General features: G+C 63.0%; 47 protein-coding genes (1 of these 47 running past the window's edge). 28 read left to right on the top strand and 19 right to left on the bottom strand.

What is annotated here, in order from left to right:
- The 3 genes from BN1124_RS07560 to BN1124_RS07570 all read left to right on the top strand — a co-directional run.
- Window positions 1-525, top strand: partial view of a TonB-dependent siderophore receptor gene (locus BN1124_RS07560; RefSeq protein WP_042640545.1) — the final stretch only. Its footprint begins 1,632 nt before the window's first position; the window shows 525 of its 2,157 coding nt (coding positions 1,633-2,157); its start codon lies beyond the left edge, outside the window; its stop codon occupies window positions 523-525.
- 100 nt (window positions 526-625) lie between these two features.
- Window positions 626-1,666, top strand: a complete 1,041-nt coding sequence (locus BN1124_RS07565; protein ID WP_042640547.1) for an alpha/beta hydrolase — start codon at window positions 626-628, stop codon at window positions 1,664-1,666.
- A gap of 202 nt (window positions 1,667-1,868) precedes the next feature.
- The gene (locus BN1124_RS07570; protein ID WP_156128137.1) at window positions 1,869-2,123 is read left to right on the top strand and encodes a DUF6719 family protein; all 255 of its coding nucleotides are present in this window, start codon (window positions 1,869-1,871) and stop codon (window positions 2,121-2,123) included.
- A gap of 90 nt (window positions 2,124-2,213) precedes the next feature.
- Here the strand turns inward: BN1124_RS07570 and prpF are convergent, their stop codons facing one another.
- From prpF to prpB, 4 genes are all read right to left on the bottom strand, one after another.
- On the bottom strand, window positions 2,214-3,413 hold the full coding sequence (gene prpF, locus BN1124_RS07575; protein WP_042640550.1) for a 2-methylaconitate cis-trans isomerase PrpF: 1,200 nt from the start codon (window positions 3,411-3,413) through the stop codon (window positions 2,214-2,216).
- Window positions 3,414-3,571: 158 nt separating this feature from the next.
- The gene (acnD, locus tag BN1124_RS07580) at window positions 3,572-6,187 is read right to left on the bottom strand and encodes a Fe/S-dependent 2-methylisocitrate dehydratase AcnD (RefSeq protein ID WP_042640552.1); all 2,616 of its coding nucleotides are present in this window, start codon (window positions 6,185-6,187) and stop codon (window positions 3,572-3,574) included.
- Entirely contained in the window at window positions 6,187-7,347 is a 1,161-nt protein-coding gene (prpC, locus tag BN1124_RS07585; RefSeq protein WP_042640554.1) for a bifunctional 2-methylcitrate synthase/citrate synthase, read from the bottom strand. The genes acnD and prpC overlap by 1 nt, the downstream gene beginning before the upstream one ends.
- A gap of 64 nt (window positions 7,348-7,411) precedes the next feature.
- Complete coding sequence (prpB, locus tag BN1124_RS07590) at window positions 7,412-8,296, bottom strand: methylisocitrate lyase (protein ID WP_042640556.1); 885 nt, start codon at window positions 8,294-8,296, stop codon at window positions 7,412-7,414.
- A gap of 366 nt (window positions 8,297-8,662) precedes the next feature.
- Here prpB and BN1124_RS07595 point away from each other — a divergent pair, with 366 nt between their 5' ends.
- From BN1124_RS07595 to BN1124_RS07655, 12 genes are all read left to right on the top strand, one after another.
- The gene (locus BN1124_RS07595; protein ID WP_042640558.1) at window positions 8,663-9,643 is read left to right on the top strand and encodes a quinone oxidoreductase family protein; all 981 of its coding nucleotides are present in this window, start codon (window positions 8,663-8,665) and stop codon (window positions 9,641-9,643) included.
- 79 nt (window positions 9,644-9,722) lie between these two features.
- A complete protein-coding gene (locus tag BN1124_RS07600; RefSeq protein ID WP_042640560.1) occupies window positions 9,723-10,571 on the top strand; it encodes a TauD/TfdA dioxygenase family protein in 849 nt (282 codons plus the stop codon).
- Window positions 10,572-10,623: 52 nt separating this feature from the next.
- Window positions 10,624-11,673, top strand: coding sequence for a beta-keto acid cleavage family enzyme (locus BN1124_RS07605; RefSeq protein WP_039038787.1), 1,050 nt, complete (start codon window positions 10,624-10,626; stop codon window positions 11,671-11,673).
- 204 nt (window positions 11,674-11,877) lie between these two features.
- On the top strand, window positions 11,878-13,209 hold the full coding sequence (locus BN1124_RS07610; protein ID WP_042640564.1) for an MFS transporter: 1,332 nt from the start codon (window positions 11,878-11,880) through the stop codon (window positions 13,207-13,209).
- Between the two features lie 81 nt (window positions 13,210-13,290).
- Complete coding sequence (locus tag BN1124_RS20805; protein ID WP_082041483.1) at window positions 13,291-14,298, top strand: DsbA family protein; 1,008 nt, start codon at window positions 13,291-13,293, stop codon at window positions 14,296-14,298.
- Window positions 14,280-15,299: a YeiH family protein gene (locus BN1124_RS07620; protein WP_042640566.1), complete on the top strand. Its 1,020-nt coding sequence runs from the start codon at window positions 14,280-14,282 to the stop codon at window positions 15,297-15,299. Before BN1124_RS20805 ends, BN1124_RS07620 begins: the two co-directional genes overlap by 19 nt.
- A 175-nt stretch (window positions 15,300-15,474) precedes the next feature.
- The gene (locus tag BN1124_RS07625; protein ID WP_042640567.1) at window positions 15,475-16,176 is read left to right on the top strand and encodes a CoA transferase subunit A; all 702 of its coding nucleotides are present in this window, start codon (window positions 15,475-15,477) and stop codon (window positions 16,174-16,176) included.
- Between the two features lie 94 nt (window positions 16,177-16,270).
- Window positions 16,271-16,900: a CoA transferase subunit B gene (locus BN1124_RS07630; protein WP_042640569.1), complete on the top strand. Its 630-nt coding sequence runs from the start codon at window positions 16,271-16,273 to the stop codon at window positions 16,898-16,900.
- 488 nt (window positions 16,901-17,388) lie between these two features.
- Entirely contained in the window at window positions 17,389-19,311 is a 1,923-nt protein-coding gene (locus BN1124_RS07640) for a DUF1302 domain-containing protein (protein ID WP_042640921.1), read from the top strand.
- A 26-nt stretch (window positions 19,312-19,337) separates the two neighbouring features.
- On the top strand, window positions 19,338-20,699 hold the full coding sequence (locus BN1124_RS07645) for a DUF1329 domain-containing protein (RefSeq protein WP_231553613.1): 1,362 nt from the start codon (window positions 19,338-19,340) through the stop codon (window positions 20,697-20,699).
- Between the two features lie 101 nt (window positions 20,700-20,800).
- Complete coding sequence (locus BN1124_RS07650) at window positions 20,801-21,877, top strand: WD40/YVTN/BNR-like repeat-containing protein (protein ID WP_042640573.1); 1,077 nt, start codon at window positions 20,801-20,803, stop codon at window positions 21,875-21,877.
- Between the two features lie 53 nt (window positions 21,878-21,930).
- Entirely contained in the window at window positions 21,931-24,459 is a 2,529-nt protein-coding gene (locus BN1124_RS07655) for an efflux RND transporter permease subunit (RefSeq protein WP_082041485.1), read from the top strand.
- A 218-nt stretch (window positions 24,460-24,677) separates the two neighbouring features.
- Here the strand turns inward: BN1124_RS07655 and BN1124_RS07660 are convergent, their stop codons facing one another.
- The gene (locus BN1124_RS07660) at window positions 24,678-25,730 is read right to left on the bottom strand and encodes an AraC family transcriptional regulator (RefSeq protein ID WP_042640575.1); all 1,053 of its coding nucleotides are present in this window, start codon (window positions 25,728-25,730) and stop codon (window positions 24,678-24,680) included.
- Window positions 25,731-26,082: 352 nt separating this feature from the next.
- Between BN1124_RS07660 and BN1124_RS07665 the strand changes: the two genes are divergently transcribed.
- From BN1124_RS07665 to BN1124_RS07675, 3 genes are all read left to right on the top strand, one after another.
- Window positions 26,083-26,649: an RBBP9/YdeN family alpha/beta hydrolase gene (locus BN1124_RS07665; RefSeq protein ID WP_042640577.1), complete on the top strand. Its 567-nt coding sequence runs from the start codon at window positions 26,083-26,085 to the stop codon at window positions 26,647-26,649.
- A 75-nt stretch (window positions 26,650-26,724) separates the two neighbouring features.
- Window positions 26,725-28,383: a fatty acid--CoA ligase gene (locus BN1124_RS07670; protein WP_042640578.1), complete on the top strand. Its 1,659-nt coding sequence runs from the start codon at window positions 26,725-26,727 to the stop codon at window positions 28,381-28,383.
- A 120-nt stretch (window positions 28,384-28,503) separates the two neighbouring features.
- On the top strand, window positions 28,504-30,057 hold the full coding sequence (locus tag BN1124_RS07675; RefSeq protein WP_042640581.1) for a methyl-accepting chemotaxis protein: 1,554 nt from the start codon (window positions 28,504-28,506) through the stop codon (window positions 30,055-30,057).
- Window positions 30,058-30,165: 108 nt separating this feature from the next.
- On the opposite strand, the gene BN1124_RS07680 is transcribed toward BN1124_RS07675, so the two are convergent.
- Entirely contained in the window at window positions 30,166-31,755 is a 1,590-nt protein-coding gene (locus tag BN1124_RS07680; protein ID WP_042640583.1) for a GGDEF domain-containing protein, read from the bottom strand.
- 89 nt (window positions 31,756-31,844) lie between these two features.
- Here BN1124_RS07680 and BN1124_RS07685 point away from each other — a divergent pair, with 89 nt between their 5' ends.
- The 7 genes from BN1124_RS07685 to BN1124_RS07715 all read left to right on the top strand — a co-directional run bounded on the left by BN1124_RS07685 (window position 31,845) and on the right by BN1124_RS07715 (window position 39,654).
- Window positions 31,845-32,489 (top strand): TIGR01621 family pseudouridine synthase, encoded by a 645-nt coding sequence (locus tag BN1124_RS07685; protein WP_042640585.1) that lies wholly within the window; start codon window positions 31,845-31,847, stop codon window positions 32,487-32,489.
- Window positions 32,486-33,154, top strand: a complete 669-nt coding sequence (locus BN1124_RS07690; RefSeq protein ID WP_042640587.1) for an HAD family hydrolase — start codon at window positions 32,486-32,488, stop codon at window positions 33,152-33,154. Before BN1124_RS07685 ends, BN1124_RS07690 begins: the two co-directional genes overlap by 4 nt.
- 243 nt (window positions 33,155-33,397) lie before the next feature.
- On the top strand, window positions 33,398-34,531 hold the full coding sequence (gene hppD / locus BN1124_RS07695; protein WP_156128139.1) for a 4-hydroxyphenylpyruvate dioxygenase: 1,134 nt from the start codon (window positions 33,398-33,400) through the stop codon (window positions 34,529-34,531).
- A complete protein-coding gene (locus BN1124_RS07700; protein ID WP_042640591.1) occupies window positions 34,524-35,684 on the top strand; it encodes a homogentisate 1,2-dioxygenase in 1,161 nt (386 codons plus the stop codon). Before hppD ends, BN1124_RS07700 begins: the two co-directional genes overlap by 8 nt.
- Before the next feature lie 9 nt (window positions 35,685-35,693).
- Complete coding sequence (locus tag BN1124_RS07705) at window positions 35,694-36,692, top strand: fumarylacetoacetate hydrolase family protein (RefSeq protein ID WP_042640593.1); 999 nt, start codon at window positions 35,694-35,696, stop codon at window positions 36,690-36,692.
- A gap of 215 nt (window positions 36,693-36,907) precedes the next feature.
- The gene (gene maiA / locus BN1124_RS07710) at window positions 36,908-37,546 is read left to right on the top strand and encodes a maleylacetoacetate isomerase (protein ID WP_042640595.1); all 639 of its coding nucleotides are present in this window, start codon (window positions 36,908-36,910) and stop codon (window positions 37,544-37,546) included.
- A gap of 611 nt (window positions 37,547-38,157) precedes the next feature.
- Window positions 38,158-39,654: a C69 family dipeptidase gene (locus tag BN1124_RS07715; RefSeq protein WP_042640597.1), complete on the top strand. Its 1,497-nt coding sequence runs from the start codon at window positions 38,158-38,160 to the stop codon at window positions 39,652-39,654.
- A gap of 130 nt (window positions 39,655-39,784) precedes the next feature.
- Here BN1124_RS07715 and asnB read toward each other — a convergent pair whose 3' ends face one another.
- The 3 genes from asnB to BN1124_RS07730 all read right to left on the bottom strand — a co-directional run bounded on the left by asnB (window position 39,785) and on the right by BN1124_RS07730 (window position 42,901).
- Complete coding sequence (gene asnB, locus BN1124_RS07720; RefSeq protein ID WP_042640598.1) at window positions 39,785-41,449, bottom strand: asparagine synthase B; 1,665 nt, start codon at window positions 41,447-41,449, stop codon at window positions 39,785-39,787.
- Window positions 41,450-41,641: 192 nt separating this feature from the next.
- Window positions 41,642-42,010, bottom strand: a complete 369-nt coding sequence (locus tag BN1124_RS07725) for a cupin domain-containing protein (protein ID WP_042640600.1) — start codon at window positions 42,008-42,010, stop codon at window positions 41,642-41,644.
- Between the two features lie 141 nt (window positions 42,011-42,151).
- A complete protein-coding gene (locus tag BN1124_RS07730; protein WP_042640603.1) occupies window positions 42,152-42,901 on the bottom strand; it encodes an HAD-IIA family hydrolase in 750 nt (249 codons plus the stop codon).
- 198 nt (window positions 42,902-43,099) lie between these two features.
- On the opposite strand from BN1124_RS07730, the gene BN1124_RS07735 reads away from it, so the two are divergent.
- Window positions 43,100-44,116 (top strand): adenosine deaminase, encoded by a 1,017-nt coding sequence (locus tag BN1124_RS07735; RefSeq protein WP_042640927.1) that lies wholly within the window; start codon window positions 43,100-43,102, stop codon window positions 44,114-44,116.
- A 108-nt stretch (window positions 44,117-44,224) separates the two neighbouring features.
- Here the strand turns inward: BN1124_RS07735 and BN1124_RS07740 are convergent, their stop codons facing one another.
- The 10 genes from BN1124_RS07740 to BN1124_RS07790 form a co-directional block, all read right to left on the bottom strand.
- Window positions 44,225-46,312 (bottom strand): heavy metal translocating P-type ATPase, encoded by a 2,088-nt coding sequence (locus tag BN1124_RS07740; protein WP_042640605.1) that lies wholly within the window; start codon window positions 46,310-46,312, stop codon window positions 44,225-44,227.
- Entirely contained in the window at window positions 46,305-46,625 is a 321-nt protein-coding gene (locus BN1124_RS07745; protein ID WP_042640607.1) for a hypothetical protein, read from the bottom strand. Before BN1124_RS07745 ends, BN1124_RS07740 begins: the two co-directional genes overlap by 8 nt.
- A gap of 4 nt (window positions 46,626-46,629) precedes the next feature.
- A complete protein-coding gene (locus BN1124_RS07750) occupies window positions 46,630-46,905 on the bottom strand; it encodes a hypothetical protein (RefSeq protein ID WP_042640609.1) in 276 nt (91 codons plus the stop codon).
- A complete protein-coding gene (locus BN1124_RS07755) occupies window positions 46,902-47,174 on the bottom strand; it encodes a hypothetical protein (protein ID WP_042640611.1) in 273 nt (90 codons plus the stop codon). The genes BN1124_RS07750 and BN1124_RS07755 overlap by 4 nt, the downstream gene beginning before the upstream one ends.
- Window positions 47,175-47,215: 41 nt before the next feature.
- Window positions 47,216-47,554 carry a hypothetical protein gene (locus BN1124_RS07760; protein ID WP_042640612.1) on the bottom strand — a complete coding sequence of 113 codons (339 nt, stop codon included), beginning with the start codon at window positions 47,552-47,554 and terminating at the stop codon, window positions 47,216-47,218.
- 19 nt (window positions 47,555-47,573) lie between these two features.
- The gene (locus BN1124_RS20475; protein ID WP_048822937.1) at window positions 47,574-48,059 is read right to left on the bottom strand and encodes a hypothetical protein; all 486 of its coding nucleotides are present in this window, start codon (window positions 48,057-48,059) and stop codon (window positions 47,574-47,576) included.
- Window positions 48,060-48,266: 207 nt separating this feature from the next.
- The gene (locus BN1124_RS07770) at window positions 48,267-49,388 is read right to left on the bottom strand and encodes an alkene reductase (protein ID WP_042640613.1); all 1,122 of its coding nucleotides are present in this window, start codon (window positions 49,386-49,388) and stop codon (window positions 48,267-48,269) included.
- A 234-nt stretch (window positions 49,389-49,622) separates the two neighbouring features.
- On the bottom strand, window positions 49,623-51,164 hold the full coding sequence (locus BN1124_RS07775; protein ID WP_042640614.1) for a TerC family protein: 1,542 nt from the start codon (window positions 51,162-51,164) through the stop codon (window positions 49,623-49,625).
- 737 nt (window positions 51,165-51,901) lie between these two features.
- Complete coding sequence (locus tag BN1124_RS07780) at window positions 51,902-52,417, bottom strand: hypothetical protein (protein ID WP_042640615.1); 516 nt, start codon at window positions 52,415-52,417, stop codon at window positions 51,902-51,904.
- Between the two features lie 468 nt (window positions 52,418-52,885).
- On the bottom strand, window positions 52,886-53,812 hold the full coding sequence (locus tag BN1124_RS07790) for a cation diffusion facilitator family transporter (protein ID WP_042640617.1): 927 nt from the start codon (window positions 53,810-53,812) through the stop codon (window positions 52,886-52,888).
- A 168-nt stretch (window positions 53,813-53,980) separates the two neighbouring features.
- Here BN1124_RS07790 and ydiJ point away from each other — a divergent pair, with 168 nt between their 5' ends.
- Window positions 53,981-57,052, top strand: a complete 3,072-nt coding sequence (gene ydiJ / locus BN1124_RS07795) for a D-2-hydroxyglutarate dehydrogenase YdiJ (protein WP_042640618.1) — start codon at window positions 53,981-53,983, stop codon at window positions 57,050-57,052.
- Window positions 57,052-57,540: a hypothetical protein gene (locus BN1124_RS07800; protein WP_042640619.1), complete on the top strand. Its 489-nt coding sequence runs from the start codon at window positions 57,052-57,054 to the stop codon at window positions 57,538-57,540. The genes ydiJ and BN1124_RS07800 overlap by 1 nt, the downstream gene beginning before the upstream one ends.
- Window positions 57,541-57,671 lie beyond the last annotated feature (131 nt).

Raw genomic sequence — 57,671 nt, forward strand, 5'->3', positions numbered from 1 at the left:
TACCTGATGAAAGACAGCAATATCGCCGCCCAGGCCTATGACGATCAGGGCATCGCCATCACCAACACCTACTGGGCGACCGGCAAGGTGGATACGCAGGGGGTGGAGCTGGAGGCGACCGGTTACCTGAGCCAGAACTGGATGGTGATGACGGGCTATACCTTCACCGACATCGAGGAGAAGTCCGGGGATCACAACCCGAAATTCGATGCCATCCCGCGCCACTCCCTCTCGCTGTGGACCGACTACCACCTGGCGAACTGGGTACCGGGGCTGCACCTTGGTGGCGGCATGACGGCGGTCAGCGACTACTCGTTCAACCAGAAGGGGATCTCGACCCATCAGGGGGGCTATGCCCTGTTTGATGCGGCGGTGCGCTACGACATCAACGACAAGATGCAGGCGACCCTGAACGTCTACAACATCTTCGATCGGGAGTACTTCTATCGGGTCGGCTCGACCAGCACCTTCAACATGTACGGCGAACCGGCGAACATGATGGCAGGCTTCACCTACAAGCTGTAACCCACACGACAACAGGGCCCGCTGGCCCTGTTGCTGTTTCCCGTGCCATCCATACAAGGCGCCAGCGGCGCATCCCCGCCGCCAGGCTGTGACTCACCTTATGAACAGACTCGTCGCGGTACTATTCACCATGCTCCATTTCTCTTCTGCCCAGGCCGGCCTGCTCCACTACGCCGAGGGCTTCAGCCATCATTCGGCCCTGCTCGACGAAACCCGGCAATACAGCGTCTATCTGCCGGATGACTATGCCCAAAAGCCGAGCCAGCGCTTCCCCGTGATCTATCTTCTGGACGGGGAGAAGTTCCTGCTGGAGGTCGCCGGCATCACCCAGGCGCTGCGGGCCGGGCTCAATCCGGCGATCCCGTCCCTCATCATAGTGGCGGTGCACAACACGGACCGGATGCGGGACTATACCCCGAGCCACACCATGGCGCTGCCCAACGGGGCGCCGGCGGGAGCCGGTTACGCCAAGACCGGGGGCGGCCCTGCCTTCATGCAGTACCTGACGAAAGAGCTGCGCCCCCTCATCGAGGGCCGCTATCGCACCGCCTCGCCAGCCCTGCTGGTGGGCCACTCCCTCGGCGGCCTGCTGACCCTGGACACGGTGGCAAGAGACTCCGGCGAGTTTCAGGGCTATCTCTCGGTGGATGCCAGCCTCTGGTTTGACTATCCGGCCAACTACCAGCGTATCGAACGTGCCCTGACCGGTCCTCTCAAGCACGCCTCCTCCCTGTTTATCGCGGTGGCCAATAACCCCTACACGCCGGGCTTCGGGCGCTCCGAGTTTCACCGGGATCACCTGCGCCAGTTTGCCCGGAGCGTGACGGCCAGGCCCGGCCAGCACTTGCAAGTCACCAGCCGTTACTATGAGGAGGAAGATCACCACAGCGTCTACCACCTGGCGGTCTATCAGGGGCTGCAGTGGTTGTTTCGGGGTTACCGGCTGGACTTGACCCCCGGTGTCTTCAACCGGCAAGGGGTTATCGACCGCTACGATGCCCTGAACCGCCAGCTCGGCAGCCAGCTTCGCCCGGAGCAGGAGAATCTGAAAGACATCAGGGACAAAGCCACACGCTGGCCCCAGATGCAGATCGCCCCGGCCGAGGCCGATGCTCTGATCGAGCACTATTACGGAAAATAAGCTCGGAAACTGAGCCGAGCCCTGGCGGCGAGGCGAAATATAGTGGGTGGTTAGCGCCGGCCATATGGCTATTTTCTGTGTCTGAATCCGTCACAGGGCGGCAGGGGGCGGGTATCGGCTCGGGGGCAGGGGTGACTACACTGCCTGGGTCGATGCGGCCCGTGGGAACCCGGCGCATGCGATCACACAGAGGGAGTGGCCTATGGCTGTTGCATGGAAGAGAGCGATGTTGCTGGCGCTGTTGCCAGTGGTGAGCCTGGTGTCCGGTTGTGCCATCGTCACCCCGGCCCCCGTCGAGTATCTGCCGCAGGATCCCCCGCCCGGGGGCCTCGCGTACGGGAAGAAGGTCTATGTGGACGATGGTCAGTGCCCGGCCAGTCAGGTGAAGCAGCTGATCGGCGGCGATGCCAAGCGGAATATCCCGCGCCAGGTGGAGTGTGTGCCCAGACCACAATGATAAGTGGGTTGGGGTAGTGGAATATGTTGTAAAAAAGAGCCAAGGCAGTTGCCTTGGCTCTTTTTCATGGTGCAAAGGGGGATGGTCGGGCTAGAAGGCATCTCCCGGCACCCGTACCCAGCCTTCCATCAGGATGCGGGCGGAGCGGGACATCACCGCCTTGGTCACCGTCCAGTCCCCATCCACTTGCCGCGCCTGGGCGCCGACTCGCAGAGTGCCTGACGGGTGGCCGAAACGTACCGCCTCCCGCTCGCCGCCACCGGCGGCAATGTTGACGAGCGTGCCTGGGATGGCCGCGGCGGTGCCGATGGCCACCGCGCAGGTGCCCATCATGGCGTGGTGCAGCTTGCCCATGGAGAGCGCTCGCACCAGCAGATCGACGTCCCCAGCCTTGACCTGTTTGCCGCTGGCACTGAGGTAATCCTTCGGCTTGGCCACGAAGGCCACCTTGGGGGTGTGCTGGCGGGTCGCCGCCTCTGCTGCCGTCTTGATGAGCCCCATGCGCAGGGCGCCGGCGACGCGGATCGCCTCGAGGCGGGCCAGTGCTTCTGGGTCGCCGTTGATGGCGTCGCGCAGCTCGGTGCCCTCATAACCGATGTCCTCGGCGTTGACGAACACAGTGGGGATGCCGGCGGCAATCATGGTGGCCTTCAAGGTGCCGCTCTTTACAACAAAATCCGGCACTTCCAGCTCGTCTATCAGATTGCCGGTGGGGAAGAGGGCACCGCCGTCTTCACCGTCATCGGAGGGATCGAGAAACTCCAGCACGATCTCGGCGGCGGGGAAGGTGACCCCGTCCAGCTCGAAGTCGCCGGTCTCCTGCACCTGACCATTGCTCACCGGCACCTGGGCGATGATGGTCTTGCCGATGTTGGCCTGCCAGATCCGCACCACGCAGGTGCCGTTGTCCGGGATGCGGGCCGGGTCCACCAGACCGGCGTGGATGGCGAAGGCGCCGGCGCCGGTGGAGAGGTTGCCGCAGTTGCCGCTCCAGTCCACGAACGCCTTGTCGATGGAGATCTGGCCGTAGAGGTAATCCACGTCGTGATCGGGCTGCTGGCTCTTGGAGAGGATCACGCACTTGGAGGTGGAGGAGGTGGCGCCGCCCATGCCGTCGGTATGGGCGCTGTAGGGATCCGGGCTGCCGATGACCCGCATAAACAGCTTGTCGCGGGCCGGGCCCGGTACCTGGCAGCGCGCTGGCAGGTCCTGCAGACGGAAGAAGACGCCCTTGCTGGTGCCGCCGCGCAGATAGGTGGCCGGGATTCTGATTTGAGGTGTGTGGACCATAGGATTGTCCTGAAATGGGTGATAGATCCTTCTCCCTCGGGGAGAAGGTGCCCGAAGGGCGGATGAGGGGAATGTCCCCTCACCCCAACCCTCTCCCAAAGGGAGAGGGAGCACACCACAGCTCCCCTGCGAAGGAGAGTCTGGGAGGCGTTATTATCTCAGCTGGCGGCCTTGTGGGTCGTCGACTCCAGGAAGTCCTGGGCGAAGCGTTGCAGCACGCCACCCGCCTCGTAGACCGAGACCTCCTCGGCGGTGTCGAGGCGGCAAGTCATGGGCACCTCGATCACCTCGCCGCTGCGACGGCGAACCACCAGGGTGAGGTCGGCGCGAGGCTGGCGCTTGCCCACCACATCGTACGTCTCGGTGCCGTCCAGGCCAAGGGTCAGGCGAGTGGTGCCCGGCTTGAACTCCAGCGGCAGCACCCCCATGCCGATCAGGTTGGTGCGGTGAATGCGCTCGAAGCCTTCCGCCGCTATCACCTCCACCCCGGCCAACCGCACTCCCTTGGCCGCCCAGTCACGGGAAGACCCTTGCCCGTAGTCGGCACCGGCGACGATGATCAGCGGCTGTTTGCGTGCCATGTAGGTCTCGATGGCTTCCCACATCCGCATCACCTTGCCTTCCGGCTCGACGCGGGCCAGGGACCCCTTCTTCACCACGCCGTTCACCACCGCCATCTCGTTGACCAGCTGGGGATTGGCGAAGGTGGCGCGCTGGGCTGTCAGGTGATCGCCACGGTGGGTGGCGTAGGAGTTGAAGTCCTCCTCCGGCAGGCCCATCTTCGCCAGATAATCGCCGGCCGCGCTGCTGCGCATGATGGCGTTGGAGGGCGACAGGTGATCGGTGGTGATGTTGTCCGGCAACACCGCCAGCGGCCGCATGCCACTCAGGGTACGCTCACCGGCCAGGGCTCCCTCCCAGTAGGGGGGGCGGCGGATATAGGTGCTCTGCGGGCGCCAGTCATACAGGGGCGCCACTTTGGGGCCATGGTCTTCCTCGATAGTGAACATGGGGATATAGACCTGACGGAACTGCGCCGGTTTGACCGAGGCCTTGACCACGGCGTCGATCTCCTCATCCGTTGGCCAGATGTCCTTGAGGCGAACTTCCTTGCCGTCCACCACTCCCAGCACATCCTTCTCGATGTCGAAGCGGATGGTGCCGGCGATGGCGTAGGCCACCACCAGCGGTGGCGAGGCGAGGAACGCCTGCTTGGCATAGGGGTGGATGCGGCCGTCGAAGTTGCGGTTGCCGGACAGCACGGCGGTGGCGTACAGATCGCGGGCGATGATCTCCTGCGAGATGGCCGGATCCAGGGCGCCGGACATGCCGTTGCAGGTGGTGCAGGCGAAGCCCACTATGCCAAAGCCGAGTTGGGCAAGCTCCTCGTCCAGACCCGCCTCTTTCAGGTAGAGGGCGACCGTCTTGGAGCCGGGGGCCAGGGAGGATTTCACCCAGGGCTTGCGCATCAGGCCGAGCTTGTTGGCATTGCGTGCCAGCAGCCCTGCCGCAATCACGTTGCGCGGGTTGCTGGTGTTGGTGCAGCTGGTGATGGCGGCGATGATCACGGCCCCATCCGGCAGCAGGCCCTCGGCCTCCTGGGCGCGGGCCTTGTCCAGATCCACGGCGATACCGCGATCGTGCAGATCGGCGACCGGCAGGCGGCGATGGGGGTTGGACGGGCCGGCCAGGGTGCGCACCACGGTGGAGAGGTCGAAGCTTAAGCTGCGCTCGTACTGGGCGCTCGCCAGGGCGTCGGCCCAGAGGCCCGCCTCCTTGGCATAGGTCTCCACCAGCTTGACCTGCTCGCCGTCGCGGCCGGTCAGGCGCAGGTAGTCGAGGGTCTGGTTGTCGATGAAGAACATGGCCGCGGTGGCGCCATATTCCGGCGCCATGTTGGAGATGGTGGCGCGATCGCCCAACGTCAGGGCGGCTGCGCCCTCACCACGGAACTCCAGATAGGCGCCGACCACCTTCTGCAGGCGCAGGAATTCGGTCAGGGAGAGCACCACGTCGGTGGCGGTGATGCCGGGTTGCGGCTTGCCGGTCAGCTCCACGCCGACGATCTCCGGCAGGCGCATCCAGGAGGCGCGTCCCAGCATCACGTTCTCGGCTTCGAGGCCGCCGACGCCGATGGCGATGACGCCGAGGGCATCCACGTGGGGGGTATGGCTGTCGGTGCCGACGCAGGTGTCCGGGTAGGCGATGCCGCGATCGTTATGGATGACCGGCGACATCTTCTCCAGGTTGATCTGGTGCATGATGCCGTTGCCAGGCTGGATCACCTCGATGTTCTTGAACGCCTGCTTGGTCCAGTTGATGAAGTGGAAGCGATCCTCGTTGCGGCGATCCTCGATGGCGCGGTTCTTCTCGAACGCCTGGGGATCGAAGCCGCCGCACTCGACGGCCAGGGAGTGATCGACGATCAGCTGCACCGGCACTACGGGGTTGACCTGGGCGGGGTCACCGCCTTGATCGGCGATGGCATCGCGCAGGCCCGCCAAGTCCACCAGGGCGGTCTGGCCGAGGATGTCGTGGCAGACCACGCGCGCCGGATACCAGGGGAAATCGCGCTCGCGTTTGCCCTGGGCAATCTGGGTCAGGCACTCGGTGAGGATGGCCGGATCGCACTTGCGCACCAGGTTCTCGGCGTGCACCCGGGAGGTGTAGGGCAGCCTGTCCCAGGCGCCGGGCTGGATGGCTTCGACCGCCGCACGGGCATCGAAGTAGTCGAGCTCCGTGCCGGGCAGGGGCTTGCGGTATTGGCTGTTCATCAGGTGCGCTCCTTGAGCGGCACGAACTTGAGATCTTCCGGGCCGACGTAGTTGGCGCTCGGGCGGATGATCTTGCCGTCGATGCGCTGCTCGATGACATGGGCGGACCAGCCGGAGGTACGGGCGATGACGAACAGCGGGGTGAACATGGCGGTGGGCACCCCCATCATGTGGTAGCTGACGGCGCTGAACCAGTCGAGGTTCGGGAACATCTTCTTGGCGTCCCACATCACCTCTTCGAGGCGCTCGGCGATGTCGAACATCTTGGTGTTGTGCTGCTCTTCGCTGAGCTCGCGCGCCACCTCCTTGATCACCTTGTTGCGGGGATCGGAGACGGTGTAGACCGGGTGGCCGAAGCCGATGACCACTTCCTTCTTCTCGACCCGGGCGCGGATGTCGGCCTCGGCCTCGGCTGGATTGTCATAGCGCTTCTGGATCTCGAAGGCCACCTCGTTGGCGCCGCCGTGCTTGGGCCCGCGCAGGGCACCGATGGCGCCGGTGATGCAGGAGAACATGTCGGAGCCGGTACCGGCGATGACGCGGCCGGTGAAGGTGGAGGCGTTGAACTCATGTTCGGCGTAGAGGATGAGGGAGGTGTGCATGGCACGCACCCAGGAGTCCCGCGGCTTCTCGCCGTGCAGCAGGTGCAGGAAGTGGCCACCGATGGAGTCGTCGTCGGTTTCGACGTGGATGCGCTTGCCGTTGTGGCTGAAGTGATACCAGTAGAGCAGCACCGAGCCGAGGCAAGCCATCAGCTTGTCGGCGATGTCGCGGGCGCCCGGGTGATTGTGATCGTCCTTCTCGGGGGAGAGGCAACCCAGCACGGAGACGGCGGTGCGCATCACATCCATGGGATGGGCGGACGGGGGCAGTTGCTCCAGGGCGGTCTTGACCCCGGCCGGCAGGCCGCGCAGGGCCTTCAGCTTGGCCTTGTAGCCGGCCAGCTCGGCGGCGTTGGGCAGCTTGCCGTGCACCAGCAGGTGGGCGATCTCTTCGAATTCACAGCTGGTGGCGACATCCAGGATGTCGTAGCCACGGTAGTGCAGATCGTTGCCGGAGAGGCCGACGGTGCACAGGGCGGTGTTGCCGGCGGCGGTGCCGGAGAGGGCGACGGATTTCTTCGGCTTGAAGCCGGTAGTGGTTTCTGAAATGGCGCTCATCACATGTTTCCTCATTCAGTCCGTTGAAGCGCCAGCCGCCAGCATGAGGCGGCTGGTCGCCGGCTTATTCCTTGGTGAACAGACGATCCAGGGTCTGCTCGTAATGGTGGTAACCGAGGAAGTCGTAGAGAGACTCCCGGGTCTGCATGGTGTCGACCACGGCGCGCTGATGGCCATCGTGGCGCAGCTGCTGATAGACGTTGAGAGCCGCCTGATTGGCCGCGCGGGTGGCGCTCAGGGGGTAGAGCACCATGTCGACGCCGTGCGCCGCCAGGGCTTCCTTGTCAAACAGCTCCGTCTTGCCGAACTCGGTCATGTTGGCGAGGATGGGCACCCCGGCCACCTGCTTGAAGCGATCGTACTGCTCCAGCTCGGTGACGGCCTCGGCGAAGATCATGTCGGCGCCCGCTTCCTTGTAGGCGGCGGCGCGCTCGAGGGCCGAGCCCAACCCTTCCACCGCCAGGGCGTCGGTGCGGGCCATGATGACGAAGTCCTCGTCCTGGCGGGCATCCACCGCCGCCTTGATGCGATCCACCATCTCGGTGATGCTGACCACGGCCTTGTTCGGTCTGTGACCGCAGCGTTTCTGGGCGACCTGGTCTTCCATGTGGACGGCGGCGACACCACCGCGTTCGAAGGCGCGGATGGTGCGGGCGATGTTGAAGGCGCCGCCCCAGCCGGTATCGATGTCCACCAGCAGGGGAACCTGGGTCGCGGCCGTGATGCGCTCGGCGTCGATCAGCACGTCGTTCATGGAGGTCATGCCGAGATCCGGCAGACCATAGGAGGCGTTGGCCACCCCGGCGCCGGACAGATAGAGGGCCTTGAAGCCGCTACGCTCGGCCATCAGCGCCATGTAGGCGTTGATGGTGCCGACGATCTGCAGGGGTTTTTCGTTGGCAAGGGCGATGCGAAAACGCTTCCCGGCCGAGGGGGATAGGTTGGACATTGTGACTCCTTTCATGCTGCTCATGTCTTGCTGCGGATAGAACCATCTCACACCACGTTTACGTTAACGTCAATGCTGCTTAGGTAGAAGGCCCGGTGCTGACCGGCCCCTCGCCGAGCGGGGCAATGCGTCACTCGATTCACCTCGATGGCCCCTTCATTCCAGCGTATTGCCGCTGTTTAGGGGGCTGTCGCCATGGTAGGTCAGGGGGATTCTGGCCTCTTCACCCCGGTCGGGCAACGAATTAGACGGGGGGTGTCATGAGATGAAAAGTGGCTGTCGCCCGATGCAAAGCGGACGTTTACGTAACCCCCTAGATTCACTCTGGACGATGTTTTCACCCATGAATGAATCTGGAGAACAGCCATGGCCCACGCCATACGCTTTTATGAAACCGGGGGCCCCGAGGTCCTGCGCTACGAAGAAGTGACCGTCGGTGAACCCGGCCCGGGCCAGGTCCGTCTGCGCCATGCCGCAGTCGGCCTGAACTATGCCGACACCTATTTCCGTAACGGCACCTACCCGATCCCGCTGCCAAACGGTCTGGGGGTCGAGGCGGCCGGTATCGTCGAGGCGCTGGGGGAGGGCGTCACCAACGTCGCGGTCGGCGATCGCGTCACCTACACCGGCTTCATCAACACACTCGGCGCCTATGCCACCGAACGCCTGATCCCGGCCGCGCCGCTCATCAAGCTGCCGGACAACATCTCCTGCGAGACCGCCGCCGCCATGACCATGCGTGGCCTGACGTCCGCCTACCTGATGCGCCGCATCCACGGCTTCAAGCCCGGTGACAGCATCTTGCTGCATGCCGCGGCGGGGGGCGTTGGCCTCATCGTCGCCCAGTGGGCCAAGCTGCTGGGACTGACCGTGATCGGCACCGTCTCCAGCGACGCCAAGGCCGAGGTGGCCCGGGCCCACGGTTGTGACTACACCATCGACTACAGCCACGAGGACGTGGCCCAGCGGGTGCGCGCCCTGACCGAGGGTGCCGGTGTCGACGTAGTGTTCGACAGCGTCGGCAAGAGCACCTTCCTCGCGTCGCTCGATTCCCTCAAACGCCGTGGCCTCATGGTCTGCGTCGGCACCGCCTCCGGTCCCATCGACGGCTTCAATCCCCAGCTGCTGGCCATGAAGGGGTCCCTCTACCTGACCCGTCCGGCGCTGGCCGACTACATCGCCGATCCGGCCGAGAAGACGGCCCTGGCGGGGGAGCTGTTCGACCACGTCGCCAGCGGGCGGATCAAGATCGAAGTCAACCAGAAGTACGAGCTGCAGGATGCCGCCCAGGCGCACCGCGATCTCGAGGCGCGCAAGACCACGGGTTCCTCCGTTTTCGTCATCTAGGCCAGGGGCCCGGGCCTGCCCATCGGGGCAGTGCCCGGGTCTGCCGGGCAGCACCGACTTGTCATCTAGGGAGAGAGACATGCGTGTAGAACAACTGACCTGCCATATCGGCGCCGAACTCAGTGGCGTCAAGCTGGCGGATGCCGTCCACGATGGGGGCCTGTTTACGGAGATCCGCTCCCTGCTGCTCAAGCACAGGGTGCTGTTCCTGCGCAATCAGGACATCAGCCGGGGGGATCACGTGGCCTTCGCCCGCCGCTTCGGCGAGCTGGAGGATCACCCGGTGGCAGGCAGCGATCCGGAGCATCCCGGGCTGGTGCGCATCTACAAGTCACCGGAGGTGCCAAACGATCGCTACGAGAACGCCTGGCACACCGACGCCACCTGGCGCGCTCAGCCCCCGATGGGTTGTGTGCTGCGCTGCGTGGAGACCCCGCCGGTGGGGGGCGATACCCTCTGGGCCAACATGGTGGTGGCCTACGAGCAGTTGCCGGAAGAGATCAAGCAGAAGATCGCGGGGCTGCGGGCCCGCCACAGCATAGAGGCGAGCTTCGGGGCAGCCATGCCCATCGAGAAGCGGCTCGCCTTGAAGGCGCAGTTCCCGGATGCGGAGCACCCTGTGGTGCGCACCCACCCGGAGACGGACGAGAAGATCCTGTTCGTCAACGCCTTCGCCACCCACCTCACCAATTTCCACACCCCGGCCCACGTGCGGGTCGGCCAGGACTACAGCATGGGGGGCAGCGATCTGCTGCGCTACCTGATAAGCCAGGCCTATATCCCGGAGTACCAGGTGCGCTGGCGCTGGCAACCCAACAGCATCGCCATCTGGGACAACCGCAGCACCCAGCATTATGCCGCCATGGACTACCCGCCGAGCCATCGCAAGATGGAGCGGGCCGGGATCATGGGCGACACGCCTTACTGAGTCGTAACATCCCAGTGATACCGCTAATTTTCAATAACTTGAGGCAATAGACATGAACTTCCTTGACGGTTCTCTCTTCCCTGAAAATCAGGACAAGTTGGTTATTACCGTAGCCCCGTATGGCCCTGAATGGTTCCCTTCTGACTATCCGGAAGACATCCCGGTGACCATGGAAGAGCAGATCCAGAAAGCGGTCGACTGCTACGAAGCGGGCGCCGCCGTACTGCACCTGCACGTGCGTGAACTGGACGGCAAGGGCTCCAAGCGCCTGTCGATGTTCAACGAACTGATCGCTGGTGTGCGCAAGGCCGTGCCGGACATGATCATCCAGGTCGGCGGCTCTATCTCCTTCGCGCCGCCAGAAGATGGCGCGGCTGCCAAGTGGCTGCATGACGACACTCGGCACATGCTCGCCGAACTCGAGCCCAAACCCGACCAAGTCACTGTGACCGTCAACACCACGCAGATGAACGTGGTCGAGCAGATGGATAAGCGTGACTACGCCGGCACCTCTATGGGGACCGATACCTACGAAGCCTACCGCGAGATGATCGTGCCTTCCGGCCCTGGCTTCATCGAGGAGCACGTCAAGCGTCTGAGTGCCGCCGGCATCCAGAGTGCCTTCCAGTTTTACAACATCAACAGCTACGAGTCGGTGGAGCGGCTGATCCGCCGCGGTGTCTATAAGGGTCCGCTGGTATGCAACTGGGTGGCGATTGGCGGTGGCATGGACCAGCCGCATATCTACAGCATGGCCAACTTCCTGCGCGCCATCCCTGACGGCACCATGCTGACGGTGGAAAGTTCCATGCTCAACACCCTGCCAATCAACCTGATGGGCATGGCGATGGGCCTGCACGTGCGCTGCGGTATTGAGGATAACCTCTGGACCCAGGACCGTTCGCGCAAGATGACCTCCGTCGAGCAGATCGAACAGTTGGTGCGCCTTGCCAAAGAGATCGGCCGTCCAGTTGCCAACGGTAAGGAAGCCCGCGAGATCCTCAAAATTGGTGTTTTCTATGAGACGGTTGAAGAAACCCTTGCAGCCAACGGCTTCGCCCCGAATCCAAAGGGCGGTCAGCAGGGCTTCCTGAAGAAGTGATGTAATACCCACGCAGATCTGCGTGTCAGGGCGCAAGGTCCCCAAGCCAAGCGCCCTAAGAACCTGTTTGCCAAACGCCGGTTGTCCTTGCACTATGCAGCTCTCGGGCAATTGAGCGATGAATCAATATTGTCGAGCCGGGGGCCTGTCCGCCGGTTCGCCGACCGAGAACCCAACCCAACTTGTAGTAGCGCGAGGGATTGTATGGCTACGTATCATATCGATGATGACGCAGAGGCCGGCAAGGTTGCCGTACCACGTCGTTATGCCTGGATAGTGTTTGCACTGACCTTTGGTCTGCTCATCTCCGACTATATGTCGCGCCAGGTGCTCAATGCCGTCTTCCCCATGCTCAAGGGGGAGTGGGTACTCTCGGATACCCAGCTTGGCCTGCTCAGCGGCATAGTCGCGCTCATGGTCGGGCTCTTGACCTTCCCGCTGTCCCTGCTCGCCGATCGCTTCGGTCGGGTGAAGAGCCTGGCCCTGATGGCCGCGCTCTGGAGTCTGGCCACCCTGGGCTGCGCCTTGGCCCAGAACTACGAGCAGATGTTCATCGCCCGCTTCCTGGTGGGAGTGGGGGAGGCGGCCTACGGCAGCGTTGGCATCGCCGTGGTGGTCTCCGTCTTCCCGCGGGAGATGAGGGCCACCCTCTCCGGCGCCTTCATCTCCGGCGGCCTGTTCGGCTCCGTGTTCGGCATGGCCACGGGGGGCGTGCTGGCCCACTTGATGGGCTGGCGCTGGGCCTTCGCCGGCATGGCCCTGTTCGGTCTGCTGCTGGCGGCGCTCTACCCCCTGATCGTCAAGGAGGACCGCATCGCCCAAGCCAACCGCACCTCGAAGGGCAGCGGAGGCCGCAATCCGTTGCGCAGCCTCTACTCCAGCCGCTCGGTCATCGCCGCCTACGTGGGCAGCGGTCTGCAACTGTTCGTCGGTGGCACCGTCATCGTCTGGATGCCGAGCTACTTCAACCGTTACTACGGCATGGAGACGGACAAGGCGGGGGCCGCGGCCGCCATCATAGTGCTGTGCAGCGGCGCCGGCATGATCCTGTGTGGCATGCTGAGCGACAGGTTGTGCAAGGCCCGTCCGGATCACAAGATAAGCCTCGCCATCGGCTATTGCCTCGGCAGCTGCGCCTTGCTCTCCCTGGCGTTCGCCCTGCCGGTGGGGGTGCCGCAGGTGCTCCTGATCTGCCTCGGCATGTTCATCGCCACCGGCACCTCGGGCCCCGCCGGCGCCATGGTGGCGAACCTGACCCACGCCAGTATCCACGGCACCGCCTTCGCCACCCTGACCCTTGCCAACAACCTGCTCGGCCTCGCCCCTGGCCCCTTCATCACCGGCAAGGTGTCCGATCACATCGGCCTGGACAAGGCCTTCCAGCTGGTGCCGCTCATCAGCATCGCGGCGGCCATCGTCTTCCTCTATGCCAAGCGCCACTACCACAAGGACGTGGCCAGGCTGGAGGGGGAGCAGCAGCCTCAGGCCGCCGATGCCCCCCTCATCGACCCGGCGCCCACGGAGGCGAGGGCCTGACGACGCCCGCGGGAGCACAGTGAGTTTTATCTGTCCGGCGGCGACTCGCCGGACTGAAGTTGATGACACGGAGAGAAGGGCATGAGCAGTACCCTGCAAAAGACGCTGAAAATAGAGATTTATTTCGATTTCATCTGCCCCTGGTGCCTGATTGGCAAGCGCCAGCTGGATCAGGCCCTGGCCCTGCTGCGGGCCGAGCGACCCGAAGTGCGGGTGGAGTTGCGCTGGCACGGGGTGCAACTGCTGCCCTACCTGCCGGCACAGGGGGAGGATTTCCACGCCTTCTACCTGCGCAGACTCGGGGGCGAGCAGGCGGTGCGCCTGCGCCAGGCCCAGGTGCAGCAGGCCGCGGCCAGCGTCGGTCTGAGCCTGGACTTCACCACAATCCCCCTGATGCCGAACACCGCCGATGCACACCGCCTGTGGCAGCAGGCCAGCCAGTCAGGCTCGCCGGCCCAGCAAGAGGCCTTGCTGGAGCGGCTGTTCGCCTGCCACTTCCAGCAAGGAGGGGATCTGGGGGACGGCAGCACCCTGCTGAGGCTCGCCGAAGAGTCCGGTTTCGCGCTGGAGACGCTGGTGAGCAGCCTGCACGGGGATGGCAGCCCCTTCCTGGGCGTTGCCGTGGGGCCCGCCAGTCAGGGGGTGCCCAGTTTCGTGATCGGCGGCGCGCTGACCCTCTCCGGCGCCCAGCCGGTGGAGCGACTGCTCGCCAGCCTGCGCCAGGCCGTGGCCACCCAGCTTGGGGCGTCGCAGACCCGCATCGAGGTGCCCGCCAGCCGGGTACCGCTCCCCGGCCAGCGCGTCCTCATCGAAGAGCAGGGCAAGAGCCTGGTGCTGTTCAACGTCGACGGCGCTTTTCATGCCATCGATGACAGCTGTCCCCATCAGGGTGCCTCCCTGTGTGGCGGCAAGCTGGAGGGGGAGGTGGTCCAGTGCCGCTCCCACGGCCTGCGCTTCAACCTGCGCACCGGTTACCTGCTGGGATCGAGCCAGCTCAAGGTCGGCCGTTACCCGGTCGAGCAGGAGGGAGGCAGCCTCTTCATCGTCATCGCCTCACAGGAGAGCCTCCCATGCACGCCCTCGCTCTGACGGCCCGTTTCTCGCGGGTGCGCGAGCTCGCCCCCGGTATGGCAGTGAGCCTGGTGGTGGCCGCCGCCGCTACCTTCCTGGCCGAACACTACGGCGCCCCCGTGTTGCTGTTTGCCCTGCTGCTCGGCATGGCGCTGAACTTCCTCAGCGCCGAGGGGACCTGCAAGAAGGGGATCGAGTTCACTGCGCGCAGCGTGCTGCGCATCGGCGTCGCCCTGCTCGGTATGCGCATCACCCTCGGCCAGATCGCCGAGCTCGGCTGGATGCCGGTTGTGCTGGTGGTGACCCTGGTGGTGGTGACCATCAGTCTCTCCGTGGTCGCGGCCAAGCTGATGGGCTTCCAGCGCTTGTTCGGCATGCTGACCGGTGGTGCCACCGCGATCTGCGGGGCCTCCGCCGCCCTGGCGCTGGCCGCCGCCCTGCCCAATCACCCACAAAAAGAGCGCGCCACCCTGTTCACCGTGATCGGGGTCTCGGTGCTCTCGACGATCGCGATGATCACCTACCCCATGATCGCCCGCTATGTCGAACTGACGCCGGTGGAGGCGGGGGTCTTCCTCGGCGCCACCATTCACGACGTGGCCCAGGTGGTCGGCGCCGGCTACAGCATGTCCACCGAGACCGGGGACGTGGCGACCGTGGTCAAGCTGATGCGGGTCGCCATGCTGCTGCCGGTGATCGTCGTCGCCGCCATGATCACCCGTATGCAGGGGGCGGATCCCGCCTCCGGCAAGCGTCCGCCCCTGTTGCCCCTGTTTGCGGTGGGCTTCCTGGTGCTGGCCTGCATCAACAGCACAGGCTGGGTGCCCGGCGCCATCCAGAGCGGGGTCAACGAGCTGTCGCGTTGGTGCCTGGTGATCGCCATCGCCGCCATCGGCATGAAGACCCAGCTCAAGGAGTTGGCGTCGGTGGGCATCAAACCCATCCTGCTGATGGTGGGGGAGACTCTCTTCCTCATCGCCCTGGTCTTGGTGCTGATGCATTGGGGAATCAAGCCATGACGATGTGATGTCGCGACAGTCCGAACACGGCCCCTATTCGAACCACAGCCCCTTGATGGGTGCGGGTGCGATTAGCGGCGTCATCGGACGGTAGTGACACCACCTCAAATCAAGCACATCCGTCATTGAAGAAGAACAAGCGCCCCCGTGGCCTAATGGATTAGCCGAGGTATTCATGAACAAGATCTATCCCAGCGCCCAGGCCGCTCTTAGCGATCTGGTGCAGGACGACATCACCATCGCCTCCGGCGGGTTTGGCCTGTGCGGCATCCCGGAGCAACTTATCGAGGCGCTGCAGGAGACCGGCAAGCGCGGCTTCACCATCATCAGCAACAACTGCGGGGTGGACGAGTTTGGCCTGGGGCCGCTGCTCTACAGCCGCCAGATCAAGAAGATGATCTCCTCCTACGTGGGGGGCAACAAGGAGTTCGAACGCCAGTACCTCGCGGGCGAGCTGGAGCTGGAGTTCACCCCCCAGGGGACGCTGGCCGAGAAGCTGCGGGCCGGCGGCGCCGGCATCCCGGCCTTCTTCACCCGCACCGGCTACGGGACGCTGATCGCCGAGGGCAAGGAGACCCGCCAGTTCGATGGCGAGTGGTTCGTGATGGAGCACGCCTTGACCGCCGACATCGCGCTGATCAAGGGGGCCAAGGCCGACAAGGCGGGCAACCTGATGTTCAACAAGACGGCGCGCAACTTCAACCCGCTCTGTGCCAAGGCGGGGCGCGTCTGCGTAGCCGAGGTGGAGGAGATAGTGGAGGTGGGGGAGCTGGCACCGGACGAGATCCACCTGCCCGGCATCTATGTGCAGCGGCTGGTGTTGAACCCCAATCCCGAGAAACGCATCGAAGTGCGTACCGTCATGGAGAAAAACTGACATGCTCTGGACCCGTGAAGAGTTGATGCAGTACATCCCCCAGAAGCTTCCATTGGCTTTCTTTTCCCAACCGTGCGCAGCGAGGAACTAAATCATGGCCTGGACCCGTGAAGAGATGGCGCAGCGCGCCGCCCAGGAGTTGCAAGACGGCTTCTACGTCAACCTGGGCATTGGCCTGCCGACCCTGGTGGCCAACTATATTCCCGCCGGCATGGAGGTGTGGCTGCAAAGCGAGAACGGCCTGCTCGGCATAGGCCCCTTCCCGAGCGAGGAGGAGCTGGATCCGGATCTCATCAACGCCGGCAAGCAGACCATCACCACCCTGCCCGGCAGCAGCTTCTTCGACAGCGCCGAGAGTTTCGGCATGATCCGTGGCGGCCACATCAACCTGGCCTTGCTCGGCGCCATGCAGGTGTCCGAGCGCGGGGATCTCGCGAACTGGATGATCCCGGGCAAGATGGTCAAGGGCATGGGCGGTGCCATGGATCTGGTGGCCGGGGTCAAGCGGGTGGTGGTGCTGATGGAGCACTGCGCCAAGGGAGGCGAACACAAGATACTGGAGTGGTGCAAGCTGCCGCTGACCGGGGTCGGGGTGGTGGATCGCATCATCAGCGATCTCGCCGTGCTGGATGTGACACCAACCGGCCTCAAGCTGGTGGAGATGGCCCCCGGCATCGCCTTCGAGCAGTTGCAGGCCGCGACCGGCTGCGCCATCGCGCGCTAGTACCGTTGCAGTGCCATGAGTTTTCGGTGGGGAAGGGGGCCTGGGCCTTCCCCGCCGTTTTTGCGTCAGTCCCCCCGAATGTTCCCTGGTAGTGGCAGCAGATGATCCTCCCTTGAGACAAGATCTCCTCCTCCTTCTTTACCGGCTGACGACCTGAACAGGGGCTGTATGGCACCGCTTTCAGGGACGCTTGTCCGCGCGCGCATCCCCTGTCATCAAATGAAAAGTGGCTGACGTTCAATGGCAAGCGCGGCCCCGGAGCTAGGCCTTACAGTCGGCACACAAGAGAGAAAGAGAGTGCTCATCACAGTGAGCGACACCCCGGGGCCGATGCAAAAACAGAGCTGCATCCTCGAGAGCCAAACAAGGTGGTGCGCCATGAGTCAGGTCATCTCCACTTGCATGAAGAAAAAGCCAACGGAAACGGCGATTAAACACAGAACAACAAACAACAGATGACGATACTCGGAGAGACTGTAATGGATTACATGCACACGAGTCATGGTTGTGGTGCCCTGCGCCTCAGCCTGCTGGCGACGGCCATTGCGGCCGTGCTCCTGCCAACCGTTCAGGCGGTCGAAATCGACACGGACAGTGAAGACTGGTCCGTGCGTTTCGACAACACCGGCAAGTTCAACTACGGCGTACGCACCGAGAGCGCAGACTCTCGGATGCTCGCCACCCCGAACAGCAACGACGGTGACTACAACTTCAAGGATGCTGGCGACACCGTCACCACCCGCTTCGATCTGTTGACCGAGCTGGACGTGGTGAACAAGGGCAACACCGGTTTTCGCATCAGTGCGGCGAGCTGGTACGACTATGCCTATGACGACGTCGGCGCGAGCGACAACCCCTTTTTGAACAACAACGGTGATGCCTCCGGTATCCCGGGCTGGGGCGCTAACCCCGCAAGGTCGACCATGTTTGGCCAGCCGGGATTGAGCGATTATGCCGATCGCTACTACAACGGCCCCTCCGGCGAGATCCTCGACGCCTTCGTGTTCCACAACATGGAGATCGGTGACGAGTCGTTGCTCGGCGTCAAGATAGGCCAGCACAACATCTTCTGGGGCGAGACCCTGCTCAATCCGGTGCACTCCATCAGCTACGGCCAATCTGGCCTGGATCTTGCCAAACTCGCGGCGTCCCCGGGCACCGAGGCGAAAGAGCTGTTCATGCCCCGCAAGCAGATCTCCGCCTCCTTCACCCTGAACCCGGAGTGGACCTTCGCCGCCCAGTACTTCTTCGACTGGGATGCGGCCCGTCTGCCGGAGGCCGGCACCTTCTACGGTGGCTCCGATCTGGTGGGCTACGGTGCCCGCGCCTTCCTGTTGGGTCACACCGGCGGCCCCGGCCTCGCCGGGCCGAACGGTACCCTGAGCAACATCCGCCGCGGCGCAGACATAGAGCCGGGCAAGCACGGTGACTGGGGTGTCATGACCAAGTGGTCTCCCGAGGCGCTGGATGCCACCCTGGGTGCCTACTACCGTCGCACCGCCGACATCCTGCCCCAGGCGGTACTGGACGCCCGTGGCCTGAGCGTCCGCGGGACGAATCCCCTGCCGGCCGGGGCTATTCCCAACCTGCGTAACTCGATTGCCAACACCAGCTATTCCCTGGCCTACGGCGAGAACATCGATATCCTGGGTCTGAGCCTGTCCAAGGACATCGCCGGGGTCAGCGTCGGCAGCGATCTGAACTATCGCCACAACATGCCGCTCTCCAGCATCCCGGCGCTGCTGAGTGCCTCGGGTCCACTCGGACTGAAACAGGGGCTCGGCGCACTGCCTGCCCGTAATGACAGCACCGGGGTGATCACCGACGACAGCGACGGTTACAGCGCCACCGGCGAGACCCTGCACTGGACCATCAACGGCCTGATGACCATGGCCGACACCCCGCTGTTCGACGGCGCCGCCCTGCTGGCCGAACTCTATTACAGCAACCTGCTGAGCCTCAACGATCACAACAAGGCGCTCTACAAGGGCGAGGACAGCTACCAGGGGCTCGACAAGTCGACCACCGACAACTGGGGCCTGGCGGTCAACTTCACCCCGACCTGGTATCAGGTATTCCCCGGCGTCGACATGAGCATGCCGCTGTCGATCAACCTCGGCCTGGCGGGGGTGTCTCCCGTGCAGGGCGGCGGCGCCAAGGACACCGGCAACTACGCCCTTGGTCTCGGCGCTACCATCTACAACCAGTATTTCGTCGATCTGAAGTACGTGGACTCCTTCGGCAAGTCTGCCGACTGTAACGATGGCGCCACCGATGGCTCCACCCCCAACGCTCTGGATGCGACCCAGCGCAACACCTGTTATGCCGGCGGTTACTCCTCCTTCTCCGGTGGCGGCGCCACCACGGAAGACAGAGGGGCCGTCTACCTGACCCTCAAGACCACTTATTGAGTCAAGCGACCGAGTCGGAGAACAAGATGATGAAACATAAACAGACCATGCTGGCCCTGTCCCTCGCCCTGGCCTTCACCAGTCAGGCCCAGGCGGCCGTCTCCGCCAGCGAAGCGGGCAAGTTGGGCACCAGCCTGACCCAGGTCGGCGCCGATGCCGCGGCCAACGCCGACGGCTCCATCCCCGCCTATACCGGCGGCCTGACCACAGCGCCCGCCGGCTTCAAGGCCGGTGACAGCATGCGCCCGGATCCTTATGCGGGCGACAAACCGCAGCTGGTGATCGACGGCAAGAACGTGGCCAAGTACAAGGGCGAACTGACCGCCACCACCGCCGAGTTGCTGAGCCGCTTCCCGGACTTCAGAGTCGATGTCTACCCGACTCACCGCAGCGTGGCGCTGCCCCAGGCGGTGCTGGACAACACCAAACAGAACGCGCTGAACGCCAAGACCCTGGAAGGGGGGATGGCGGTGGATCAGGTACTGCCGGGCATTCCCTTCCCGATCCCGAAGACCGGCGCCGAGGCGATGTGGAACTTCCTGCTGCGCTACCAGGGGGTGAACATCGCCACCAAATACGACTCCTGGAACGTCGACTCTGCCGGGGTCGCGGCCCTCTCCACCACGGGGCAGGCGTTCATCAACTACGCCATCTACGAGGACATGAAGAAGCCCATCGCGGCCAAAGACACCTACTACCAGATGAAGCTCTACTACACCGGGCCCGCCCGCCGTGCCGGTGAAGCCATCATGCTGCGCGATGCCGCCAACCCCCTTGAGCAGCCGCGCAAGGCCTGGCAATACCTGCCGGGGCAGCGCCGGGTCAAGCTGGCACCGAACCTGGCCTACGATACCCCGAACCCGGGTACCTCCGGCGCCGGCACCTATGACGACGTCTTCGTCTTCAACGGCGCGCTGGACCGCTTCGATTGGAAGCTGGTGGGCAAGCAGGAGATGATCGTCCCCTACAACACCTACAAACTGACCTATGAGCCCAATGCCAAGGCGCTGACCACCCCGAACTTCCTGTCGCCGGATCACGTGCGCTGGGAGAAGCACCGGGTCTGGGTGGTGGAGGGCAACCTCAAGTCCGGTGAGCGCCACATCTATGCCAAGCGTCGCTTCTATCTGGACGAAGACAGCTGGGTGGCCCTGGCCTCGGATCAGTACGACGCCCGTGGTCAGCTCTATCGCGGCTCCTTCGCCTTCCTGAGCCAGAGCTACGACAAGCAGACCCCGGACGCCACCCCCTTCATGATCTATGACCTGGTGGCGGGGACCTACAACATCAACGGCGTGGTGGGCCCCTACGGCGGTATCAAGTACGGCGCCTCCCTCTCCAAGGCGAAGTGGTCACCGGAGTCCCTGGCTGGCGCCGGGATCCGCTAAGCAGTCACGGGAGCCCGGCTCGCCATTGGCGAACCGGGCTCCTCGATGTTGGCGGTGGGCCGCCTCTGGCGTGCCGCCGCACAGTGAGACAAGGATGTGGTATGGGTTCATTCAAGACGTTGGCGCCATGGTTCTGCTGCGCCCTGCTGATGCAAAGCGCAGGGGTGCTAGCCGGGCAGGCGACCACTTATGTGGACGTGCTGGACTTGCCGGCCAAGCCGAGCGCGCTGGCCAAGCGCAGCCCCTTGCTGGATCTGGCCCGTGCCGGCAGCCGGCTGGTGGCAGCGGGACAGCGGGGTCACATCCTCTATTCCGATGACGAGGGGCAGCGCTGGCAACAGGCCGAGGTGCCGGTCAGCTCGGATCTCACCGCCGTCGCCTTCCCCACGGCCGAGCAGGGCTGGGCGGTGGGAGGCGATGGGGTGGTGCTGCACAGCCAGGACGGTGGCGCCAGCTGGCAAAAACAGCTGGACGGTCGCCAGATTGGCGAGCTGGTGCGCACCTTCTATGCCGCCAAGGCCCAAGCTGAGCCGGACAACGAACAGTGGGCCGCGCTGGTGGAAGAGGGTCAGCGCCTGGTGGAGGAGGGCGCCGACAAGCCATTGCTCGACGTCTGGTTCCAAGACGACAAGGTGGGTTACGTAGTCGGGGTCTTCAACCTCATTCTGCGCACCGAGGATGGCGGCCAGCACTGGACGCCGATGCAGGATCGCACCGACAACCCGGATGGGCTCCACCTCAATGCCATCAACTCGACGGGGGAGGGGCTCTACCTCGCCGGCGAGCAGGGCCTGCTGCGCAAGTGGGATGAGGCGGCGCAACGCTTCGTCGCACTGCCGACGCCCTACGAGGGCAGTTATTTCGGCCTCATCGGCCGACCCGGCGAACTGCTGGTCTATGGCCTGCGTGGCCACGTCTATCGCAGCACGGACGGGGGCGAAAACTGGACCCGGCTCCTGAGCCAGGTGCCCATCAGCATCAGTACGGCGGTGCAGGATGCCGAGGGTCACTTCCGCCTCTTTACCCAGGCCGGCCACATGTTGCGCCAGCGTGGCAACGATCCGCTGCAACTGGTGGCAGAGGCAGAGCCCTCACCGGTGGCGGGCGCCGTGCTGACCCCGGATGGGGTCCTGGCGCTGGTCGGCAGTCGCGGCGTGCGTACCCTGACCGTCAAATAAAGCCGTCACGCGATGGCGGCCGATAACGATAACAAGAGAATGAGGATCCAGACATGGGCCATGTGAAGCAAGATGCGATGCCGGTGATCCGCGAGTTGGCACAGTTCGATCGGCGCTCCGGCAACCTGCTGGAGCGGCTGGTGTTCAACCATAGACCCCTGTTTATGCTGTTGATGACGCTGGCGACCCTGGTGTTTGGCTACATGGCGACGACTCGCCTGGCGCTGGCACCCAGCTTCGAGAAGATGATCCCCCAGAGCCAGCCCTACATCAAAAACTTCCTGGAGAACCGCAGCTCCCTGCGCGGCCTCGGCAACTCGGTGCGGGTGGTGGTGGAGAACACCCAGGGAGACATCTTCGACCCCGACTACCTTGGCGTGCTCAAGCAGGTCAATGACGAGCTGTTTCTCACCGAAGGGGTCGACCGGGCCTGGATGAAATCCCTCTGGAGTCCGGCGGTGCGCTGGACCGAGGTGACAGAGGAGGGCTTCCAGGGCGGGCCCGTGATGCCCGATGCCTATCAGGGCAAGCCTGCCGACATCGAACAGCTGCGCCAGAACATCAACCGGGCCGGCATCGTCGGCAGCCTGGTGGCGAGCGACTTCAAGTCCACCATGTTGATAGTGCCCCTGCTGGACAAGGCATCGGCCACCGGCAAGCCCCTTAATTATCACGAGTTCTCCCAGCGCATCGAGCAACTGCGCAGCAAAATCGAGTTTGACGGCCATCCCCACCAGGCGGGGGAGGAGGGAACCGGCAAATACAAGATCCGGGTCATCGGCTTTGCCAAGTTGGTCGGCGATCTCATCGATGGCCTCATCCAGGTAATCATGTTCTTCGCCCTGGCGGTGGTGACCTCGCTCCTCATCATCTTCCTCTACACCCGCTGCGTGCGCAGCACCTTGCTCGTGGTTGGATGCTCCCTGATCGCGGTGATCTGGCAGCTCGGCATTGTCGCCTGGCTCGGCTACGCCATCGATCCCTACTCTGTGCTGGTGCCCTTCCTCATCTTCGCCATCGGGGTCTCCCACGCGGCCCAGAAGATGAACGGCATCATGCAGGACATCGCCCGCGGCACTCATCGCCAGATCGCGGCCCGCTATACCTTCCGTCGCCTGTTCCTGGCCGGGGTCACGGCGCTGCTCGCCGATGCGGTGGGCTTCGCCGTGCTGATGCTGATCGACATTCCCGTCATCCAGGATCTCGCCATCACCGCCAGCATCGGGGTGGCCGTGCTGATCTTCACCTCCCTGCTGCTGATGCCGGTGGCCCTCTCCTATGTGGGCGTCGGTCGTAAGGCGGCCGAGCGGGCCCTGCGGATGGAGAACAATGCCGCCGCCCACAAGGGCTTCGGCAGGCTCTGGGATCTGCTGGACTGCTGCACCGAGCGCAAGTGGTCGACTCTGGTGGTGGCGCTGGGTCTGGCCATGGGGATCGGCGGCTACCTGATGAGCCTGAACCTCAAGGTCGGCGATCTGGACAGCGGCGCACCCGAGCTGCGCGCCGATTCCCGCTACAACAAGGACAACGGTTACATCACCAGCCACTATGCGCTCTCGAGCGACCTGTTCGCGGTGATGATCAAGACGGCGCCGGAAGGCTGCCTCGACTACAAGACCCTGATCCTGGCGGACCGCCTGGGCTGGGAACTGCAGCAGCATCCCGGGGTGCAGGCCACCACCTCGCTGGTCAATGCGGTGCGCCAGATCACCGCCGGCACCTATGAGGGCAACCCCAAGCTCGCCAGCATCCAGCGCAACCAGAACGTGCTGAACTATGCAGCCCAGCAGGCCTCGGTCAACAGCCCGGAGCTGTTCAACACCGACTGCTCCCTGATGCCGGTGATCGCCTACTTGAAGGATCACAAGGCCGAGACCCTGACTGGCGTGGTGGCCATCGCCGAGCAGTTTGCCCGTGACAACAGCACGGCGGATCGCCAGTTCCTGCTGGCCGCAGGCTCGGCGGGCATCGAGGCCGCCACCAACCTGGTGGTGCACGAGGCGAACCGCACCATGCTGCTCTACGTCTATCTGGCGGTGACCGTCTTCTGCCTCATCACTTTCCGCAGCTGGCGGGCGACCGTGGTGGCCCTGGTGCCCCTGATGCTCACCTCTGTGCTGTGCGAGGCGCTGATGGTCTTCATGGGGATAGGCGTCAAGGTGGCGACCCTGCCGGTGATCGCGCTCGGGGTCGGCATCGGCGTGGACTACGCGCTCTATCTGCTGAGCGTGCAGTTGCACTACCAGCGTCAGGGCCTCTCGCTGGTGGAGTCCTACCGCAACGCCGTGGCCTTCACCGGCCGGGTGGTGGGGCTGGTGGGGATCACCCTGGCCGCCGGTGTGGTGGGCTGGGCCTGGTCGCCCATCAAGTTCCAGGCGGATATGGGGATACTGCTCACCTTCATGTTCCTGTGGAACATGCTGGGGGCGCTGATCGGGGTGCCTGCGCTCTCCTATTTCCTGCTTCGGGATCCCAAGCAGGTTGTGGCTAAGGCGGAGGCAGAGGCGCCACACAACAACGGGGAGCAGAGCGCACCTCAGGAAAGCGTGGTGGCGAAACCCCTGTCGGTGGATGCCCGCTGATGAACTGAGGGTTCGCTAACGGGAATGCAAGGAGGGAGGCACTGTGCCTCCCTCCTCTTTTTAGGGTTGATAGTGCAGGGGAGGAAGGGAAATACGAGGAGGCATCGCGATGCCCCCTTGGCTCCGATGCCGAGGGCGAGTACGTGATGTCGGATGGGAGGGGAATACAAAGAGGGAGGCCTAAGCCTCCCTCTTTGTGTCTGGCGAAGGATGTGGGGTTAGCCGTAGGCCAGGCTGGTGCGTGCGCTCTGGGCCACTCGGGGCACTATCTTGTGGCGAGTGCGCCAGGTCGCGGGCGGCATGCCGAACTGGGCGTTGAACCAGCGGGTGAAGGAGCTCGGCATGGAGTAGCCCAGCATGTCGGCGATGTGGCCCAGCGAATAGCCGGAGTTTTGCAGGTAGCGCATCACCAGATCCCGGCGCACCTCGTTGATGAGCTCGCTGAAGGTGGCGCCGCTCTCCTCGAGATGGCGCTGCAGGGTGCGCACGTTCATGCCCAGGGTGCGGGCGATCTGCTCTATGGTGGCGCGCCCCATGGGCAGCAGCAGGTAGATGGCCTTGCGCACGTCGGTCAGCAGGGATTGCTGGGTCTCCACCATCAGGGTGTCGAGATACTGGCGTGCGTGGCGGGCCATGGCCTGGTTGGCCAGGGGGTTGGGGATGTCCAGATCGGCGGAGTGGCAGACGATGCCGTTGAACTCGCTGCCAAATTCCAGCTTGCAGCCGAACAGGCGCTTGTGGATGGAGAGATCCGCCGGGGCGTCATGGGTGAAGTTGACGCTGATGGGATGCCAGTTAGCCCCTACCCCGACCTGGGCCGCGCAGAAGCGGAACATGACGCCGACCGCGAGCTCGGTGGCCTGGCGTGACTGCATGGGGGCGTCCGTGATGATCTCCTCGCGGATGATGACCGCCTTGCCTGCCTCTTCGATGAAGATGGCCAGCGCATTGTTGAACAGGTGGATGTATTGCACCATCACCTGCAGGGCCTCACGCAGATTGGGCTGATAGCTGAGCAGCAGGCTGACCTCGCCAAAGTCCGACAGCTGGCGATGCTCCGCCATGCGCAGCCCCAGGCTCTGGCAGTCGCCGATGCGGGCCGAGAGTTCGAGCAGATTGACGATGGTGGCGACCGGGATGCGCTGATTGGGGACATCCAGAATGGAGGCGCTGAGTCCGGCTTGGGACAACAGGTTGGGGGTGTTCAGGCCCAGTTGGCGGGCGACGTCGAGATAATTGGTGAGGGTGGCGGCTCTGGCAAGGAGGGTCATAATGCGGTTCCCATGGCGACAGCTCATCTGCTGGTTGTTAACCGTTTTTTATCATTTTGCTTACATCATGGAAAGGATTATTAATAGGTCTATTAGTCTAAGATGCTCAGCGGTATCACTGGATAACCCTGTGTTTCAGGCCCTTTCGCCGAGCTATTCGCCGCTTCTCCTTTGTCATCATAGGGTTGCATTTTTGTCATTCGGCGGCTACGGGGCCATGACAAAGCGGTAGTGCCTCTGTCGCAAAAAGACAAGTCCATGGCACCCAAGGTAAAGCAGCCGGGCGCCGGGCATCTTACTGTGATGCCCATATCACCCGGTCGTCGCCGGGTTGTCTGGAGAGGGGAGTGAGATGAAGCAATGGCAGCCCAAGGCCACGGTGCTGATAGTGCCCGGCTTGCGCGAGCATGTGGCGGAGCACTGGCAGACGCTGCTCGCCGCCGAGCTGGACAAGGTGGTCACAGTGCCCCCCTTGACCGAAGACAAGCTCAATTGTCGGGCCAGGGTCGAGGCCATCGAGCAGGCGCTTGCCTCCATCGAGGGGCCGGTGATCCTGGTGGCCCACAGCGCCGGCGTGCTGATGACGGTGCACTGGGCTGCGCAGGCCAGCCGCCAGATCAAGGGTGCCCTGCTGGTGACGCCGCCGGATCTCGGCGCCAGCTGGCCAGCCCAGTACCCGAGCGCAGAGGCCATGCAGGCCGGTGGCTGGCATCCGCTGCCGCGCACCCGGCTGCCGTTCCCGAGCCTGGTGGTGATGAGCCAGAACGATCCCCTGGCAAGCTGTGAGGCGGTGCAGGCCATGGCTGTCGACTGGGGGAGCGAGCTGGTCGATGCGGGGGCCGTGGGCCATCTCAACCCGGCCAGCGGCTTCGGTCCCTGGCCCCAGGCCCAGGCGCTGCTGGCGCGCCTCGATAGCTGAATATCTATTTCTTCAAGGGGACGGAGTTTCCCCGGCAGTCCACAGCTCTGTGAGCATGAATCGAAAGGAGTCCATATGGTGAAGACCCGGATCATACCGCCAGCGCAGGGAGCCCATGCCTATCCGCTGCTGATCAAGAGCCTGCTGCTGTCGGGGGGGCGTTACTATCCCGAGCAGGAGATCGTCTACGCAGACAAGTTGCGCTATGACTATCGCACCCTCAATCAGCGCATCCACCGGCTGGCCAACCTGCTGACGGCGGCGGGGGTGGGTCCCGGCGATACCGTCGCGCTGCTCGACTGGGACAGCCACCGCTCCCTCGAATGCTTCTTCGCGGTGCCCATGATCGGCGCCGTGCTGCACACGGTGAACGTGCGCTTCTCGCCGGAGCAGATTGCCTACACCATGCACCACGCCGAGGATCACCTGGTGCTGGTGCACGACGACTTCGTGCCGGTGCTGGAGTCCATCGCGGATCAGCTGCCCACGGTGCGCGGCTACATCCAGCTGACCGACGAGGTTGCCGCGGCGACCAGCCTGCCGGTGCTGGGGGAGTATGAGACGCTGCTGGCCGGGGCGGATAGTCACTTCGATTTTCCCGACTTCGATGAAAACTCGGTGGCGACCCTGTTCTACACCACGGGCACCACGGGGGATCCCAAGGGGGTTTACTTCAGCCACCGCCAACTGGTGCTGCATACCCTCAACGAACTGGGCACCCTGGCGGCCCATGCGGGGCAGTCGCTGCTGCAGTCCAATGATGTCTACATGCCCATCACCCCCATGTTCCACGTGCACGCCTGGGGTGTTCCCTACGTGGCGACCATGCTGGGGGTGAAGCAGGTCTATCCGGGGCGCTACGAGCCCAACAAGCTGGTGCGGCTCTATCGGGAAGAGGGGGTGACCTTCTCCCACTGCGTGCCGACCATATTGCAGATGATCCTCGACTGTGACGAGGCCAGGCAGGGCTCCTTCGACGGCTGGAAGATGCTGCTCGGGGGCAGTGCGCTGCCGCTAGGTCTCGCCACTCAGGCAAGCAACAAGGGCATTCTGGTGCATGCCGGCTACGGCATGTCGGAGACCTGCCCGCTGCTGTGCGTGGTGCACCTCGGTGAGGCCGAGCTGGCGCTGCCCATGGAGGAGCAACTGCCCTTGCGGATCCGCACCGGCAAGCCCATCGGGCTGGTGGACCTGCGCATCATCGACGAGCAGGGCCGCGAGGTGGTGCACGATGGAGAGACCATGGGCGAGATAGTGGTGCGCGCACCCTGGCTGGCTCAGGGCTATCTGAAGGAGCCGGACAAGGGGGCCGAGCTCTGGCAGGGTGGCTGGTTGCACACCGGGGACATGGCCTCCATCACGCCGAATGGCACTGTGGAGATCAAGGACCGCATCAAGGATGTGATCAAGACCGGGGGCGAGTGGATAAGCTCGCTGGCGCTGGAGAACCTTATCAGCGCGCACGGCGGAGTGCATTCGGTAGCCGTGGTGGGAGTACCTGACGAGCAGTGGGGAGAGCGCCCGCTGGCGCTGGTGGTGGGCAAGGAGGGGGAGTGCCTGGACAGTCAGGCCATCAAGACGCACCTGCAAGGGTTTGTCGACAGCGGCCGCATCAACCGCTGGGCCATTCCGCGCCAGATCCGCATCGTCCAGGAGATCCCCAAGACCAGCGTCGGCAAGGTGAACAAGAAGCTTATTCGTGAGCAGGAGCTGAGTGCGCCGAGCAAAAACTGAGCGCATCATCATAAAATCGCACAGCGGCCCCTCAGGCATCCTCATTGTCTGAGGGGCCGCGTTGCTTGGCCCCATGGGCTTGACTACGCTAGTTGAGTTATCACACAAGAGGCGTGCGTCATGAATAAAACCCAGACTCATCTCGTGGATGAAGAGGTGGATTTTCCAGCAAATGAACAACTTGTCTCCACCACGGATCTGCAGGGAGTCATCACCTATGCCAATGATCACTTCTGCCGGGTCGCGGGATACAGCCGGGCCGAGATGATAGGCCAGCACCACAACATGGTGCGCCACTCCGACATGCCCAAGGCGGCCTTCGCCGATCTCTGGGGCAAGCTGAAACAGGGCAAGCCCTGGCGCGGCATGGTGAAGAATCGCTGCAAGGATGGCCGCTACTACTGGGTGGATGCCTATGTCACCCCCATCTTCGAGCAGGGCCGGATCAACGGCTACCAGTCGGTGCGCAACCGCGCCGAGCCCGAGATGAAGGCCATCGCCGCCCGCACCTACGCCAGGTTGAAGGCGGTGGAGCGAGGGGAGCGCAAGGCCGGTCTCTCCCTTGGTCACATGCGCCATGGGCTGGCCATCGTCGGGCTGATGTTGATGCTGGGGGCGGGGGCCTACTGGATGGGGGGCTGGGAACCTCTGTTGATGTTGCTGCCACTGCTGTGGCTTGGCCTCATCTATCGCCACGAGATCATCACCACCCCCCGCTATCTGAGGCAATTGACCCGCGAGTATGACAGCCTGACCCGGCTCATCTATTCCGGGGACGAGCCCAGCGCCATCGCCGATTTCCATATCAAGCTGCTGCAGGCCAGGATCCGGACAGTACTCGGGCGGGTCGACGATGCGACCCTCTCCCTGCAGGAGTTGGCCGTGCACCTTAAGACAGCGTCCAGCGAGGCGAGTGCCGACATCGCCGAGCAGGATATCCAGACCCAGCAGGTGGCGACCGCCATCACCGAGATGGCGGCGACGGCCCACGAAATCGCCCGCAACATTCAGGAGACGGACAACCAGATAGCCCAGGCCAAGGTGCACTGCCAGCACACCAACCAGCAACTGGAGGACACCCAGCACAGGGTCACCGAGCTGGCCACCCAGGCCGAGCAGGCCTTCAGCGCGGCGGTGGCGCTGGCGGAGGAGTCCGACCGCATCGGGGTATTGATGAGCGAGATCCAGGGGATCGCGGATCAGACCAACCTGCTGGCCCTCAATGCGGCCATCGAGGCGGCGCGCGCCGGCGAGCAGGGGCGCGGCTTCGCGGTGGTGGCCGACGAGGTGCGCACCCTCTCCACTCGCACCCACAAGGCGACGGAGCAGATCCAGGGCAGCATAGGGCAGATCCAGCGCACCCTGAACGGCTGGAAGGGGATGATGCAGCAGAATCTGGATCAGACCCAATCCTGCGTGAGCCTGACCCGGCAGGGATCCGCGAGCCTGCATCAGGTGCTGGCGGAGATAGAGCAGGTGGTCGATCTCTCGACCCAGATCTCGGCGGCGGCGGAGCAGCAGCAGGCAGTGGTCGAAGACATCAGTCAGAACGTCAACGCCATCTCCCTGCACTCCCACACCAACAGCAGCAAGATGCAGGACATGGATGCGTCGAGCGACATCCTGCTCACCAAGGCGCGGCAGCTCAAATCCCTGGGACAGACCTTCGGTTAATCGCCACCAAGACGCACATGCAACGAGGCCACCCTGGGGTGGCCTCGTCGTTTCTTTGGGAGTGTGGATTGGCGGTATTGAGCTGGCTCGGGCGCTGCTAGCGCCTGGTCAACCGGATTGTTCCGCCAAGGCGGCGAAGCTGCTGCCCTTGTCATCATACATGGCCCTGTCCGCCTGGATGAGCCACTGCTCTGCGCTCCAGCCGCTCTGGTAGTGGCTGACCCCTATGCTGATCCCGATGTGCATGAGCTGGCCATCCACCTCGAACGGCGCCTCCATGGCGAGCCGGATCACCTCGGTCACATCCTGTGCCTGGCGGCAGCTGTAGTCGGGCAGCAGCAGGATGAATTCGTCCCCCGCCAGCCGGGCAAAGAAGCAGCGATGATCGATGGCATCGTCGATCCGCCTGGCCAGCTGGCAGAGGAGGGCATCCCCCTGGCTGTGGCCAAAGTTGTCATTGATCCGTTTGAAGTCATCGAGATCGCAAAACAGCAGGCAACCTGGCCTGGGGCTCTGGATCTGCCGCTCCAGTTGCTCCATCAGGCTGAGGCGGTTGGGCAGGCCGGTGAGGGGATCCTGGCGGGCCAGCTGCAATATCTCCTGCTCCCGCTGCTTGCGGAGGGCAACTTCCCGATTGAGCCGCTGGTTGCTGACGAACAGGTAGATGGCCAGCAGCAGGATGAGGGCGCCCACCCCCAGGCTCAGCAAGAACCAGGGGCGCCAGAATGTCCACTGCTCCGAGGGGGCCTGATAGAGGAAATCTGCCAGCGGTATGGGCCCCGAGATGAGGCCTATCTCCGTCAGCTGCTGCATGATGTGGGCGAAGCGATCCGGGTTCATATACCCGATCTCCACATAGATCGGCTGTATCATCTCCTTGCTCATCTGCAGCTCGTACTCCAGATGGGCCTGAGTGCGCTGGACGCCATACTCCCGGCGCAGCAGGTCGATGGCCTCGGCCGGGTGGGAGAGGGCGTAGCGCCACCCCTTCAGGCTGGCGGCCCGAAAGCGCTCGACCCGCTCCGGGTTGGCCTGCTCCTCGGCTTGGGTGGTAAACAGAATGTCGCTGTAAAAATCGATGCCGTAATTACGGGGGTTGATGATGGAGATCGGGATGCCGCGCTCTTCCAGATAGAAGGGCTCATTGCTGAGATAGGCGTTGAAGATATCGATCTTGCCCGCGATCAGATCGTCGATATTGACCGAGGTGGGCACCGGGGTGAGTTCGCGCTCGTGCAGCCCCTGATAGTAGAGGGTGGCGAGCAGCTCGGCGTCCTGGTGGCCGGGAAACATCATGATCCGTTTGCCACGCATGTCCGCAACGGTGAGAATGCCGCTGTCGCGCCGGGCCAGGAAGATGGACGGCGAATGCTGATAGACGGAGGCGAGCGCCAGCAGCGGCTTGCCACTGGCGTAGCTGGTCAGCACCTCGGTGTTGCCGACCCCAAAGTCGGCGCGCCCGGCCAGCACCTCCTGCACCGGGCTTATCCCCTTGCCACCGGGTCTTATCTCGACGTCCAGTCCGGCATCGGCATAGAATCCCTTGGCCTTGGCCATGTGATAACCCACAAACTGGGGTTGGTGCAGCCAGCGCAGCTGCAACACCACCCGTTCCGGCTCATGGGAACGGTCGCTTGCCAGGAGGGGAAAAGCATAACTGGCGCCAAGCAATAGCAGCCAAAACAAGCATCTGTTCATCCGTGCGATTCTTGTGCTGAGGGTCCATGGGGTATGGCCTGAAGGCCCATTCACATTTTATTAATAAATGACATTCTAAAGGGTTCTAGATGTACCGGATACTGTCGCAGCATAAAGATTTCATGGTGATCAACAAGGGCCCGGGCCTTGGCATGCACGATGAAGCGGGTGAACCCGGCTTGGTGAATCTGGTGCGTGCCGAGACTGGACTGGAGCTCTATCCCGTCCATCGCCTCGACAAGATGACCTCGGGGCTGCTGCTGCTGGCCCGTACGCCGGAGGCGAACCGGGCGCTCAGCATGGGGTTTGCCGAGCGGCGGGTGAGCAAGCAGTACCTGGCACTCTCCGACAGCAAGCCCAAGAAGAAGCAGGGCTGGATCAAGGGGGACATGCAAAAGGGGCGCGGCGGCAGCTGGATGCTGGCCCGCACCCAGGACAATCCCGCCATCAGCTGGTTTGACTCCAACCCGGTGCGCGAGGGCCTGCGGCTCTATCGCATCAAGCCCCAGACCGGCAAGACCCACCAGATCCGGGTCGCCCTGAAGAGCATTGGTGCCCCCATCCTCGGGGACGAGCGCTACGGCGGCACCGCGGCGGATCGTGGCTACCTGCACGCCTGGCGTCTTTCGTTCTCTTTGGGGGAGGAGGCATTCGATTTCGTCTGCCCCCCCGACGAGGGGCAGTTGTTCCTCATCCCTGAGCTGCACGGGGCTATTGCCGGGTTGGGTGAATGAGCCGGGGGAATGAAGTGCCGCCCAAGGGCTGGATCCTGGCGGACTTTGACGACACCCTGGCGCCGGATGACAGCCACGCCGGCCTGCTGAGGTTCATCTTGTGCCGCCGCCTCTGGCCGCTGTTGCTGCTGCCGGTCATCGCCCTGGGTGGCCTCGTCTATCTGTTGCCGAGCCGATTGCTGCCAAGCCAGCGGCGCCTGGGCATCTCCCTCATCTGGTGGGCCATCACCCTCGGGCTCTCGCCCCTTGGCTGGCGCACACTGGTTCGCGCCTATTGCCGCACTCGGCCTGGCCTGTATCGGGAGGCACGAACCCTGTTGCTGGAAGAAGGGAAGCGTTGCTGGGTGATCTCCGCCAGCCCCCGTGCTCTGGTGCGTGCTCAGCTTCATCGACAACTGCCTGGCCGGTTGCCCCACCGCATCCTGGGGTCGCGCATGCACTACCGCCTTGGCGGCCTGTTGCCGTGCTTCTACTGCCACGGCCAGCACAAGCTGCTGCCGGAGATCCTGGCACTCAAGCCGTCCCTCGCCTTGAGCGACAGCCCGCACGATCTGCCGCTGCTGGCGCTGGGTGAGCAGGCCTGGCTCATCAACCCTAATCCTGCGCGCCTGCAAAAAATACAGGCACGCTTGCCCCGGATCCTGCCCAAACGCTGGTCACTGTAAGGCAAAGCTGACAGCCTCCCGGGCCTTGAGGAGGCTGTCCACAAGGCCTTCGACTCAATGTCACAATCCATTTACATCTTTGCGAGGCCAAGCCCGCAAGACTATCTGGGGCCCGCCTCTTTTCTTCTGTCGCGCCCACGCCTCTAATGAAACAAGTCGTTAACAATCTCGATTGGCGAGCATCCTGGCCCGCGCCGTCAATCCGGTGTTACCCGTTTCACTCACTGGCCAGCAAAGGAGCGCATCATGACCACCTCTTCTTCCTCTTCCAAGACCATCAATCCCCTTGGCACGGACGGCTTCGAGTTCGTTGAATACACGGCGCCGACGGCCGCAGGCATTGCCGCCCTCAAGGCGCTGTTCGTCTCCCTGGGATTTGCCGAGGTGGCGCAACACAAGCACAAGCAGTGCTGGCTCTATCGTCAGGGGGACATCAACTTCGTGGTCAACGCCGAGCCCCACTCCCAGGCGGAGCAGTTCGCCAGCGCGCACGGGCCGAGCGTCTGCGGCATGGCGTTTCGGGTGAGCGATGCGGGCCGTGCCCAGCAGTACGCCATCACCAAGGGGGCCAAGCCCTTCGTCGGCAAGATAGGGCCCATGGAGCTCAACATCCCCGCCATCTACGGCATCGGCGAGAGCACCCTCTCCTTTGTGGACCGTTACGGCGACAAGGGCTCCATCTATGAGGTGGACTTCGTCTTCTACCCGGACTGGCAGGCACGCATGGAGGCGGTGGATGCCGGGCTGGTCGAGATCGATCACCTGACCCACAACGTACAGCGCGGCAACATGGACCTCTGGTCCCAGTTCTACGAGCGGATCGGCAACTTCCGGGAAATTCGCTACTTCGACATCGAGGGCAAGCTGACCGGTCTGCACTCCCGCGCCATGACGGCTCCCTGCGGCAAAATTCGCATCCCCATCAACGAATCCTCCGACGACAAGTCCCAGATCGAGGAGTACCTGCGCCAGTACAAGGGGGAGGGGATCCAGCACATCGCCCTCGCGTCCAGCGACATCTACCAGACCATCCGCACCCTGCGCGGCCGTGGCACCGGCTTTATGCCGACGCCAGATACTTATTACGAGGGGGTGAACAGCCGGGTGGAGGGCCATCTGGAGGATCTGGAGGCGCTCAAGGAGCTGCGCATCCTGATCGACGGCTCACCGACCAAGGACGGCATCCTGCTGCAGATCTTCACCGACACCGTCATCGGCCCCGTGTTCTTCGAGATCATCCAGCGCAAGGGCAACGAAGGCTTCGGCGAGGGCAACTTCCAGGCACTGTTCGAATCCATCGAACTGGACCAAATTCGCCGTGGCGTCTTGCATGGAGACGTGACTGGCGAGAAGAGCGGAGAACTGAACGATGCGTAACTGGATAAGCTTCCCCCACCGGGAGGGGACCCATTCCCGTCAGGCCCACGCCGACCTGCCCGAGCAGGCCATCTACGAGCGCGAGCTCGGGCGTGCCGGCTTCTTCGGCCCGGCCACCCACATGCACCACAAGCACCCTCCCACCGACTGGATCAATTGGGAGGGGCCGCTGCGGCCCAGGGCCTTCGATCTCAACGGCCTGCAGGAGGAGATAAGCTCCCTCTCCCCCTGGGTGATGCCGGACATTTTGCACAACGCCCACTGTCGCTACCGGGTCTGGCGCTTGAGCGAGCCCATGCCGTTTCTGGTGCGCAACGCCGACGGCGACGAGCTGCTGTTCATCCACGAGGGGAGCGGCGAGTTTTACTGCGACTACGGCCATCTGACCCTGAGGGACGGGGACTATGTGGTGATCCCCCGTGGCACAATGTGGCGCATAGAGCCAACGGAGCCGCTGTTTATCCTGATGATAGAGGCAACCGACGACAGCTATCAGCTGCCGGACAAGGGGCTGGTGGGCAATCATGCCATCTTCGATCCGGCGGCGCTGGACGTGCCTTCCATAGACCCGGCCTTTCTGGCCCAGCAGGATGAAAATCCCTGGTCGTTGCAGATCAAACGCCACAACCAGGTGTCGGCCGTCACCTGGCCCTTCAACCCGCTCGATGCCCAGGGCTGGCACGGGGATCTCTGCGTGGTGCGCCTCAACTGGCGCGACATCCGTCCGCTGATGAGCCACCGCTACCATTTGCCACCCTCGGCCCACTCCACCTTCGTGGCGAGCCGCTTCGTGGTCTGCACCTTCGTGCCGCGCCCCATCGAGAGCGACCCCGGCGCCCTGCGGGTGCCTTTCTATCACAGCAACGATGACTTCGACGAGGTGCTGTTCTACCACGCCGGCGACTTCTTCAGCCGGGACAACATAGAGCGGGGCATGGTGACCTTCCACCCCGCGGGTTTCACCCACGGCCCCCATCCCAAGGCGTTTGCGGCCGGTCGCGCCCACGCCAAGACCTTCACCGACGAGGTGGCGGTGATGCTCGACACCCGCGATGCCCTGAGTGTGGGCAGTCTGTGCGAGGGGGTGGAGAACCCCCGCTACGTCAACAGCTGGCTGCGTCCCGCCCCCTCTACCGCGCCAAGCGGCAAATAAGGATCCCCTATGAAACTGGCAACCTTGAACAATGGCAAGCGCGACGGCGCTCTGGTGGTAGTGAGTCGCGACCTGAGCCTAGCGGTGCGCGTGACCCAGATAGCCCCGACCCTGCAGGCGGCCCTTGACGACTGGGCCGAGCTGTCCCCAGCGCTTGCCGCCGTCTATCAGACACTCAATGATGGCGCCTGCACCGATGCCTTTGCGTTCGATGAGGCGGCCTGTCTCTCGCCGCTGCCCCGGGCCTACCAGTGGGCCGATGGCAGTGCCTACGTCAATCACGTGGAGCTGGTGCGCAAGGCGCGCGGCGCCGAGTTGCCGGACAGCTTCTGGCACGATCCCCTGATCTATCAGGGGGGCTCCGACAGCTTCCTCGCCCCCCAGGGACCCATCGTCATGGGCTCGGAGGAGTGGGGCATCGATTTCGAGTCGGAGATTGCCATCATCACCGACGACGTGCCCATGGGCACCCCGCCGGAGGGCGCCGCCCAGCACATCAAGCTGCTGATGCTGGTCAACGATGTCAGCCTGCGCAACCTCATCCCTGGCGAGCTCGCCAAGGGCTTTGGCTTCTTCCAGTCCAAGCCGTCCAGCGGCTTCTCGCCGGTGGCCATTACCCCGGACGAGCTGGGCCAGGATTGGCGCGAGGGCAAGGTGCACCTGCCGCTGCTGACTCACCTCAACGGCGCCCTGTTCGGCGCCCCGGATGCAGGGCTCGACATGACCTTCAATTTCTTCGAGCTGGTGGCCCACGCTGCCAAAACTCGCCCCCTCGGTGCGGGCTGCATCATCGGCTCGGGCACCGTCTCCAACTACGACAGAAGCAGGGGATCTTCCTGCCTCGCCGAGCTGCGTATGCTGGAAATTATCGAGTCAGGTCAAGCCACTACACCCTATCTGCGCTTTGGTGATACAGTGTCCATCGCGATGCAGGATCGCAACGGGATGAGTCTGTTTGGCACCATTTTTCAGCGGGTCACGCAATTGGAGGCCAGTCAGACAAGCTAAGAACCTGTCACGATCTGTGACGAGAGGTCGTCAGCAAGGTAAAGAGCAGCGCAGGAACCGGAGTTTATAGACATAAATGAGGATTCCGAGCAGCACATGAGCCTTGATCACGGCCTCGCAGTAAGATTGTGAACAGGTTCTAGGGAAGCCTGGGCCGGTACAAGGCCGGCAGGCACACGGCAGGTGGCGGACACCTGCCATCACAGGGACAGAATATGCTGCAGTTGTTTGGATATTGGCGTTCATCGGCCAGCTATCGGGTGCGTCTGGTGCTGCAACTCAAGGGACTCGGTTATGAGCAGCACCCGGTGCATCTGGGCAAGGGCGAACAGAAAGAGAAGGCCTATCGCCGGCTCAATCCTCAGGGGCTGGTGCCCTTCCTCATCGACGGCGAGGTGCAGATAGGCCAGTCCGTCGCCATCATGGAATACCTCGACGAGACCTATCCCGCCTATCCCCTGATGCCTTCGGCCCCCATCGACAGGGCCAGGGTGCGGCAGATAGTCAACATGATTGCCTGCGACACCCACCCCCTGAACAACCTGCGGGTGCTCAACTACCTGGAGCAGGAGCTGGGGCAGGGCAAGGTTGTGCGGGACATCTGGTATCGCCACTGGATTGACGAGACCTTCACCGCCCTCGAGCAGTTGCTGATGACCACCGCCGGTGTCTACAGCGTCGGCAACGAGGTGACCCTGGCCGACTGCATGCTGGTGCCTCAGGTCTACAACGCCCACCGCTTCAATATGACCCTGGACGACTACCCCACCATCGCTCGCATCGTCGCCAACTGCGAGCAGTTACAGGCTTTTATCAAGGCCGCCCCGGCCAATCAGCCGGATGCGCAGGCCTGAGCTGAGACATCAGGGAACAACGGGATGGTGTTATCACGCCATCCCCGCTTTCTGATCATTACATCTCGCTGATGTGCCTCGTTCCGATGAGTGTGCTGGGACTCTGGTTATCAACCTCGCCTTCTCCAGCACGCTTCTTTTCCCCCTCGTCAGGCCCTCTGCCAGCTGAACCGAAGATCTGCCTGTTTCATCTCCACACAATGCAACCCTGTTCCGAGGGAGGACAGGGTGCGCCGTACTCGGCTTGTCTGGGCAGGTGAGGGAATACAGTTTTTTAGATGTAAATTCTGCATTATTAATGCGTGTTAATATTTTAAATTAACATTCTATTTTTTGTTGGTGTTTTGAGCTGTTTATCACACTTAAACCCCTAGATAAGGCCTAGTATCGCCAGGCCAAAGGGAGATGCGAACAGGTCGCCTGTTATCCCGCTATACCAGGTGCACGGTGGGCGATGCAACATCGACTCGCGCCTCTCTTCCTCGTTTTTTATCGCTTTATGGCCCGCTATATACCGCCTGATTTGGGCAAACCGTCGCGACTCGTTGTGATGGATGCCTGCCTGCCTGCGTGCGGGCGAGCCAGCGCTATTTTTGCAACAAGGAGATATCATGCATTCCTTCAAGAAGTGCGTCGTCGCACTCTCCATCAACCTTGCTCTGTTCTCTTCGGCGTTCGCCTGTACGACCCTGCTGGTTGGCAGTGAGGCCACCGCCGATGGCTCCATGATGGTGGCCCGCAGTGCCGACAGCGATGCGCTGAAGGCCCAGCATTTCGTGATCCATCCGGCGAAACAGGGGCAGAGCGGCATTCACAGCTCAAAAGCCCATAACGGCGCCAATGATTTCAGCTACCCCTTGCCCAAAAACTCCCTGCGTTACACCACTGTGCCGAACTGGAAGACCCAGCTGCACGGCGCCACGGGTTTCAACGAGAAGGGGGTCGGGGTTAGCGGCACCGAGTCCATTTTCGCCTCACCCGCGGCGCTCGCCTTCGACCCCTATGTCGAGGATAAGGGCATCACGGAAGATGATATTCCCGATGTGTTGCTCTCCCGTGCCGGTACGGCCCGCGAAGCCGTTGCCCTGCTTGGCAATATCATCGAAACCATAGGGGCGGGGGAGGGCTTCGGTGTCGCCGTCGTGGACGATAACGAGCTCTGGTATCTGGAGACCGCCACCGGTCACCACTGGATGGCGCAGCGTCTGCCCAAGGATCAGTATTTTGCCTCGGGCAATCAGGGGCGCCTGCAGCAATACGATCCCAAGCGTGACGACACGATGGGCTCGAAAAACCTGGTCGAGTTTGCCACCGAGAAGGGGCTCTACCAGCCACAAAAGGATGGGAAGTTCAATTTCTCGAAAGCCTATACCCGCGATGACGAGCGGGATCGTACCTATAACGATCCCCGGGTCTGGACCATACAGCAGATGTTCAACCCGTCTCTGAAGCAGGCGGTGGAGGCCGGTCGCCAATTCCCTGTCACCCTGACCCCCGAGAAGAAGATGACCCTGGATGAGGTCAAGGCGGTGCTGCGCAATCACTATGACGGCACCGAGCACGATCCCTACAGCAAGGGGTTGAACGGCCAGGAGCCGTGGCGCCCCATCAGCGTGTTTCGCACCTACGAGGCCCATGTGATGCAAGTGCGTCCCTGGATGCCGAAAGAGGTAGGGGAGGTGACCTATGTGGGCCTCGGGATGGCGGACTTGACCGCATTTGTGCCCTATTACAGCGGCCTGGAGGCCTATCCTCCCCACTATGCCCTGGGCAGCGACAAGGCGGACAGCGACTCCATCTACTGGAAATATCGCAAGTTGCAGACCCTGGTAATGACCGATTACCCCAAGCTGGCGCCCATGGTGAAGCAGGCATACCAGAGCTGGGAGGCGAAGATCGCCAAAGAGCAAACAGAGATGGAGGCCAAGTATCTGAAAACGGTCAAAACAGACAAGGCCGCCGCCAACCGCATGCTCAACGACTTCAATCTGCGGGTGATGAAGGACGCGGAAGCACTGACCGACGATCTGACCAACCAGGTCTTTACCGTCCGCACTCAGGATATTCAGGCCGATATCTTCTTTGCCAACAAGGCGAAAAAGGATTGATACCGTTGAATGCGGCAACAGCGGCCAGCTGAGCTGACAGGCACCTCAGCGATGGCCAGAAAAATAAAAGCCCCTCGCGAGGGGCTTTTTGATGTGGGCGGTTGGACTTACGGGGATATGCGTCAGCGGATCAGTAACTCTGCTGGTGGACGTCCATAACGGCGCGACCTGAGGGGTCGGCCATCTCCTTGAACTTGGCATCCCACTCCAGCGCGGTCGGGGTGGAGCAGGCGACCGACTTGCCGTAGGGCACGGTGCGGGCGGCGGCTTCCAGCGGGAAGTGCTCGTCGAAGATGGCGCGGTAGTAGTAGGCCTCCTTGGTGAGCGGGGTGTTGATGGGGAAGCGGAATGCCGCCGCCTCGAACATCTGATCCGTCACCTCTTCCTCGACCATGGCCTTGAGGCTGTCAATCCAGGAGTAACCCACGCCGTCTGAGAACTGCTCCTTCTGGCGCCAGGCCACCTCGTGGGGCAGCAGCTCCTCAAAGGCTTCCCGCAGGATGTGTTTCTCGATCTTGCCCTTGCCGCACATCTTGTCGGCGGGCTGCAGGCGCATCGCCACGTCCATGAACTCCTTGTCGAGGAAGGGCACGCGGCCCTCCACGCCCCAGGCGGCCATGGATTTATTGGCGCGCAGGCAGTCATACAGATGCAGGGAGGCGAGCTTGCGCACGTTCTCCTCGTGGAATTCTTTGGCGTTCGGCGCCTTGTGGAAGTAAAGGTAGCCGCCAAACAGCTCGTCCGAACCCTCGCCGGAGAGCACCATCTTGATGCCCATTGCCTTGATGTAGCGCGCCATCAGGTACATAGGCGTGGAGGCGCGGATGGTGGTGACGTCATAGGTCTCGAGGTGATAGATGACGTCCCGCAGGGCATCCAGACCCTCTTGTACGGTGAAGTGGATCTGGTGGTGAATGGTGCCGAGGTGATCGGCCACCTTGCGGGCGGCGGCCAAGTCCGGCGAGCCATCCAGGCCCACGGCGAAGGAGTGCAGCTGGGGCCACCAGGCCTCGCTCTTGCCATCGTCTTCCACCCGGCGGGCGGCGTAGAGCTTGGTGATGGCGGAGATGACGGAGGAATCCAGACCGCCGGAGAGCAGCACGCCGTAGGGCACGTCGCACATCAGCTGGCGCTTGACCGCCGCTTCCAGCGCGGCTTTCAGTTCAGCCTTGTCGCTGACGTTCTGCTCCACCGCCTGGTACTCCATCCAGTCGCGCTTGTACCACTGTTTGAGCTCGCCGTCCTTGCTCCACAGGTAGTGTCCTGGCGGGAAGGTCTCGACGCTCTTGCACACCGGTACCAGGGCTTTCATCTCGGAGGCGACATAGAAGTTGCCGTGCTCGTCGCGGCCGGTGTAGAGCGGGATGATCCCCATGTGATCGCGACCGATCAGGTAGGCGTCTTGTTCTGCATCGTAGAGGATAAAGGCGAAGATGCCGTTCAGATCGTCCAGGAAGGCGGGGCCCTTCTCCTTGTAGAGTGCCAGCAGCACCTCGCAGTCGGAGTGGGTCTGGAACTGGAAGTCGACCTTGAGGCCCTTTTCCAGTTCTTTGTGATTGTAGATTTCGCCGTTGACGGCCAGCACATGGGTGCGCTCGGGGTTGTAGAGCGGCTGGGCGCCATTGCCCGGATCGACGATGGCCAGGCGCTCGTGCACCAGGATGGCCTTGTCGGAGCTGTAGACGCCGGACCAGTCGGGTCCGCGGTGACGCAGTCGCTTGGACATTTCCAGCGCCGATTTACGCAGGACTGCTGCATCGGATTTGATGTCCAGAATGCCGAAAATAGAACACATTGGCGGTAATCCTCTTGATTTTTATGGAGCCCCCCACGTTTGGGCTCGAAATTCCATTTACATTCCTCGCCAATCACAATGCCTAGCGCAAAACCCTTTTGCAAGCGGGAAAACCGCACAAAATCATGCCGCGAGCGTCAAGCTGGCGGCATATAAAGCGGGTCGGGAGAAGGGGATGAGTTGACGCGGACGTCAGGCCGTCGTGGGCTCGAAGATCACATAGAGTTTGCGGCAGGCAACGAGTGTCTCCCACTCGCCGACGAAGCCCGCCGGGATGACGAACTGGCTGCCCGGGGTTAGGTGCAGTTTGCCCCCCAGGCCGTCGTGGATCAGCGCCTCGCCCTCCAGCAGCTGGCAGTATTCGTGCTCGGTGTAATGCACGGCCCAGCGCCCCGGTTCACAGGCCCAGAAACCCACGTGAAACTGCTGGCTCGGATCCGAGTAGTGGTTCCACAGGGTTTGGCTCGGATTACCGGACTTGATGCGATTCGTCGGTGGGGTGAGAGGGGTGGGGGTGACGAAGTGATCGTCCAGCAGGATCCAGTCGTTCAGGCTCTTCATGGGGCTTCCTTGCAAGGGCTAAGGGGGCAACGGGATCGTCCTGATCCCGCGGTCGTTTACTTTTCTTAACGATGTTGCGTTTAAGTTAAACGATCTGCCCCGCCTTGCCAAGAGGGACCGCCCCGCGACCTGGGAGGCAAATCAGACGATGTCGATGTCGACCACTGAATCGAAGATGTGGTTCGGTCTGAACGGCATGCGGTCGATGTCCGCCACCTTGCTCACCCCGGAGAGCACCAGCACAGTTTCCAGACCAGCCTGGAAGCCCGCCAGAATGTCGGTGCGCAGGTTGTCGCCGATGATGATGGTGTCGTCGGAGTGGGACTCCATCCGGTTGAGCGCAGCGCGGATGATCCAGGCGCTCGGCTTGCCCACGTAGAAGGGCTTCTTGCCGGTCATCCGCTCGATGGGGGCGCACAGCGCACCGCAGGCGGGGTACATCATGGGGCCGTGGGTGTCCGGGTTGGTGGCGATGAAGCGCGCGCCCTGATCCACGAACTTGGCGCCGAGCTGCATCATGGTCCAGTTGTAGTTGCGGGTCTCGCCCACCACCACGAAGTCGGGATCGATGTCGGTGATGGTGAAACCGGCCTTGTAGAGCTCGTGGGTCAGGGCCCCTTCGCCGATGACATAGGCCTTCTTGCCATCCTGGCGGCGCAGGAAGTCGGCGGTGCCCATGGCGGAGGTGTAGAAGCACTCCTCGGGCACCTCGATGCCGGCGGAGCGGAAGCGGTTCTGCAGATCTTTTTGGGTCTGGGCCGGGTAGTTGGTGAGGAACAAGAGCTTGCTGCCTTGCTCCAGCAGGCGGTGCACGAAGCGGTCGGCCCCGGGGATGAGATCGTTGTTGTGCAGTATGACGCCGTCGATATCGCAGATGACGTTTTTCTTCATAGAGACTCCTTGTAGGGGGGAGGCGATGGCCAACCTCGAATGTCTTCAATCAGTTATGGTTTTTGTGCCGCCATTATAAGACGCTTTGATGACAAGTCTCCCCCGGCGCACCGGATGGGTGCACAATGGTGATGGAGGAACGTGCAGAGGGTGTCCAACCCGCCTGAGCGCCCGGAGTCTGACAAGGAGGCCGCCACCATGGATAACTTTATTGCCGGCTTGCCCAAGCTGGAGTTGCACCTGCATATCGAGGGCACCCTGGAGCCCGAGCTGATGTTTGCGTTGGCCGCCCGCAACGGCCTGACCCTGCCCTGGCCCGACGTCGAGCGCGTGCGGGCCGCCTACGAGTTCGACTGTTTGCAGTCCTTTCTCGATCTCTACTATCTGGGCGCCAGCGTGCTCATTCATGAGCAGGATTTCTTTGATCTCACCTTCGCCTATCTCGAGCGCTGCGCCGCCGAGCGGGTGGTGCACGTGGAGATCTTCTTCGATCCCCAGGCCCACACCGCCCGCGGCGTGCCCTTCGCCACCGCCCTCGGCGGCATAGAGCGGGCCTTGCTGGCAGGCGAAGAGAGTTTCGGCATCAGCTGGCGGCTCATCATGAGCTTCCTGCGCCACCTCAGCGAAGAGGAGGCCTTCGCCACCCTGGCCGAGGCCGAGCCCCATCTCGCACGCATCCACGGGGTGGGCCTCGATTCGGGGGAGCTTGGCAACCCACCGGCCAAGTTTGCCGGGGTCTTTGCCAGGGCGAGGGCGCTCGGCTTGCCTGTGGTGTGCCATGCGGGGGAGGAGGGACCGGCGACTTATATCTGGCAGGCCATCGACGAGCTGCAGGTGAGGCGCATCGATCACGGGGTGCGCTGCGTCGATGACCCCGCGTTGCTGCGTTATCTCGCCGACACCCGGCTGCCGCTCACCGTCTGCCCGCTCTCCAACACCCGACTCAAGGTGTTCGAGGAGATGAGGCAGCACAATGTGCTAACCCTGTTGGAGCGGGGCCTATGTATCACCATCAATTCAGATGATCCTGCTTATTTCGGCGGCTACCTGGGGGCCAATTTCCAGGCGCTGGCCCGGGATCTCGGTGCCAGCCGGGCGCAGCTCTGCCGCCTCTCCCTCAACGCGGTGGAGGCGAGCTGGCTCGGCTTCGCGGACAAGGCGCGGCTGACCCACGACATTCATGCCCACGGGGCCAGTCACGGCGTCTCTATCTAGCCAGGGCCAGAAGCAGGTCAACAGAGCGCAGGTCAATACGGGCAGGCCAACAAGAGCACGGGGCCCATAACGGGCCCCGTGCGAGGGGATGCTGCTTGGTTCTCGGCTTCAACGTCGCCCGCGCAGGGCGTTGAGCAGGATGCCTATGGTGGTGCCATTGTGCAGCACGGAGGCGACTATGGGGCTCAGCAGTCCGACCGCCGCCGCTCCCAGGATGGCGGTGTTGGCGCCTATGGTGAGCCGGTAGTTGTCGTGGATGAGCGTCATGGCGGCGCACGCCAGCTCGCGGGCATCGGCCACTCGGCTGATGTCATCCTGCAGCAGGGCGATGTCGGCGGAGATCCGGGCAATGTCGGCCCCCTTTTGCATGGCGATCCCCACGTGAGCCCCCGCCAGCGCCGGTGCATCGTTGATGCCGTCCCCGACGAAGGCGATGCGGGCCCCCTCTGCGGTCAACTGCTCTATGATGCTGGCCTTCTCCTCCGGCAACAGCTGGGCAAACACCTCGTCGATGCCGAGCTGCGCTGCGAGCTCGCTGGCCCTGTCGTGGTGATCCCCGGTCAGCATCAGGATGCGTTTCACCCCGGATTGGCGCAGCCGTGCCAGGGTTGCCTTGCTCTGCTCGCGCACGGTGTCGCGCAGGGCCAGCACCCCGATGAGGCTGCCGCCGTAGCCGATGTAGAGCAGGGTCTTGCCCTCCAGATAGAGGCCATGGAGGGTCTCGGCCCAGGGGTTGACGTCTATCCCCTCATCTTCCTCGATGAAGTGGCGCGAGCCCACCACGATGCGCTTGCCGTCGATCTCGCTCGCGACCCCATGGGCGACGATGAACTCCACCTCGGTGTGATCGAAGTGACGGCCCTGGATGCTGCGGGATGCCTCCACCACGGCGATGGCCAGGGGGTGGAAGTAGTGCTCCTCCACCGAGGCGGCGAGCCAGATGAGATCGTCCGCCGTGTAGGCGGAATCGAAGGTCACCGAGTCGGTCACCACCAGATCCCCGTTGGTCAGGGTGCCGGTCTTGTCGAAGATGAAGGTGTCGGCTTCTGCGAGGCGCTCGAGGGCCGTTGCCCCCTTGATGAGGATGCCCGTTTGGCCTGCGGCATACATGGCCGACTTGAACGCCACCGGGGTGGCGAGCTTGAGGGCGCAGGAGTAGTCCGCCTGCAGCACGGCGGCGGCCCGGCGCCAGTCGCCGCTGAGCAGGAAGGCCGAGCCCGCGAGTCCGAGCACCCTCGGCACCAGCCGATCGGCGAGTTGGGAAGCCTGCAGCTGCACCTCGCTCTTGGCGGTGAGGGATTGCTGCACATAGTCGGCGATGCGGGCGGCGGCGGTGCGTTGGCCCACGTGCTCGGCATAGACCCGCAGCCGACCATCTTCCAGCACTGTGCCGGACATCACGGCATCCCCGCGTGCTTTGGCTACCGAGCGGCTCTCGCCGGTCATGGAGGCCTCGTTGACGTAAGCCTCCCCGCCGAGCACTGTGCCGTCGACCTGGATGACCATGCCGGTGGCGACGATCACCGTTTCACCCACTTGGACTTCCGCCGCTGGGATCAGGATCTCCACCCCGTCCCGCTCGACCCAGATCTCGTCGCTGGCGGGCTTGAGCAATTCCCGCAGCATGTCGTCGGATCGTCTGGAGATGGACTCTTCCAGATATTCGCCGAGCTCCAGCATGAAGGCGGTGGTGTTGGCCGCGAGATAATCGCCGCTGCCAAGGGAGATGGAGACCGCCATGCCTTCCAGCACATGGGAGGTGAGGCCGCGGGAGAGCAGTTCACCGGCGCCGTGGCGCAGCACCGGCAGCGCCATCAGCAAGGAGAGAGGCAGGCGCAGTGGTACCGGCAACAGGTTGACCCCGAGCAGCGTCGCCAAGTTGGCCAGCAGCTTGGTCTGGCTGACGGCGGGAGCCGCCGGGGCTGCGATCCCGCCCCGTCGGGGTGGTGGGGTTAGCGCCAGGATCTGCTCGGCCAGGGCCGGCGCAGTGGTCTGCCGCCAGTCGAATGTGACCACCAGGGAGCGGACGGTCGGGTTGAATCTGACCTCCTGCACCCCGGCCAGATCGGCGATGGCGTAGCTGAGCCCCTGACAGTCCAGGGGTTGCCCCGATGCGTGGCGATAGTGCCAGCGCACCCGTCCCCGGCACAGGTGTACCTGGCGCAGGGAGGTGAGCGTGGCTCGCTCGCTACTCATCCTGCTCGCCGCTCTGGGCCTGCAACTCGGCCTGCATGTCGGCCATCTGCTCCTTGAGCTCGGCCATGCCACCGTTGATGTCGCTGTAGAGGCGCACCGCCGAGCGGACTATCTTCTCGCGCATCTCGTCGTTGCTCAGCACATAGGCCGCCGCCGCGCCTATGGCGGCCCCCAGCAGCAGTTGCTGGGTGCTGTTGCCCTGCAACTTGCCAAGCCAGCCCTGGGCCTGCCCCAAGCCAGCCTGGGCGCCATTGCCTTGTGCCATCTGTGCCTTCAACAGCTTCTTGTAGGCCTTCTTGCTCTTCTTACCCATGTGACTATTCCTTCGAATGATTCAGTAGTTGTTCGGTGCTGGCGATACCGACGACACCGCCGATGAGCAGCAGACTGGCCCGTGACAGCTGGCCCTGCTCTAGGGCGTTGGCGACCCCAAGGCCGGTCGCCACGGCCAGGCCGCCTTGCAGGGAATGGCGCAGGATCTTGCGACCGGGCACCTTGCCCGGCTTGGTGCCGCCTTGCAGTGCACTGATGAGGCCACCGGCCACGGCGCCGCGCACGAAGTGGTTGGCGAGCTCGCGCGTCTGGGGCTTCATGCCGCTGGCCCTTGCGGTGCGGAGTTATCCTCCGGCGCGGCCTGGGGCTCGTCCGGGATGACTGCGGGCGCCACCTCGGGCACGGAGGCCAGATGCTGGCGCAGCCTGGCGGAGGAGTGCTCCAGGTTGCTGAGGCCACAGATGGAGGCCTCGCGCAGTCGGGTCTTCACCTTGTCGACCGAGGCGGTGGGCACAGCGCGGGGAATAGTGCGCTGCAGGGTGCGCATCGCCAGGGCGCCGGCGATGGCGCCGACAATCAGTGGGATCATGTTGATGCTCCTGTTGTTGATTCAGATGTGTCGCGGCCTGCTCAGCCGCGGGCGAAAGTCTGGTAATGGTGTTCGATGCGATCGAGTGCCTGCTGTACCTGCTCGCACTCTTCCCCGCCGAGCAGGGACTCCCACAGGGGAGGGGGGATCTCGGCCGGATCATACTCCACCACGCACGACAGGGCGGCGGGGTTGACCCTCAGATCGCGGATCCCCGGCATGGTTTCGATCATCTGCTTGAGTTGCCCGACCTGACTCAACTGGCCGAGCTCGTTGCTGCCAAGGGCCCCCAGCTTGAGTTTGAAGCGTACCCGGCCGGGAATGTGGTGGGCTATGGTCAGGTGGCGGGTCAGGGCCCGCAGCTGTTCAAGGCGTGTCATGCATTACCTTTGTGCTGGATCAGTGGAAGACGTTGCGACGATGGATGGCGAGGTGCACCGACAGGGCCGCCACAAACAGCCAGCCGGTGGCCGCGTGTAGGCGCTTGTTGCCGGCATAAACCAGGGCGATGGAGGCGGGCAGTGCCACCATGGCGGCGACCTTGGCACCCCGATTGGCCCGGCGGCGCCAGGCGGCGCGGCGAGCGCGCTGGGGCTTGCCGACGGGGGTGGGCTCGGTGATCGCTTGGGGCGAGGGGGCGGCCTGGGCTGGCTGGCCATTGCACAGGCTCAGCACCCGTGACTCCATCTCGTGCTGGCCGCATTGCGTGATGCGATACTGCATCACCAGGCTGCCAGCCTGTGGATTGAGGTGAGTGCTCTCTACCTCGGGCCAGGCGGCGATCTGTGCCTGCCACTGGTGCAGTTGGGGGAGAGCCGGGGCCTGTTGTCTGATGCGCAGCCGACCCGGAACCGAGGCGACCAGGCGAGATTGCGGTGTGCTCACAACCTATGCTCCGTGGATGAGTGAGATAGCTGCACTATCTGCCTCTGGTCCCGCCAATTATTTGATCTCCATCAGGCAAGTGATGAATGGCTCCCAATTTCTGTCGCATGGGCTGAGCATGGGGCCGGGCAGGGGAGAGAGAGGCAGCAGATGTAAAAAAGCCCCCGAAGGAGGGGCTTGTGGAGCATGGGTGAAGCGGGGAGGCCATCAGGCTGGCTGGGATGCTGTCTCGGCTTGATAGGTCGGGTAGTCGATGAGGCCCTGCTCGGCGCCGCCAAACAGGGTGGCCGGATCGTGGGGGGCCCAGGGGTAGCCGTGACGCAGCCGGTTTGGCAGATCCGGGTTTGCCACGAAGGGGCGACCGAAGCCAATCATGTCGGCCCAGCCCGCCTTGAGGGCGGTACGCGCCCGCTCACCGTCATATTTTCCCGCATAGATGAGGGTGTTGGGGAAGGCCGCCCGCAGCCCCTGCTTGAAGTTCTCCGGCATCAGGGGGGCATCGTCCCAATCCGCCTCGGCGATATGCAGATAGGTGACGTTGAGATCCCCCAGCAGCTTGGCGGCGGCCAGATAGGTCTGCTCCGGGTTCGCATCCACGGTGCCGTTGAGGGTGGTGAGGGGGGCCAGGCGCACGCCCACGCGGTCTGCGCCTATCTCGGCGCTGACCGCCTCGGTCACTTCTTTCAGGAAGCGCAGCCGGTTCTCAAGAGCGCCGCCGTAGTTGTCGGTGCGGGCATTGGATTCCGAGTCCAGGAACTGGTTGATGAGGTAGCCGTTGGCCGCGTGCAGCTCAATGCCGTCAAAACCGGCGTCCATGGCGTTACGGGCGGCCTGGCGGAACTGGCCGACCACAGCGTCGATGTCGTCCTGGGTCATGGCGCGCGGGGTGGCGGTTTCGACGAAGCCGGGGGCGTCGCTGCCGTTATCGACGAACACACGAACCCCGGCGGCCGGGATGGCGGAGGCCGAGATGGGCTGGGCGCCGCCGATGTTGTCAGGATGGGTGACCCGGCCCACGTGCCAGAGCTGGGCGAAGATGGTGCCGCCCTTGGCATGCACCGCATCTGTCACCTGCTGCCAGCCTGCGACCTGCTCAGGACTATAGATGCCCGGGGTCCAGGCATAGCCCTTGCCGAGGGGATCTATCTGGGTTCCTTCGCTGACGATGAGGCCGGCCTCGGCGCGCTGGGCGTAATAGGTCGCCATCATGGCGTTGGCCACGTCCCCTGGCTGACTGGCACGGGAGCGGGTCATGGGGGGCATGACGATGCGGTTGTTCAGGTGCAATTGACCGAGGCGCAGGGGGCAGAACAGGTTGTCGTGGCTCATCTTGAATTCCTCATTTGGGATTGAGGCCACTCTATCCCCGGATGTCATTGTGAAAAAGAGGGGTAATCGCAGAAGAGAATTGTCCGTCGTGCAGCAATAGCGCTGGAGCAAGCAATGAGGCTATCGGATTGCGGTGCACTGACGGCGCGCACCTGGATGGGGCAGAGCGGAGATGAAAAAAGAGAGGGAGGCGCTGTGCCTCCCTCTCTTTGTTATCAGCTACATCTGCTCTCGTCAGAGGCTCTGCGGGGTGACACGCACCCGCTCGATGCGCCGCTCGCTCACCGCCAGCACCTCGAAGCAGAACTGGCCGAGGCGCAGCTGCTGACCGGTGCTCGGCAGGCTGCCGAAGTGGGAGAGCAGCATGCCCGCGAGGGTCACGTACTCGTCGCTCTCGCTCACCAGACCGTCGATCCCCAGTGCCTGCTCCACCTGATGGATGTTGGTACTGCCGTTGATGAGCCAGCCTTCCCCCTCACGCACCACGTCGGGGGTCTCGTCCTCGTCCGGCAGTTCGCCAACGATGGCTTCCAACAGATCGTGGGTGGTGACCAGTCCCTGGATTATGCCGAACTCGTCGGTCACCAGGATGAGACTGCCCCTGGCCTGACGCAGCTCTGCCAGCAGCCGGATCACGTTGATGGTCTGGGGCACTATGACGGGATCGTTCTGGCGCGCCAGCTCGCTCAGGGATTGCCCTTCGTTGAGCGCAAACAGCAGATCCCGGGCCTTGACCACCCCGATGAGGTCGTCCAGCCCGCCATCACAGACCGGGAACAGGCTGTGGGGGGCCCGCTGCAGCAGGGCGCGGATCTCGTCGATGGAGTCGTTGACGTCGATCCACTCCATCTCGGCACGGGGGGTCATGATGGTGCGAATGGATCGCTCGGCCAGGGACAGTACCCCGGTCACCATGTAGCGCTCCTCCTCCCCGAAGCTGAGGGGCAGGGGCCTGTCCTGCTCCTCTTCTTCGTCCTCTTGCGAGTGAGCGCCGTGCTTGTTGCCCCCCATCAGTTTGAAGATGGCGGCGGTGGTGCGCTCACGCAGGGGCTGCCTGGACTCATGGCGCTGGGCACTGCGCTGGGCCAGCTGGTTGAAGAACTCGATGAGCACCGAGAAGCCGATGGCGGCGTAGAGATAGCCCTTGGGAATGTGGAAGCCAAAGCCTTCCGCCACCAGGCTGAAGCCGATCATCAGCAGGAAGCTCAGACAGAGCACCACCACGGTCGGGTGAGCGTTGACGAAGCGGGTCAGCGGCTTGGAGGCCAGCACCATCACCACCATGGCGATGGTCACGGCGGCCATCATGACGCCCAGGTGATCCACCATGCCGACGGCGGTGATGATGGAGTCCAGGGAGAAGACCGCATCCAGCACCAGGATCTGGGCGATCACCACCCCGAAACCGGCGTAGACGCCCACCTGGCCATGCTCTTCGGGCTTGGCTTCGAGCCGCTCGTGCAGCTCAGTGGTGGCCTTGAACAGCAGGAACAGGCCGCCCCCCATCAGGATGAGATCCCGACCGGAGAAGGAGAGTTCGCCAAATTGCAGGATGGGCTGGGTCAGGGTCACCAGCCAGGACATCACGCTCAGCAGCCCCAGGCGCATCAGCAGCGCCAGCGACAGGCCTATGATGCGGGCCCTGTCCCGCTGGGCGGGGGGCAGCTTTTTCACCAGGATGGCGATGAACACCAGGTTGTCGATCCCGAGCACTATCTCCAGGATGATCAGGGTAAAGAGACCGACCCAGATAGAGGGGTCCAGCAAGAATTCCATGTCATAAACCTCAATAAAAACAAACAGAATAGGTGTCAGTCACGGCAAGGGCCGCGGCAGTGCAAGGCTGTTGTTCAGAGGCGCTGATTGAGCAGGTACAGATAAGCTTTGATGGGAAAAATCGAAGGGTAACTTCGGGGATTGTCCATGATGGGCAATAAAACCTCGGGTGAAAAATGAGCCCTGATGATAACGGCTGGCGCTGATTTGGCAAGAGGGCTGATGAGGATCTGAGGTTGGCGGCCGGCACGGGGGAGCCGTCTTCGCCTCGTGGCCACGCCGTCCACGTCGCTCGCGGATGGAGCAGGGGACTGTGCCGGGTTGGGCGGCGACAAACGGGGCTTTTTATATTCAGATGCTGAAAACTGTGCCAACGATCCGGCAGTATTGGCGGTATCTTCCATGGCCATAAAAGCTGTGGGAGGGCGTCACCATTATCGACCGGCAGGATCTCGGATCATATTGGTGATTATCTGGCCAGACTGAAAATTGTAACTAAATATGTCTCACCCTTCCTGATGGTGATATTTAAATAATATTGGGTATGGCTTAAATAGGCTTTTGTTAACATCGGGTAAATATAGAGCCTTTATTCTTTTGTTAACGCCGAATTCACTAGTGTGACGATTATCAATTGCAAAATAAGACCCGATAAATAAAGCAAGGAGGCCATGCCTCCTCGTTTGGAATCACACATCTCTTGTGGCGAGTCGCACCGGGTGCGGCTCCCATGCAGATCAGTTGCCGGTATAGGCGGCGCCCTGAACCCGGCCGTTTTTGTCACTCAGGCAAGACCAGGGAGCATCAGCGCCCGGCACCTGGATGGTGACGCCGACCCCGGCTTGGGAGTCCATCACATCGGTCACCTTGAGCTGGCTCTGAGCCACCTTGGTCTTGTCAGAGACCGCCTTCAGGCAGGCCTTCTCGGCCGGACTGGCCTTGCTGACAGGGGCGCTCTTGGCCGTGGCGCTCGAGACGGGCTGGCAGATGCCAGAGGCTTTCTTGCGGCTGTAGGAGACATCGTACTGACTCCCGGTCTTGCTGATGGAGAGGGTCACGCCGGCGCCCTTGGCCTCATAGAAGTCGTCGCTGTACTTCTTGAGCTTGGCCTCCTGGCCATTGATATAGACGGAGCCGCCTTCATCGCTGTGCATCTGGATCTGGCCCGGGCACTGATAGTTCAATTGCGGAAGCGCGGCATGGGCCGTGCTCGCCATGGCCAGGGTGACGACTGTCATCAGTATTTTCTTCATGGACATTACCTTCACTGTTTAATGATACGTTATTTATTATTTTATTTTTCCGACGGGTAACAATTCCATTGTCGAGCGGCGATAGCCTTTCATCCGTGCCGGAAATAAATAACCGCAGCACTTAATTTTAGCAACGAATTTTTGTATTTTATTTTTGGTGCTGATAATGCTTCTTGATTCCTTATTCGCGGTGCAAGTATTTCCGCCGGGTGATATCCCTGTGCGGTTCATATTGAATCGGGAAGAAAGGTATGAGGAGTGGAGAGGACAATGGCGGCTGGGCAGGGAGAGTTTGGGTTATGGGCAACCTGGCTTGAGTGAGGGGGGCGTGACGCTGCGCCATGTCATCGCCGGGACAGATAGAGGCAACATGGCTATGCGGAACATAGAGACAGGGGACATATAGAGACAGGGGACATAGCCACGCGGGGCCTGGCCCCGCGTGGCATGGATTGGCGACTCGCGGATTTAGAGCCAGCGTTTCTCGCGGGTGAAGCAGACCGACAGCCAGGCATCCCCCAGAGTATCGCCGAGGCGGGACCAGAGCTCATGGCGCAGGGCATCCTGGCGCTCGATGGGCCACTCCTGTCCCGGCGCAACCAGGATATTGAGTTCGAGATCGAAGCGGCGCCCGCTCTTGGCCAGGTGGCTGTAGCACTCGATGCCATGGCGCTGGCGCAGGGCCTCTATCTCGTGCTCGACCCGCTGGGTGACCTCCCCCTTGGGGGCGACTTTCAGCACTTCCCGCAGGTTGCGGCCCAGCACCTTGATGGGGATCAGAGTGGCGCACAGGGCGAGCAGGGTGACCAGCACGGGATCTATGTAGCGGTTGTAGTGGCCATAGCCGATGGCATCGAGGCCGATGGCGACCACGAAGCCGACCAGCAGGGTGGCGCTGAGCAGGGTATCGACCAGCCACTCCTTGGAGTCGACTCGCACCAGCTCGGAGTTGACCCGCTCGGCGACCTCGGCCTCGACCCGGTAGATGATGGCGCAGAAGAAGGTGGAGACGGCGGCGTAGACCAGTGCATGGCCGAGATCGATCTCCCGTCCGCCGTCCAGCAGAGTAGTGATGCCGCTATAGAAGGCGCCGAGGCAGAGCAGCAAGATGATGGTGCCGTTGATGACGTTGGTGATGGGCTCGAAGTGGGCGTAGCCGTATTGGAAGCGCGCATCTGAGGGGCGGGTGACGAGGTAGGCGGTGATGAGCCCGAGGCCCGTCATGCCCATGCTGAACAGGGTGAAGATGCCATCGAGCATAATGGCGTTGGAACCGACGAACAGACCGTAGCCGATCCCGAACAGGGCGAAGCCGATGCAGCCGAACAGCGACAGGGTCAGGGCCTGTTTCTCGGTGCGAATAAGCGTACTGATAACATGGCTGTAATGAGCCATAAAAGTCCTCCTTTCAAATGGTGAAGATTGAGCGCGCAAGCGGTTTTCTAGCTGATATACTGCCGGCTCACATGTGAGCGGACCGGCCAAGGCAGCCCGAGAGAGGCGGGTCTGGCGGTCGTTGTCGCCGGTGTTCCGGCATCAAGCAAAGGAAGGGAACAAGGATTCATGATCCCGAGACTCGATTACCAGGACAGTTTGTCACCCACAACCCTGCAGTTCCTCGATGTATTGGGACGCAGCGCATTTCGTGGTGATATCGAAAAGTCTTATGCAAGCCGGTTGGCGATGGCGACGGACAACAGCGTCTATCAGGTTATTCCAGAGGCGGTCCTCTATCCGCGCAGCGCGGATGATATTGCGGTGATGCTCAGGTTGGCCCAGGAGAGCGCCTATGCCAGCGTGAGTTTCTTCCCTCGCGGCGGCGGCACCGGCACCAATGGCCAGTCTCTGGGCGGCGGCATTATCGTCGATCTCTCTCGCCATATGAACCAGATCCTGGAAATTAACTTGGAGGAGGGCTGGGTACGGGCCCAGGCCGGGGTGATCAAGGATCAGCTCAACGCCTACTTGAAACCCCACGGCTACTTCTTCTCGCCGGATCTCTCCACCTCCAACCGCGCCACCCTGGGCGGCATGGTCAACACGGATGCCTCCGGACAGGGGTCGCTCGTCTACGGCAAGACTTCGGATCACGTGCTGGGGCTCAAGGCCGTGCTGGAGAACGGCGATCTCATGACTACGGAGCCGGTCACGGGCGCGCGGCTCGAAGACAAGTTGGCGCTGGAGAATCGGGAAGGGGAGATCTATCGCACCCTCTATCGCATCGGCAAGGAGAGGCGCGCCGACATAGAGGCGATCTTCCCCAAGCTCAACCGCTTCCTGACCGGTTACGACCTCAAACATCTTTATCAGCCAGAGACCGACACCCTGGACGTCAGCCGGGTGCTGTGCGGCTCTGAAGGGTCCCTGGGTTTCATCACCGAGGCCCGCCTCAACATCACCCCCATCCCGCGCTATCGGACCCTGGTCAACGTCAAGTACGACAGCTTCCCGTCGGCGCTGCGCAATGCCCCCTTCATGGTGCAGGCCCATGCCCTGTCGGTGGAGACGGTGGACTCCCGCGTCTTGGGGCTGGCCCGCGCCGACATTATCTGGCACTCGGTCAAGGCGTTCATTCAGGATGTGCCCGGCAAGGATCTGCAGGGGCTCAACATCGTCGAGTTTGCGGATACAGATGAAGCAGAGCATCAGGCCAAGGTAACCGAGCTGTGCCGCCGCATCGACGCCCTCTTGGCGAGCGGTGAAGCCGGCATCATCGGCTATCAGGTGTGCAACCACCTGCCGAGCATCGAGACCATCTACGCCATGCGCAAGAAGTCGGTGGGGCTGCTCGGCAACGCCGAGGGGCGCAAGAAGCCGGTGGCCTTCACCGAAGACACCGCGGTACCGCCGGAATCCTTGGCCGACTTCATCATGGAATTTCGCGCCCTGCTCGATGACCACGGCTTGGACTACGGCATGTTCGGCCACGTGGACGCAGGGGTCTTGCACGTGCGCCCGGCGCTGGACCTGTGCGATCCGGAACAGGAAGTGTTGCTGCGGCGCATCTCGGATCAGGTGGTGGCGCTCACCGCCAAATATGGCGGCCTGATGTGGGGGGAGCACGGCAAGGGTTTTCGCTCCGAATACAGTCCCGCCTTCTTCGGCGAGCTGTGGGAGGAGCTGCAGCGGGTGAAGGGGGCCTTCGATCCCCAAAACCGCATCAACCCCGGCAAGATCTGCGTGCCCTATGGCAGCGGCGCTGCACTGGTGTCGGTGGACGGGCCCAAGCGCGGCAAGTTCGATCGCCAGATCCCCATAGCCGTGCGGGAAAGCTACACCCGGGCCCTCGATTGCAACGGCAACGGCCTCTGCTTCACCTTCGAAACCGACTCCCCCATGTGCCCCTCGGTCAAGATAAGCAAAGACAGGCGCCACTCTCCCAAGGGACGGGCCGGGCTGATGCGCGAATGGCTGCGTCAGCTGGCGGAGCAGGGCTTCGATCCCTTGAGCGAAGAGATCGAGCTGCAAAGCGGCGGTCTGCGCATCAAGTCCATCGTCGACAAGCTGCGCAACACTGTGGCCCGCGCCCGCGGCCAGTATGACTTCTCCCACGAGGTGATGGAGGCGATGGAAGGGTGCCTCGCGTGCAAGGCGTGCACCAGCCAGTGTCCCATCAAGGTGGATGTGCCCACCTTCCGCGCCCGTTTCATGCAGCTCTATCACAGCCGCTACCTGCGGGGCCCCAAGGACTACTTCGTCGGTACCGTCGAGAGTTACGCGCCCCTGCTCGCCAAGGCCCCCAAGCTGGTCAACTTCTTCCTGGAGAAGGAGTGGGCCCAGAAGGCCACCGAGAAGAGCATCGGCATGGTGGACGTGCCGCTGCTCTCGGTGCCCACCCTGGCAGACTCCCTGCGCGACAGCCGCGCCCGTTACTTTGATCTGCCGGGGCTCGAGGCCATGAGCCCGGAACAGCGTCAAAAAGTGGTTCTTATCGTGCAGGATCCCTTCACCAGTTATTATGACGCTCCCGTGGTGCGGGATCTGGTGAAACTCGCCAGCAAACTCGGGCTTCAGCCCTATTTGCTGCCGTTCAAGCCCAACGGCAAACCCCAGCACGTGAAGGGGTTCCTGCGCGCCTTCGCCCGCACCGCGGCGAGCAGCGCCCAGTTCCTCAACAAGATGGCGGCGCTCGGCATTCCCATGGTGGGGGTCGACCCTTCACTGGTGCTCTGCTATCGCGACGAATACGCCAAGGCCCTCGGCCCCGCCCGTGGCGACTTCCAGGTGATGTTGCCCCAGGAGTGGCTGCTCTCTTTACCAGCTGACAAGTTGCCAGCCCCCAAGGCGGACGCCGCCGAACAGGGCGAGGCCGCGCCCTGGTATCTGTTCGCCCACTGCACCGAGAAGACCGCCAAGCCCTCGACTCACGGCGACTGGAGCGCCCTGTTCAGCCGCTTCGGTGCCAGGCTGCAGCCGGTGTCGGTCGGTTGCTGCGGCATGGCCGGCACCTATGGTCATGACGCCAAGCAGGTGGAAAACTCCAAGGGGATCTATGGGCTCAGCTGGGCCGAGCCGCTCGCCCGTCTGCCCAAGGATCGTTGTCTGGCCACCGGCTATTCCTGCCGCAGCCAGGTGAAACGGATGGAGGGGGAGAAACTCAAGCACCCATTGCAGGCCCTGCTGGAACTGCTCTGATGCTGACGCTGCCCAAGCGGTTTCGGGTGCCGCAAGCCTGTCGGCACCCACGCTTTCTGCTGCTGCCGACCAGTCCGACCCAGGGGGTGGTGGAGTTTGTGGCCATGCTGCGCGAACGCGAGCAGTTGCATCAACTGTTTCGCCGAGACGATGTCTGGCCGTCCGCCAACTTCAGCCTGAGCCAGCACGAAGCCGATCTGGAGTGGCAGCGATCCGAGTTTCTGGCCAAGCGCTCCTTCGCCTATGGCCTCTGGAGTCCGGAGCGGGAGCCGCAGTTCTGGGGCGGGGTCTATCTCTATCCTTCGGTGCTGCCGGAGGTCGAGGTGGAGCTGTTCTTCTGGAAGGTGGCCGAGGCAACCCTGGGGGATGCCGAGCTGGAGGCCGAGTTGCGCGCCTGGCTTGGCAAAACCTGGCACTGGTCGGCACCCTGCCTGCCGGGGCGGGATATCCCCTGGGAGGAGTGGCCAGGGGTCACCTACCCCTGGTGACGCTGATCTGGCCCCGGTGAGACCGATTGCTTCGTTCAATGCCCCTGTCGGGGCATTTTTTATCAAAGCGTTTTGCGCTGACCGGGGCCATTTTGATATCGTTAACAGCAACCCATTGATCACACTCACTA

It is taken from the genome of Aeromonas eucrenophila, from assembly GCF_000819865.1.
In the GTDB taxonomy this organism is placed as follows: domain Bacteria; phylum Pseudomonadota; class Gammaproteobacteria; order Enterobacterales; family Aeromonadaceae; genus Aeromonas; species Aeromonas eucrenophila.

What these genes read in the sequence shown, in the direction of transcription:
- BN1124_RS07565 (WP_042640547.1), top strand. Translation starts at nt 626, where the DNA reads ATGAACAGACTCGTCGCGGTACTATTCACCATGCTCCATTTCTCTTCT.
- BN1124_RS07570 (WP_156128137.1), top strand. Translation starts at nt 1,869, where the DNA reads ATGGCTGTTGCATGGAAGAGAGCGATGTTGCTGGCGCTGTTGCCAGTG.
- prpF (WP_042640550.1), bottom strand. Translation starts at nt 3,413, where the DNA reads ATGGTCCACACACCTCAAATCAGAATCCCGGCCACCTATCTGCGCGGC.
- acnD (WP_042640552.1), bottom strand. Translation starts at nt 6,187, where the DNA reads ATGAACAGCCAATACCGCAAGCCCCTGCCCGGCACGGAGCTCGACTAC.
- prpC (WP_042640554.1), bottom strand. Translation starts at nt 7,347, where the DNA reads ATGAGCGCCATTTCAGAAACCACTACCGGCTTCAAGCCGAAGAAATCC.
- prpB (WP_042640556.1), bottom strand. Translation starts at nt 8,296, where the DNA reads ATGTCCAACCTATCCCCCTCGGCCGGGAAGCGTTTTCGCATCGCCCTT.
- BN1124_RS07595 (WP_042640558.1), top strand. Translation starts at nt 8,663, where the DNA reads ATGGCCCACGCCATACGCTTTTATGAAACCGGGGGCCCCGAGGTCCTG.
- BN1124_RS07600 (WP_042640560.1), top strand. Translation starts at nt 9,723, where the DNA reads ATGCGTGTAGAACAACTGACCTGCCATATCGGCGCCGAACTCAGTGGC.
- BN1124_RS07605 (WP_039038787.1), top strand. Translation starts at nt 10,624, where the DNA reads ATGAACTTCCTTGACGGTTCTCTCTTCCCTGAAAATCAGGACAAGTTG.
- BN1124_RS07610 (WP_042640564.1), top strand. Translation starts at nt 11,878, where the DNA reads ATGGCTACGTATCATATCGATGATGACGCAGAGGCCGGCAAGGTTGCC.
- BN1124_RS20805 (WP_082041483.1), top strand. Translation starts at nt 13,291, where the DNA reads ATGAGCAGTACCCTGCAAAAGACGCTGAAAATAGAGATTTATTTCGAT.
- BN1124_RS07620 (WP_042640566.1), top strand. Translation starts at nt 14,280, where the DNA reads ATGCACGCCCTCGCTCTGACGGCCCGTTTCTCGCGGGTGCGCGAGCTC.
- BN1124_RS07625 (WP_042640567.1), top strand. Translation starts at nt 15,475, where the DNA reads ATGAACAAGATCTATCCCAGCGCCCAGGCCGCTCTTAGCGATCTGGTG.
- BN1124_RS07630 (WP_042640569.1), top strand. Translation starts at nt 16,271, where the DNA reads ATGGCCTGGACCCGTGAAGAGATGGCGCAGCGCGCCGCCCAGGAGTTG.
- BN1124_RS07640 (WP_042640921.1), top strand. Translation starts at nt 17,389, where the DNA reads ATGCACACGAGTCATGGTTGTGGTGCCCTGCGCCTCAGCCTGCTGGCG.
- BN1124_RS07645 (WP_231553613.1), top strand. Translation starts at nt 19,338, where the DNA reads ATGATGAAACATAAACAGACCATGCTGGCCCTGTCCCTCGCCCTGGCC.
- BN1124_RS07650 (WP_042640573.1), top strand. Translation starts at nt 20,801, where the DNA reads ATGGGTTCATTCAAGACGTTGGCGCCATGGTTCTGCTGCGCCCTGCTG.
- BN1124_RS07655 (WP_082041485.1), top strand. Translation starts at nt 21,931, where the DNA reads ATGGGCCATGTGAAGCAAGATGCGATGCCGGTGATCCGCGAGTTGGCA.
- BN1124_RS07660 (WP_042640575.1), bottom strand. Translation starts at nt 25,730, where the DNA reads ATGACCCTCCTTGCCAGAGCCGCCACCCTCACCAATTATCTCGACGTC.
- BN1124_RS07665 (WP_042640577.1), top strand. Translation starts at nt 26,083, where the DNA reads ATGAAGCAATGGCAGCCCAAGGCCACGGTGCTGATAGTGCCCGGCTTG.
- BN1124_RS07670 (WP_042640578.1), top strand. Translation starts at nt 26,725, where the DNA reads ATGGTGAAGACCCGGATCATACCGCCAGCGCAGGGAGCCCATGCCTAT.
- BN1124_RS07675 (WP_042640581.1), top strand. Translation starts at nt 28,504, where the DNA reads ATGAATAAAACCCAGACTCATCTCGTGGATGAAGAGGTGGATTTTCCA.
- BN1124_RS07680 (WP_042640583.1), bottom strand. Translation starts at nt 31,755, where the DNA reads ATGAACAGATGCTTGTTTTGGCTGCTATTGCTTGGCGCCAGTTATGCT.
- BN1124_RS07685 (WP_042640585.1), top strand. Translation starts at nt 31,845, where the DNA reads ATGTACCGGATACTGTCGCAGCATAAAGATTTCATGGTGATCAACAAG.
- BN1124_RS07690 (WP_042640587.1), top strand. Translation starts at nt 32,486, where the DNA reads ATGAGCCGGGGGAATGAAGTGCCGCCCAAGGGCTGGATCCTGGCGGAC.
- BN1124_RS07700 (WP_042640591.1), top strand. Translation starts at nt 34,524, where the DNA reads ATGCGTAACTGGATAAGCTTCCCCCACCGGGAGGGGACCCATTCCCGT.
- BN1124_RS07705 (WP_042640593.1), top strand. Translation starts at nt 35,694, where the DNA reads ATGAAACTGGCAACCTTGAACAATGGCAAGCGCGACGGCGCTCTGGTG.
- maiA (WP_042640595.1), top strand. Translation starts at nt 36,908, where the DNA reads ATGCTGCAGTTGTTTGGATATTGGCGTTCATCGGCCAGCTATCGGGTG.
- BN1124_RS07715 (WP_042640597.1), top strand. Translation starts at nt 38,158, where the DNA reads ATGCATTCCTTCAAGAAGTGCGTCGTCGCACTCTCCATCAACCTTGCT.
- asnB (WP_042640598.1), bottom strand. Translation starts at nt 41,449, where the DNA reads ATGTGTTCTATTTTCGGCATTCTGGACATCAAATCCGATGCAGCAGTC.
- BN1124_RS07725 (WP_042640600.1), bottom strand. Translation starts at nt 42,010, where the DNA reads ATGAAGAGCCTGAACGACTGGATCCTGCTGGACGATCACTTCGTCACC.
- BN1124_RS07730 (WP_042640603.1), bottom strand. Translation starts at nt 42,901, where the DNA reads ATGAAGAAAAACGTCATCTGCGATATCGACGGCGTCATACTGCACAAC.
- BN1124_RS07735 (WP_042640927.1), top strand. Translation starts at nt 43,100, where the DNA reads ATGGATAACTTTATTGCCGGCTTGCCCAAGCTGGAGTTGCACCTGCAT.
- BN1124_RS07740 (WP_042640605.1), bottom strand. Translation starts at nt 46,312, where the DNA reads ATGAGTAGCGAGCGAGCCACGCTCACCTCCCTGCGCCAGGTACACCTG.
- BN1124_RS07745 (WP_042640607.1), bottom strand. Translation starts at nt 46,625, where the DNA reads ATGGGTAAGAAGAGCAAGAAGGCCTACAAGAAGCTGTTGAAGGCACAG.
- BN1124_RS07750 (WP_042640609.1), bottom strand. Translation starts at nt 46,905, where the DNA reads ATGAAGCCCCAGACGCGCGAGCTCGCCAACCACTTCGTGCGCGGCGCC.
- BN1124_RS07755 (WP_042640611.1), bottom strand. Translation starts at nt 47,174, where the DNA reads ATGATCCCACTGATTGTCGGCGCCATCGCCGGCGCCCTGGCGATGCGC.
- BN1124_RS07760 (WP_042640612.1), bottom strand. Translation starts at nt 47,554, where the DNA reads ATGACACGCCTTGAACAGCTGCGGGCCCTGACCCGCCACCTGACCATA.
- BN1124_RS07770 (WP_042640613.1), bottom strand. Translation starts at nt 49,388, where the DNA reads ATGAGCCACGACAACCTGTTCTGCCCCCTGCGCCTCGGTCAATTGCAC.
- BN1124_RS07775 (WP_042640614.1), bottom strand. Translation starts at nt 51,164, where the DNA reads ATGGAATTCTTGCTGGACCCCTCTATCTGGGTCGGTCTCTTTACCCTG.
- BN1124_RS07780 (WP_042640615.1), bottom strand. Translation starts at nt 52,417, where the DNA reads ATGAAGAAAATACTGATGACAGTCGTCACCCTGGCCATGGCGAGCACG.
- BN1124_RS07790 (WP_042640617.1), bottom strand. Translation starts at nt 53,812, where the DNA reads ATGGCTCATTACAGCCATGTTATCAGTACGCTTATTCGCACCGAGAAA.
- ydiJ (WP_042640618.1), top strand. Translation starts at nt 53,981, where the DNA reads ATGATCCCGAGACTCGATTACCAGGACAGTTTGTCACCCACAACCCTG.
- BN1124_RS07800 (WP_042640619.1), top strand. Translation starts at nt 57,052, where the DNA reads ATGCTGACGCTGCCCAAGCGGTTTCGGGTGCCGCAAGCCTGTCGGCAC.